This window comes from Massilia sp. 01N417, from assembly GCF_056399645.1.
This window is the reverse complement of record NZ_JBFTRS010000034.1, coordinates 1-46,460: the sequence shown is the minus strand read 5'-3', so window position 1 is coordinate 46,460 and position 46,460 is coordinate 1. Positions and strand designations below refer to the sequence as shown.

The window sequence follows — 46,460 nt, the reverse complement described above, 5'->3', positions numbered from 1 at the left end:
GCTCCACGATGGTCAGCGCTTTTGCTGCGTCGATGGCACGTGGGCTGCAAGCTGGACGGGACGACCGGTCGACCAGCGCAGTGCGTCCTTCGGCCAGAAAACGGCCAACCCACTTGCGAACTGTGGCGCTACTGACGCCATACAACTGGGCGGCTTGAGCGGCCACCAGCCCACCTTTGAGGACGTCTTCGACCATTTCGACTCGACGGATGAAGGTCAATCGGGCATTCTTATGGATGTTCATTCGGTTGGTCTTCTTGAGAACTGGGGGTTTGGCGATTTCCAGTTTCTCAAATCCAATCCGAATGAACCAGAACAACCTATTGAAACATCACAGCTAGCGAACATCCTGGTAGCTGCGCAAATAGGCCTGCAGCGCGAGGATCTGGTTGGCGTCGCTGATGCCCCAGAAGCGCATCTTCGTGCCGGGCACCACCTTGCCGGGGTCGCGCAGGAAGGCGGCCAGGGTCTGTTCGTTCCAGACGATGCCGGCGTTCTTCATCGCCTCGGAATAGGCGTAGTCGGCGGTGGAGCCGGCGCGGCGGCCGAACAGGCCGTTCAGCTGGGGGCCGAAGCCGCCGTGGGCGTTGGGGCCGACCTGGTGGCAGGAGGCGCATTGCTGGAAAATGCGCTGGCCGGTGGCGGCGTCGGTGCCGGAAGGGGCGCAGCCTTGCAGCAGCGATGCCGCGAGCAGGAGAGGGACGAAATGCTTCATGCCGCGATTATAGGCCGCCGGCCCGGACCGGACCGGCGGCCCGGCGGGGTCAGGCGCTGGCCTGGGCTTGCGCGTGGGCCTCGGCTTGCGCAACGGCACGTGCAGCCAGCCGGGCGGCGTTGCCGGCGGCGCTCTCGGCGGCGGCCGGGAAGTGTTCGCGCCAGTGGCGGTAGATGCGCAGGGCGACATGGGCATCGTCGGCCGCGTACTGGATCTGCTGTTCGGACAGGCGCGGCAGCGCCCAGTTGGTGGTGGTGATGCGGCGCGACTTCTGCAGCCGCTTGCCGAAGAAGCGCGCGACCGCGGTCTTCGCGCCCCAGGCGTTGCGATCGCGGGGCTGGACCGAACGCAGGGCGGTGGCGAGGTCGATCACGTTGCGGGTGTCGATGCCGAGCTTGGCGCGCAGGCGGCGCAGGTCGTCGCCGAGGCCGAAGCCGACCTTCAGGATCGCCGGCGATTCCAGCACGTCGCGCAGCACCTCGACCAGGTGCGGCGGGGTGGACGAACCGGTCTGGAACAGCCAGGCGTGGCGGTCGTCCGCGAGCTGCACCAGGTGCGGCCCGGTCGACACTTCGCCTTTCTGGAACGTCGGCTTCGACTCGGTGTCGAAGCCGATCGCATCCGCGGCCAGCAGGGCGGCAAGCGCAGCCTGGGCATCCTCGCTCGAACGCACCAGCTGCACGTCCGCCAGCGCGATGCCCAGGTAGGACGGCAGCTCGTCGCCGGCGGCCGGGATGGTTTCGCTCATATGATCAGTTTTACCTGCTCATTTGCGCGAGAACTTCGACGCCAGCTGTTGCAGCTTTTCCTGACGCTTGCGCTCCGCCTCTTGCTGGGCCGCCGCTTCGCGCTCGGCCTTCTTGCGGTCGGCTTCCTTCTTGAAGCGCTGCTGCAGCAGTTCCTTGGCGTGCTGGCGATGGGTGTCCGTCACCTCGGCGCCCGGCTTGCCGTCCAGGTCGTAGCGCACCGTGGCCTTTTCCATCGCGCGCAGGTAGCGCATCGAACCGGTATGGATGCCGAGCGCGGCGCGCATCAGCTTGCGGTTCAGGCTGGGCATGCGGGCCAGCAGCTGCTTGTCGATGCCGATCTCGAGCGGCAGGCAGTTGCGGAACGCTTCGAACTGCTGCTGCAGCTGCTTGAGCAGGGCGCGCGGAGAATCCGCGGCCGGCGTCCCGGCGGTCGGCGCTGCAGCGGCCGGCGCTGCAGTGGCCGGCGTGGTGTCGGCAGCGTTGTTTTCGTTGGCCTCGGGGGATTCGGCGACGTTACTAATCGTATTCATTGACTTCATGGTAAGAACAGGAAGCGGAAGGATAGCATGGCAAGGCGCCAGATGTACCGCTGAGCCGTGTAAGGGTTCGTCGACGCTGCCGGCAGACCGTGATTTYCTTCGCGTGCGGCGGGCGCGGCAGCAAGAAATCGTGTATGATCCGCCCCTTTGCTTGCGCACGGCTTGCGCCGACGCAGACCGGCCAGGGGTCGGAGAACGCAGCGCCAATATGCGGATTCGTTATATCCATTATCGGATATTTCAATTATCGCTGAATATTTCCTTGGTGCATAATATGCCTGTCTCCTCTATTTCTCCCTTGGGAAAATAGCTCAAGCCCGTTCCTTGACGGGCTTTTTTTCGTTCCGACATGCTAAACCGCGATTTCAACCATTTTCCGAGCTGCTCTTGCCCTCCGTCCGCGCGTTCCGATGCCGCCAGTTCAGGCCGCGTCCCGCGTCCGCCGGCAAGCGCAGTGTGAAGTGCTTGATATCCGGCCCGTCTGCCCTTAGTTAGGGCCATCCCGTTATTCCTCGCCCGAGGTCCGCAAGCGGACCAGGTGGCTTATTGACTTCGCAGGCGCGCATCCCGCCTCGACTGGAGAATGTTAATCATGAAAAACACCGCCAAGACATTGACACTGACAGCGAAAAAGGCGCCGGCGAAGAGCACGGCCCAGCTGTCCGTGCCGAAAACCGCGACCTCCTACTTCCTCGAAACGGAAGCGGCGGCCGGCGGTCCGGCGGCCAAGGTCACGGTGGTCAAGACGCGTTCCCGCCTGGCCTCGCTGAAAGCGGCCCAGGCCGAGCAATCGGCCGCCGCCAGCGCCCCCGCCGAAGTCGAGGCCGCGCAACTCCAGCCGGAGCAGTTCGAACGGTCCGCCGCCGCGGAAGCCGTCGCCGAAGGTGAGGCCGCCGCCGAGATCGTCGCCGAGACCGTGCACGACGCCGCACCGGAAGCAGCACCCATGGCCGCCCCGGTTGCCGCGGTCGCCGCCGACGAAGCCGATATGATCCCGATGCCGACCGCCCCGGCCGCGCCGCCGGTGATCGTGCGCAAGCGCACCTCGAAGCTGGCCGCCCTGAAAGCCGCCGAAACCGCCACCGAAGCTCCGGCCGCAGCACCGGCCGCCGCCGCACCGGTCGCTGCGCTTGCTGCCGAACCTGCGCCGGCCCCGCGCGTGGTCCGCACCCGCACCCGCCGCATCGACCCGTCGGCGTCGCCCGCCGCCGCGCCGACCGGAACCGTCAGCACCACCACCGACGCCGCCGCGCTGGCCGCGATCGATACCTCGGGCTATCTGCTGCCGCAGGTGAAGGTGCCGGGCCGCCGCGGCCGCAAGCCGAGCGAGTTCGTGCCGGAGAACGACGAGATCGCCGCGCTGAACGCGGTCGAGCGCGCCGAAATGAAGGCGGCGTCCAAGCTGCGCGAGCGCAAGGCCAAGGGCATCCCGGCCATGCTGGGCGCCGAGCAGGGCTTCTCGGGCGAGGAGCTGGAAAAGCGCCGCACCCAGCTGAAGAACCTGATCAACATGGGCAAGGAGCGCGGCTACCTGACCCATGCGGAGATCAACGACCACCTGCCGGAAAACATCATCGATCCGGAAGCGATCGAAGGCATCATCGCCACCTTCAACGATATGGGCATCGCCGTCTACGAGCGCGCCCCGGAAGCGGAGATGATGCTGCTGTCCGATGCCGTCGTGACCCCGACCAGCGAAGACGAAGTCGAGGCCGCCGCGGCGACCGCGCTGTCGACCGTCGACTCCGACTTCGGCCGCACCACCGACCCGGTCCGCATGTACATGCGCGAGATGGGCGCCGTCTCGCTGCTGACCCGCGAAGGCGAGATCGCGATCGCCAAGCGCATCGAGGAAGGCCTGAAGGACATGGTGCAGGCAATTTCCGCCTGCCCGGTGACGATCTCGGAAATCATCGCCCTGTCGCACAAGATCGCCAGCGACGAGCTGAAGATCGATGACGTCGTCGACGGCCTGATGGCGCCGGACGAAGGCGCCCCGGCCGCCGCGCCGGCCAGCGCATCGTCGGACGAGGACGACGAGGAAGAGCTGGAAGACGAGGAAGAGGAAGAAGGCGCTACCTCCGGCAGCGCCGCCGCCGGCTACTCGGCCGAGCAGCTGGCCGCGCTGAAGAAGACCGCGCTGGACAAGTTCTCCATCATCGAGAAGCAGTTCGACAAGATGGGCCACGCCTTCAAGACCCACGGCTACGGTTCGCTGCAGTACATCGCGGCCCAGGACGTGATCTCGACCGAACTGCTGGGCATCCGCTTCACCGCCAAGATCGTCGAAAAGCTGTGCGACACCCTGCGCGGCCAGATGGACGAAGTGCGTTCGATCGAGCGCGCCGTGCTGGACATCTGCGTGAACCGCTGCGGCATGCCGCGCGCCCACTTCATCAAGGTCTTCCCGGGCAACGAGACGGACCTCGAATGGGTGCAGCGCGAAGTCGATTGCGCCTATCCGTACAGCGCCGTGCTGTCGCGTAACGCGCCGGCCATCATGGAACTGCAGCGCCGCATGATCGACCTGCAGGCGCGCGTGGCGCTGCCGCTGGCCGACCTCCGCAAGATCAACAAGCAGATGGCGGCCGGCGAAAAGCGCGCTCGCACCGCGAAGCGCGAAATGACGGTGGCCAACCTGCGCCTGGTGATCTCGATCGCGAAGAAGTACATCAACCGCGGCCTGCAATTCCTCGACCTGATCCAGGAAGGCAATATCGGCCTGCTGAAGGCGGTCGACAAGTTCGAATACCGCCGCGGTTATAAATTCTCGACCTACGCGACCTGGTGGATCCGCCAGGCGATCACCCGTTCGATCGCCGACATGGCCCGCACCATCCGCGTGCCGGTGCACATGATCGAGACCATCAACAAGATGAACCGCATCTCGCGCCAGATCATGCAGGAAACCGGCAGCGAGCCGGACATGGCGACCCTGGCGGCCAAGATGGAGATGCCGGAATCGAAGGTGCGCGAGATCATGAAGATCGCGAAAGAGCCGATTTCGATGGAAACCCCGATGGGCGAGGACGGCGATTCCCAGTTGGGCGACTTCATCGAGGACAACGCGACCCTGGCCCCGCTGGAAGCGGCGATGCACGCCTCGATGCGCGGCGTGATCAAGGAAGTGCTGGACTCGCTGACCCCGCGCGAAGCCAAGGTGCTGCGCATGCGCTACGGCGTCGAGATGTCGAACGACCACACGCTGGAAGAAGTCGGCAAGCAGTTCGACGTGACCCGCGAGCGTATCCGCCAGATCGAAGCCAAGGCGATGAGCAAGCTGCGCCAGCCTTCGCGTTCGGACAAGCTGAAGACTTTCCTGCAGAATCAGTAAGCCTCGCGCTTCATCATGAAAAGCCCCGGTCCGCCGGGGCTTTTTTTTCACACGAACGGCGGCCGCGGCGCTGGCGCCGCAGGACCATCTGGCACGCTAGAATAGGGCGCATGACGAACCGACGACTACTTCCGCTGGCGGCCGCCATCCTCTGCGGCCTGGCCGCCGCTGGCGCGCGCGCCGATGATGGCGATGCGATCTCCACCGACCGGCCCGGGTTTGCAGAATCCAGCCAGATCGTCGGCAAGGGCCGCGTCCAGCTCGAGACCAGCCTGCAGTGGGACCGCCAGCGCGACGACGACCTCCATACCCGCACCTTGAGCACGCCGACCCTGCTGCGCATCGGCCTGGGCGAGAGCAGCGAGCTGCGCATCGAGACCGATGGCCGCACCGTGGTCCACGCCAGCGAGCCGTCCAGCGGCGTGCACACGACCGTGGCCGGCTATGCCGATACCGCGCTCGGCATCAAGTGGCACCTGGCCGATGCGCAAGGCGAAGGCCTGGCGAGCCGGCCTTCGCTGGGCCTGCTGCTGCATGCCGAGCTGCCGAGCGGCAGCCGCGAGCTGCGCGGCCATGGCCTGCGGCCCTCGCTGCGCCTGGCGGCCGACTGGGACCTGGCGCAGGGCACCACCTTCAGCCTGATGCCGGGCCTGGCCACCGACAGCGACGACCAGGGCCGGCGCTACGGCTACGGCCTGCTGGCCGCCAACCTGGGCCGGGAATTCAGCGAGCGCCTGCGCGGCTTCGTCGAAGCGGCGGCGACCCAGATCGCCAGCGCCAGGCATGGAGGCACCCAGGCCAGCGTCGACGCCGGCCTCGTCTACCTGGTGAACAAGGATTGCCAGCTCGACGTCTCGCTGGTCCATGGACTCGACCGCCGCAGTCCGGACCTGAGCCTGGCTTTCGGGCTGTCGCTGCGCAGGTAAGGCGGGGCCTTCCTAGTCCAGGGTGTAGGCCGCCGGCCCGAGCTTGCGCAGCAGCGCGATATTCGCCTGCTGCTCCTTCGTGAATTTCGCCATCGTGTCGGCCGCGCCCTTCTTGTCCAGCGCCGGCTCCATCGCCAGGTACATGGCGCCATGCACCAGGGCGTAATACGACAGGCCGAATTCCTTCGGCGCCAGCCCCTGTTTCGCCAGCTTGGCCTTCACGCCCGGCTTCGCCTCGATCGAACGGATGAAGTACTCGACCGGCAGCATGCCGTCCTGGCGGTGCCTGTCGTCATCCTTGTCTTCGGCCTCGGCCTGCCCGATCTTGCCGATATCGCGGCTGGCCGCCTTGACCTTCTGGACCAGGGCAGGGGTCAGCACGACGTGTTCGTCGGGCGTGCCGGCCCAGGCGGACACGGCCAGCGAAAAGGCGAGGATGGTGGCGGCAAGATGCATCGGAGTCGGTTGCATGGTCGGTCCTTCAGGCGTGTTCGCGGAGTGGGATGGACGCGATTCTAGGGCCGGGTGTCCGCTTGCGGACGCTGTCCGCCGGCTTTCCCCCACCTGTGGTGTGAGCAAATTGCCATCTTGCAATCTGGCATGCTAGGATATTTTTAACTTAACATTTGCACAGGCAAGCCATGGCAGAGCTGGAAGTCGCCAAGCACGGCAAGAACGTCATCCACCTGATGACGAAGAAGGAACACAAGGTCTCGCACCGGATCCGCGAAATCGCCGTCGAGATCGCGATCATCGTGTTTGCCGTCAGCATGAGTATCTGGCTGCATGGCCTGAGCGAGCACCATCACCAGCAGCAGGAGGTGAGAACCTTCCTGCTCGGCCTGAAGAGCGACCTGGCCGAGGATGCCGCCTCGCTCGCCAGCATCAAGGAAGGCTACCGCGGCTTCGATGCGAACTACGCCTACCTGGCCAGCCTCGATCCGGACAAGCAGCCGGACTGGGCGAAATTCCGGACCGCCTACGCCGGTTTCGACAGCAACTGGTTCTTCATCCCGACCAGGAGCCGCTACGACGGCTTCCTGATGAGCGGCAAGCTGACGAATATCGAGGACCAGAAGCTGCTGGCCGCCATCCTCAGCCTCTACCAGTCGCTGCTGCCACAGATCCAGACCTCGGAGGGCGGCTGGCTGACCCGCCAGCGCAAGCTGCGCGACTACCGCGACGACAAGCTGGAGGCCGACGACGACATGGCGCATTACCGCTTCCTGACCGCGCCGAAGGCCAAGCGCCTGGTGGGCCAGATGCAGTCCAGTCCCCAGCTCTACGAGCGCTACCAGGCGTATATCGACCAGAGCAGGCAGATCATCAAGACCATCGACGCGCTCTATCCGGATCAGGCCGGCCGCAAGGCAAACTGAGCGGGGCCACCCTCAGTGGACCAGGCTGAAACCGACGACCAGGACGGCTGCGGCCACCGCCCAGCACACGGCGTGCAGGGCAAGGCGGTAGCCTGCGCCCGGGCCGCTGAAGTTCTTGCTCACGACGAGTCCGTTGCGCCGGGCAAGCACCATGAGCGCACTGCTGAAGAGGGCGCGCAGCACGAAATCCAGCGTATCCCAGCCTTTGACGATTTGGTACAGCAGCGCGACGAAGACGGTCACGCAAAGTAGGGTGACGTAATAATTGCGGCTGTCGTTCATGGATGGCTCCAGAGGGCAGCGCCGCTTGTGGGCGCAGGGAGTCCATTTCCCCACGTTTGACGATTGGGCTTGTGATCTATGTCACGGAATCAAGCACATGGGTGCGTGAGCAGGTATTGGACGATGTCCCGTCGTCCCCGCGAAGGCGGGGACCCAAGTTGACTTTTGTGGCTACTCGACGAACTTGGATTCCCGCCTGCGCGGGAACGACGCTTTTTAAGCGAACGGGCTTAACCGGTGTTGCGCAAACCAGCCGCAACACCATTGATCGACAGGTGAATCCCCCGATGCACCCGCACATCGATCTGCTCCGGATCCTGCGATAGCGCCCGGTGGCGCTGGATCAGCTCGACCTGCAGGTGGTTCAGCGGATCCAGGTAGGCGAAGCGGTTCTGGATCGACCTTGCCAGCAGCGGGTTCGAGGCCAGGCGTTCCGCGTTGCCGGTCACCTGTTCCAGGCAGCGCAGGGTCTCGCCGTACTCCGCCGCGATGCGCTTGAAGATGCGTTCGCGCAGCTCGACGTCCGGCACCAGTTCGGCGTAGCGACCGGCGATCGGCAGGTCGGTCTTGGCCAGCACCATGTCCATGTTCGACAGCAGCGTCGCGAAGAAGGGCCATTGCCTGAACATCTCCTGCAGCAGCGCCAGGCGTTCTTCGCGCTTGGCGTCATCTTCGCCGAGCCAGCCGGAGATGGCGGCGCCGAAGCCGTACCAGCCCGGCAGCAGCAGGCGGCACTGGCCCCAGGAGAAGCCCCAGGGGATCGCGCGCAGGTCTTCGATGCGGCGGGTCGACTTGCGCGAGGCCGGACGCGATCCGAGGTTCAGTTCCGCGATCTCGGCGATCGGCGTGGCGGCGAAGAAGTAGTCCGTGAAGCCCGGGGTCTCGTACACCAGGTTGCGGTAGGCGCGATACGCCCGTTCCGACAGCTCGGCCATCACCTTTTCGTATTCGGCCAGGCGCGCCACCTGCAGCGGGTCGACGCCATGCGGCATCAGGCCGGCTTCCAGCGTGGCGGCCACCAGCAGCTCGAGGTTGCGGCGGCCGATCTCCGGGTTCGAGAATTTCGAGGAGATGATCTCGCCCTGTTCGGTCAGGCGGATCTGGCCGTTCACGGTGCCCGGCGGCTGGGCCAGGATGGCATCGTAGCTCGGACCGCCGCCGCGGCCGACGGTGCCGCCGCGGCCGTGGAACAGGCGCAGCTTGACGCCGGCCTGCTCGAACACCTTCACCAGCTTCAGCTCGGCCTGGTAGAGCTCCCAGTTCGAGGTCAGGAAGCCGCCGTCCTTGTTCGAGTCCGAATAGCCCAGCATGACTTCCTGCAGCCGGCCCTGCTGTTCGATCAGCTCCTTCACGATCGGCAGCGCCATCCACTCGGCCATGATTTCGCTGGCGCGCTGCAGGTCGGGGATGGTCTCGAACAGCGGGATCACCATCACGTCGCATTCCTTCTCGCCAGGGCGCAGCAGGCCGGTCTCCTTCTGCAGCAGCAGTACTTCGAGCAGGTCGGACACGGTTTCGGTGTGCGAGATGATGTAGTTGCGGATCGCGCGCGAGCCGTAGCGCTGGCGGATCTCGCGCGCCGCGCGCAGCACGCCCAGCTCGGACTGGGTCTCGTCCGAATACTCGGCGTAGGGCGTGGTGAGCAGGCGCGGGTGGGCGATCTCGGCCAGCAGCAGCTTCACCTTGGCGGCTTCGTCGAGGCCGGCGTAATTGGCTTCGACGCCGGCGCCCTTGAACAGCTCGGCCAGCACGCGCTCGTGGATGTCCGAACTCTGGCGCATGTCCAGCGAGGCCAGGTGGAAGCCGAAGATGGCGACCGCGCGCAGCAGGCCGGCCAGGCGCGGCTTGACCAGGATGGCGCCGTGGTTGTTGGCCAGCGAATCGGCCAGCACCTGCAGCTCGGCCTGCAGCTCGGCCGGGCCGCCGTAAGGGTCGGCATGGCCGACTTCCTTGCGCAGCGGATTGGTGGCGCCCAGCAGCCGGGCGGTGGAGGCCAGGCGCGCATAGATGCCGATCAGGGCGCGCCGGTAGGGTTCGTCGGCGCGGTGCGGCGAGGTGTCCGGCGAGGCTGCCGCCAGGGCTTCGAGGGCGGCGTCGGCCGGTACCAGCAGGGTCGAGGTCGACAGTTCGGCGCCCAGCGCATGCACTTCGTCGAGGTAGAAGTCGAAGATGGTGGTGGCGTGGCGCACCAGGGCGCGCTGCATGGTGCCGGCGTTGACGTTCGGGTTGCCGTCGCGGTCGCCGCCGATCCAGCTGCCCATCTGCAGGTAGGTGGCGTCGCCCAGCTCCGCCTGCAGCTCGTCCTCGATGTCGTCGTACATGGCCGGCAGCTCGCGCAGGAAAGTCGTACGGTAGTAGGACAGGGCGTTCTCGATCTCGTCGGCCACGGTCAGCTTTTCGTAGCGCAGCATGCGGGTCTGCCACAGCGTCGCCACGCGCGCCTGCAGCAGCATCAGGTTGTGGGCGCGCTCCTTCGGCGTCAGCGGCAGGTCGCGTTCGGCCAGCAGGCGGGCGATGTCGTGTTCGGCGTCGAGGATGGACTTGCGCTGCACCTCGGTCGGGTGGGCGGTCAGCACCGGCGAAATCAGGGCTTCGCGCAGGAATTCCTTCACCTGCTCGCGCCCGACGCCGGCATCCTGCAGGCGCGCCAGCGCATAGGCCACGCTGGCCGGCTGGGCCTTCGATCCGGCCAGCTGGTGGGCGCGGCGGCGGCGCACGTGGTGCTGGTCTTCGGCGATGTTGGCCAGGTGCGAGAAGTACGAGAACGCGCGCACCACCGAATTGGTCTCTTCGCGCGTGAGCTTCTTCAGCAGGGTAGTGAGTTCTTCGCCGGCCTGCGGATCGTCTTCGCGGCGGAAGCGCACGGCGGTCTGGCGAATGGTCTCGACGACGTCGAACACCGCTTCGCCCTCCTGGTTGCGCAGCACGTCGCCCAGCAGGCGGCCGAGCAGGCGGATGTCTTCTTTCAGCGGCGCGTCCTTGTCGCCGGCCTGGACAGGGGCGGCGGTTTGCGGATCGGCTTGGGGATCAAGGTTTGCAGCTTTGTTCATTATCGAGCACAGGTTGAATGATCGGGGTCCCATTGGGGCACGGATGTACAACGATGCCATGGCGGTTGCCACGGTTCTGCAAGGGGCCGCATGCTAGAATTTGTGGTTGCAGGCATGCCGCCAACCGGCGTCGGCCGATCCTGGCACAACGACAGTGAAAGAAATTGTTTTGAACGCTAATAACGACACGACGCAGCGCGTTCCAACCCGCCTCATTATCGCATCCCGCGAGAGCCGGCTGGCCATGTGGCAGGCCACGCACGTGCGCGACCGCCTCGCGGCATTATATCCGCATTGCCAAATCGACATTCTCGGCATGACCACCCGCGGCGACCAGATCCTCGACCGCACCCTGTCCAAGGTCGGCGGCAAGGGCTTGTTCGTGAAGGAACTCGAGGTGGCGATGATTGAAGGCCGGGCCGACCTGGCGGTGCACTCGCTGAAGGACGTACCGATGGAATTGCCGGAAGGCTTCGAGCTGGCCGCCGTGCTCGAACGCGAGGATCCGCGTGACGCCTTCGTCTCGAACGACTACGCCAGCCTGGACGGACTGCCGGCCGGCAGCGTGGTCGGCACCAGCAGCCTGCGCCGCCAGGCCCTGATCGCGGCGCGCTATCCGCAGCTGGTGATCAAGCCGCTGCGCGGCAACCTCGATACCCGCCTCGGCAAGCTCGACCGCGGCGACTACGCCGCCATCATCCTGGCCGCCGCCGGCCTCAAGCGCCTGGGCCTGGAAAGCCGCATCCGCGCCTGTCTGCCGCTGGACGAAAGCCTGCCGGCCGCCGGCCAGGGGGCGATGGCGATCGAGATCGCGTCCGCCGAACGCGGCGACGGCGTCGACCTGCGCGCACTGCTGGCGCCGCTGAACCACGACGCTACCGCGCGCGCCGTGGCCGCCGAACGCAAGGTCTCGCGCGTGTTCGGCGCCAGCTGCCAGATCCCGCTGGCGGCCCACGCCAGCGTCGACGGCGGCACCCTGCACCTGCGCGCCATGGTCGCGACCCCGGACGGCCGCCGCAGCGCCTTCGCCGAAAGCCACGGTCCGGCGGATGCCCCGGAACAGCTGGGCCAGCAGGTATCGGACCGCCTGCGCGAGCAGGACGCCGACGCCATCCTGGCCGAGTGCAGGGCCGAGTCGGCCGCACCCTGATGACCGGCGCGGTCGTCATCACCCGTCCCCGCCAGCAGGCCGAGCCGCTGGCGCGCGCCGTGGCCGCCCTCGGCCGCAGGCCGGTGCTGCTGCCGCTGCTGGAGATCTCGCCGCTCCCTGAAACGGAGCAGGGCGGGCTGCGCCGGGTGCTGGCCGGCCTGGACGCGTATGCGCTGGTGGTGTTCGTCTCGCCGAACGCGATCGACGCCGCCTTTACCCACATCGAACGCTGGCCCGAGGGCGTCGACATCGGCGTGGTCGGCGAAGGCAGCCGCGCGGCGCTGGCCAGGTACGGCGTGCCGGATGCCGGCGTGCGCGTGCATTGCCCGGCAGACCCGGCCCACAGCGATTCCGAACACCTGCTGCAGGCACTCGACCTGCAGGCGCTGGCCGGCCGCCGCGTGCTGGTGGTACGCGGCGACGGCGGGCGCGAGCTGATGCCGGCCGCGCTGCGCGACGCGGGCGCCACGGTCGAGACGGTGACGGCCTACCGTCGCACGGTGCCCGAGCTGGGCCCGGCGCTGGCCGAACAGCTGTCCGGCTTGCTGGCCGCGCCGAACGACTGGATAATCACGAGTTCGGAAGCCCTGCGCGGACTGGTATCCCTGGTCGAGCGCATGGGCGAATCCCCGCAGCGGCTGCGGCGCCAGCGCCTGATCGTGCCGCATGCGCGCATCCATGAGACGGCGCTCGCGCTCGGTTTCGAGCACCTGGTCCTGACCGGTTCCGGAGACGAACGCCTCCTTGCCGCGTTACAATCACAAGCATGAACGAATTGCCCAAACATCCCGAACAACCGAGCAAGGGCGGCCAGGTGGTCCCGGAGACCTATATCGCGCCTTCGCCCGCCGAACCGCGCGTGCCGGAAGGCCCCCGCGTGGGCGGGCTGCTGAACAAGCCGCAGAACGTCGCCATCATCGTGCTGGCCCTGCTGCTGGGAATGCAGACCTGGTCGACCCACAGCCGCTTCAACAAGCTGCGCGAAGACGTCGCCAAGACCCTGCAGAAGGATAACGCCGCCAACGCCGAGACGTCCCAGCTGGTCCGCGACACCCAGGAGACGGCCAAGGAGCTGCAGGTCAAGGTCGGCGTGCTGGAAAGCCGCCAGGCCGAGTCGGCCAGCCAGCAGGCCGCGCTCGAGCAGATGTACCAGGACATCTCGAAGAACCGCGACGAATGGGCGCTGTCCGAGATCGAGCAGGTGCTGTCGACCGCCAGCCAGCAGCTGCAACTGGCCGGCAACGTGCAGGGCGCCCTGATCGCGCTGCAGAATGCCGACCGCTCGCTGTCGCGCTCCGACAAGCCGCAGTTCATCACGATCCGCCGCGCGATCGCGCGCGACATCGACAAGCTGAAGGCGCTGCCCCAGGTCGACCAGGCCGGCATCGCCCTGCGCCTCGACAATGTGATCTCGCAGATCGACAACCTGCCGCTGCTGGCCGACGAGAAGCCGGCCGAGCCGATCGCGCAGACCCGCGTGAATCCGCCGGCGAAGGCGGCAAAGCCGGCGGCCGGCGCGGCGGCCGGTGCGAATGCGGTCCCGGCCGAAGAAATGTCGCTGGGCCGCCGCATGATCGGCACCTGGCGCAACTGGAGCCAGGAGATGTGGGACGACATGCGCCAGCTGATCCGCGTGCGCACCGTCGACCATCCGGAGGCGCTGATGCTGTCGCCGGGCGAGGCCTATTTCGTGCGCGAGAACCTCAAGCTGCGCCTGCTGAACGCGCGCCTGGCCCTGCTGTCGCGCAACGAAGGCACCTTCCGCGACGACATCGGCAGCGCCCAGGAAACCCTGGCGCGGTATTTCGACACCAAGGCGCGCTCGACCCAGTCGGTGCAGGGGCTGCTGCGCCAGGTCCAGGCCAACAACGTCACCATCGAGGTGCCGGACCTGTCGGAGAGCCTGAACGCGGTGCGCAACTACAAATCGAAACCATGAGGAGCTGACGATGCGCTTGCTCCTCTGGTTAGTCGCCCTGATGGCGGCGGCGATCGGCATCGCCGTGACCGCCCGCTTCAACCCCGGCAACGTGGTGTTCTTCTACCCGCCGCACCGGATCGACCTGTCGCTGAACCTGTTCGTGGTGCTGGCGGCGCTGCTGTTCCTGGTGCTCTACGTGCTGCTGCGCGCGGTGCGCGCCACCCTCGGCATGCCCGAGCGCGTGGCCGAGTACCGCCAGCGCAAGCGCGAGCGCGAAGCCAACCGCGGCCTGCGCGAAGCCCTGAAAGCCCTGTTCGAGGGCCGCTTCGGCCACGCCGAAAAGGCCGCCAAGCGCGCCGCCGAACTGCCCGAGAACGCCGGCCTGGCGGCCCTGATCGGCGCCCGCGCCGCCCACCGCATGCGCGAGCCGGCGCGTCGCGACGCCTGGCTGGCCGGCATCGTGCACGACCAGTCGCTCAAGACCGCGCGCCTGATGACGGTGACCGAACTGCTGGTCGACGAGCACAAGCCGGAAGGCGCGCTGGAAGCCGTGGCCGAGCTGAACGCCAGCGGCCAGCGCCACATCCACGCCCTGCAGTGGGCGATGAAGGCCAACCAGCAGGCGCGCAACTGGCCCGAGGTGCTGCGCCTGGTGCGTACCCTGGACAAGCGCAACGCCCTGCATCCGGCGCTGTCGAGCCGCCTGCGCGAGATGGCCTACGAGGCCCTGCTGTCGGAAGGCGGCCACGATGCCGAATCGCTGCGCCGCCTGTGGTCGACGGTGCCGGGCGCGGACCGCTGCAAGCCGTATATCGCGGCGCGCGCCGCTAGCGCCTTCAATGCGCGCGGCCTGCATGACGAAGCGCGCCTGATCGTCGAGAACGCCTTGACGGCCGAGTGGGACGAGCGCGTGGTGCGCGCCTACCGCGAAGCCGCCGGCCCGGAAGGCTCGGCCACGCTGCTGGCCCAGATCGAGAAGTGCGAGGGCTGGCTGCGCGAACACCCGGGCGACCCCGAACTGGCCCTGACCCTGGGCGCGCTGTGCCTGCGCCAGAAGCTGTGGGGCAAGGCCCAGCGCTACCTGGAGAATGCGCTGGTCGATGCGACCAATCCGGAACACGTGCGCGAAGCCCATCTGAAGCTTGCTCAACTGCACGAAGCCCTCGGCCAGCAGGAAGAGGCGAGCCGCCATTTCCGCCAGTGCGCGCTGGCGACCGTGCTGTAAGCCGCGTCCGCTCGGGCTTGTGCGGCGCACAAGCCCAGGCCGATTCGCTATAATGGCCTCCTTTATTATTCCTACAGCAACCAAGCAAGGACAAGCATGAGCCTGAACAACGTCAACGCCGGCCGCGACGTGCCGAACGATTTCAATGTCGTCATCGAAATCCCGATGAACGGCGACCCGGTCAAATACGAAGTGGACAAGGAATCCGGCGCGATCTTCGTCGACCGCTTCATGGGCACCGCGATGCACTATCCGTGCAACTACGGCTACGTTCCGAACACCATCGCCGACGACGGCGACCCGTGCGACGTGCTGGTGATCACCCCGTTCCCGCTGATTCCGGGCGTGGTGGTGCGTTGCCGCGCGCTGGGCGTGCTGAAGATGACCGACGAAGCCGGCGGTGACTCGAAGGTCCTGGCCGTGCCGGTCGAGAAGCTGGCGCCGCTGTACGCCAACATCAAGACCCACGAAGACGTGCCGGAACTGACCCTGCGCCAGATCCAGCACTTCTTCGAGCACTACAAGGACCTGGAAAAGGGCAAGTGGGTCAAGGTCGAAGGCTGGGAAGGCCCGGAAGGCGCCAAGGCCGAGATCCTCAACGGCGTGAAGACCTACGACGCACAGGCGAAGTAATCGAAGTGTTCGCTGAAAAAACAAAGCCGGGCTTGCCCGGCTTTTTTTATCCCCACTCCTTTAACGGCAGTCGCCCGGGTGCAGCGCGACCTGGGTGGTGCTGGTGTGGTCGTTGAGCGTCTTCGGCGGGATCTTGATCTCGAATTCGACCGAGACGCCGGCGTTCACGAAGGCCGTCATGTCCTTGCAATACTTCGTCTTGAGGCTTTGCTCGACCGACTGGGCTTCTTCCGGCGAGCGTTCGAACCAGGTGCTGGACCTGGCGTCGTAGTGCAGCGTCCTGTTTTCGTAGGAAACGTCGGTCAGCTCGATCTGCTCACTGATCTTCACCGGCAGCATGGCCTGCTGCTTGGCCACGAGCTGGGGTATTTCCACATCGGCCCGCTTGCCCTGCCTGTCGTGGATGAAGGTTTTCGCGACTGCGATCACGACGACAGCGACCAGGAAGATTTTCAGATACCGCCACATTGCCGCCCCCCAGGTTTGTATTTTTAGATAATGTTGATTCCGAGCAATTTTACAACAACTTATAAATAATTACCGGAATCACACATCAATACAACACCCGGGGTGGCGTGCTTTTCACCAGCCGCTCATCACCAGCCAATATCCTGCAGCAGCGGATAGGTCAAATCGCGCGGCGGCGTCACCTCATGCGTCAGGTCGTCGTTGATCGACGGTTCCATCAGCTGGTTCGGCTTGGCCTCGGTGGTGTAGTGCGACACCGTCGAGCCGGGCGAGTAGATGGTCGGCGTGTACATCAGGATCCGTCCCTGCGCATCGGTGCCGGCCAGCCGGTTCTGGTTGATGCCCAGGCTGGCGACCACGCCCGACTGGGTGCGCGAGCGGCGCTGCAGGCTGGCCTTGATCGACACCCCGTTGGCCTGGGTGATGCGCACCGAGGGGATGGCGATGGTCGGATCGTTGCCGCTCATGCCGGCGACGTCGCCCGGTTGGTTGTCCGCCACCACCATGCCGATCGCGCCGGCGTTCTGCACGTTCTTCGCCTTGGTGACGAAGTCGCAGCCGCCGCGGTCGACGAGGGCCATGTTGCCGCGTACCGCCAGCGCGTTCAGCGCGCTCAGCGGCGTGCAGGCCAGGCCGTTGCCGTCGCCCTGGTCGACCACCGGCATCAGTTGGCCGCTCACCGGCGGATTCGCCAGCGGCGGGCCGAAGGAGGCGTCGCCGACCTCGTAGTTGCCGGCGGCCTGGCCGGCGGCGTTACCGGACACCGCCAGGTTCGACATCGGCGCCAGCACCTGGGGCACGGCGGCGGTCACGCGCGGGCCGTTCCAGGACAGTCCGCGCCAGGTCACGGCCGACTGGGCGCGCTCGGCGGCGGTGCTCTCGACCCAGCTGCGGTTGGTCTGGTTGTTCAGCAGGTAGTAGTCCCAGACCGAGGGGATGTCCATGATCTCCTGGCCGGTCTCGTCGTCGGTGAAGGTCTGGAAGCCCAGGCCGTGGGCGAACTCGTGCAGCAGCACGGTGACGAGGTCGATCTGGTCGCCGAAGTTGCGGTCCAGGCCGAGGTAGAAGCCGGAGCCGGGCAGGCAATCCGAAAACAGGCCCAGGCGCGAATTGAAGCGCGCGATGATGTGCGGCTGGCCCGGTGTGGCGACGTCTTCGCCGGCCAGCTTGCTGGCCAGGGCGCTCGGATACCAGGTGTTGGCGCGCGGCGCGTTCGGGAAGTCGCTCCAGATCTCGTTGGCGCCGGCGGAGCCCAGCACGGCGCTGGTGGCGGTGCAGGACAGCGGCACGAAGGAAGCGCCGATGCGGATCGTGACGTTGCTGCTCAGGGTCGAGCCCCAGATGGCGGCGGCGTTCTGGAAGGCATACAGGCGCTGCTGGCCCAGGGTGGTGCCGGGATTGCCGCCGACCGGGGTGGCCGGGGTCGGGTCGTTGAAGCCGACGCCGGGATCGTTCAGGTTGACGATCACGATGTTGGCGGCCGCATGGGCGCTGGTGACGGCGCCGATGGCCAGCGCCAGGACCAGGGCGATGGTGGCGACGGCGGCGCCGGCGGCCTGCTGCAGGCGCGGGTTGCCGTTCGGCTTGTCAGCGGGCTTCATGGCTGTGCTCCTTGTGCTCGGCGTTGGCGGCATGGTGCAGGGCGTCTTCGGCGGCGGCATCGCCCTGCACGCACTGGCTGCTCAGCTTGCCGTCCAGGCCGCGCGTGACGACCTCGTAGACCAGGTTCTTCTCGCCCAGGCGCACCCCGCGCGCGCCGTCGCGCCGCGTCAGGGCCTGGTTCTGCTGCGGCGTGCCGCTCAGCGCGGCGGCCGAGGGCGGCGCCTTGGCGCGCAGGGCGCGCAGTTCTTCCGGCGTCGGCGCACGCATCTTGCCGGTCTGGGGATCGCGCACCACCACCATGCCTTCCTGGCGGTCGCGCTGGCCCTGCCGCTCCTGCTTCTGCTGCTGGCCGGCGGCCTTGGCGTGCATGGCGAGCGACGCCAGCACGCACAGCGCGGCCAGCATGCTCAGGGTCATCATCTTCTGTCTGGACATGGCATCCTCCGGTCAGGCTTGCGATTGTCGGCGGCGCAGGCCGAGCAGGCCGAGGCCGGCGCCCAGCATCGCCCAGGCGGACGGCTCGGGCACCGCGGTCACCACCCTGACCGAATCCAGGCCCACGTAGCTCAGGGTGTCGGCCGGTCCATGGTAGCGGAAGGCGAAGCGCCCGGTGCCGCTGGCGTCCAGCGTGGCGCTGAACTGCTGCCACTCGGCGGGGTAGTCGGCATGCCCGCCGACGGTGGCGAGGATGGTGGTGAAGCCGGCCGGATCCAGGCCCGGGCCGGACGAGAAGCGCACTTCGAGCAGGTCGTTGAAGCCGGGGTCGGCAGAGTAGCGGGTGCTGAAGTCCAGCACCGTGCTGCCCGACAGGTTCAGGGTCGGGGTGATCAGCCAGTTGTCGACCGTCCCCATGCCGTTGGCTGCGCCGAGGAAGTTGGCGGCGGCATAGGCGTCGGCGGCGCCGGCCTGGGCGGAGAAGATGGCGGTATTGCCCTGGAACCAGCCATCGCCCGCCGCCGGCAGGCTGTTGTTGAGCTGGACCCATCCGCTCAGGCCGGCGACATTGCCGAATCCTTCCGTGAGTACTTCGACCCCTTCCGCCTGCGCGGCCGGGGCGCCGATCGCGGCCAGCGAGAAGGCCGCTGCAGCAAAAACACTGTTGACGGGTTTCATTGAAAGCCCTTTCTTGTTAGCCAGTAGGATGGTGAACCGCTCGCGCTGGCTGATCGACGAGGCCATGCTGAACTCATCATATGATCGAGATGACAACAGGCTTTGATATCCAACCAAGGTGCGGACTGGACTTTGGAAGTACTGCCGTGCTGGCTGGAAGGGGGCGTGGAGTGGGACTGGATCCCCGCTTTCGCGGGGATGACGGGGAACGGCGTGGGGATGACGGGGAACGGCGCGGGGACGACGGGAACAGCGCGGGGACGACGTACTGGCTGCGGGGCGACCTGTTATTTGCGGCGGGACCGCAGCTTGCCGACAATGCCGATCGGGAAGAAGTAGATCGAGAGGATGAACAGCACGCCCAGCCACAGCATCCAGCGGTCGGGATGCAGGGCGGCGGCCAGCATCGGCAGGCCGGACAGTGCCTCCGAGGCCTGGCCCATCAGGGTCTTCAGGTAGTTCTGCGCGACGATGAAGAGGGCGGCGCCGACCACCGCGCCGTACATGGTGCCCATGCCGCCGATCACGACGATCAGCAGGATGTCGGTCATCACCTCGAAGCCGAGCGACGTCTTCGGTCCGACATAGCGCAGCCACAGCGCCATCAGGGCGCCGGCCAGCGCGGCCACGACGGCGGCCAGCACATTGGCCCAGATGCGATAGACCACGGTGCGGTAGCCCAGCGCCTCGGCGCGGAACTCGTTCTCGCGGATTGCCTGCAGCACGCGGCCGAAGGGCGAATTCACCAGGCGCAGCAGGAACAGGAAGAGGATCAGGCAGCCGAAGAACACGATGTAGTAGGTGATCAGCTTGCCGTCGATCGCGCGCCCGAAGACCTCGTTCTCGACCAGGGTGAAGCCGGGCGACAGCAGCTCGGGCACGCTGAAGGTGCGGCCGTCCTCGCCGCCCGTGAAGTCGGACAGCTGGGACGCCAGCACCGCGAACGAGGACGCTACCGCCAGCGTGATCATGGCATAGAAGATGGCGCGCACGCGCAGCGCGAACAGGCCGATCACGAAGGCCAGCACGACGGTCAGCAGCAGGGCCAGGGCGATGCCGGCGAAGACGATGCCCCAGCTGGGCTCCTCGACGCTGGCCAGGGCGATGCCGACGCCGTAGGCGCCGATGCCGTAGAACATGGTATGGGCGAAGGAGACGATCCCGGTATAGCCCAGCAGCAGGTCGTAGGAGGCCACCAGCACGATGTAGACGCAGATGGTCGCCGCGGTGTTCAGCGGCCGCGCGCCGCTGAACAGGAAGGGCGCCAGCAGCAGCCCCAGCAGGGTCAGGAGCAGGAGGGCGGTCAGGGCGCGGCTGCGCGGCAGGTCGCCGGAGAAGAATGAACCGAGGAGTTTGATCAGCATGCTCAGCCTCGCGATTTCGAATACAGGCCGGCCGGACGCCACAGCAGGATGGCGATCATCAGCACGATATTGGACACCAGCGCCACCTTGGGCGCCAGGAAGCCGGCATAGTTGGCCAGCAGGGCCATCAGCAGGGAGCCGATGAAGCAGCCGCCCACCGAGCCCAGGCCGCCGATGATGACGACGATGAAGACCATGATCATGACTTCGCTGCCCATGCTGGCCACCAGGGTTTCCTTGTACAGGCCCCACATCACGCCGCCCAGGCCGGCCAGCGCCGAACCGGCGGCGAACACGCCGACGAACAGGCGGCGGATGCGGTAGCCCATGGCTTCGACCATCTCGCCGTTCTCGACGCCGGCGCGGATCAGCAGGCCGATCTTGGTGCGGTTCAAGGTCAGGAACATCGCGGCAAAGACGACCAGGCCGACCACCACCGCCAGCAGGCGGTACTTCTCGATCGCGGCGTCGCCGATGAAGATGGCGCCGCGCAGGGTGGCGGGCAGGGGCAGCGGAATCTGCTCGGCGCCCCAGATCACGTTGATCAGCTGCTCGGACACGATCATGCCGCCCATGGTGATCAGGATCTGTTTCAAATGCTGGCCGTAGACCGGCATGATGACGATGCGTTCGAAGGCCCAGCCGATCAGGGCCGTCACCAGCATCGCGACCAGCACGGCCAGGCCCAGTACGCCGAGGTTGGCGAGCAGGGAATCGGCTTCGAGCCAGCCGCGCATCGGCAGCAGCACCATGGTGGCACTGAAGGCGCCGACCGAGACGAAGGCGCCGTGGCCGAAGTTCAGCACGCTCATCAGGCCGAACACGAGGGTCAGGCCGCTGGCCATGATGAAGATCATCATGCCCATGGCGAGGCCGGCCACGGTCAGGGTGAGCCAGGTCGGCAGGGAGACGAAGGGCAGCACGGCCAGGGCCAGCGCCGGGACCAGCAGCAGGGGCGCGAGGTCGCGCCTGGCCGCCGGCAGCGGGGCTTCCGCCTGGGTTTGGGGAATGGGGAGGGTTGCGCTCATTGATGGGAATCCAGTGAGAGGCCGAGCAGGCGCTGCTGCAGCGCCTCGTCGTCGACCAGGTCGTGCATCAGGCCGGCGTGGGCGACGCGGCCGTCGTCCATCACGCTGACGGTATCGCCGAGGCTGCGAACGAAATTGAAGTTCTGCTCGACCAGCAGGATGGTGGTGTTGGTGTCCTTCAGCTCGCGGAAAGCCATCATCAGGCTCTGCACGATGGCCGGGGCCAGGCCCTTGGTCGGTTCGTCCACCAGCAGCAGCTTCCTCGGCTCGACGATCGCGCGGGCGATCGCCACCATCTGCTTCTGGCCGCCGGACAGGTTGCCGGCCGGGTAGTTCCAGAATTTCTTCAGGGCCGGGAAGAAGCCGCAGATCCAGTCGACGCGCGCCTCATCCAGCGGGCCGTTGCGGGCCGCCAGGTAGAGGTTCTCGCGCACCGTCAGTTCGGAAAACACGGCCATGCTCTCGGGGACGTAGGCGATGCCGGCGCGCGCGATGTCCGGGGTCGGCATCTTCGTGATGTCGCGGCCGTCGAAGACGATGCTGCCGGCGCTGGCCTTCCACAGGCCCATGATGGTGCGCAGGGTAGTGGTCTTGCCGGCGCCATTGCGGCCCAGCAGGACCGCCAGGCCGCCGCGCGGCACCACCAGGTCGACGCCCTGCAGGATGTGGTACTGGCCGATGTGGGTGTGCACGCCGGACAGGGTCAGGATCGGCTCAGACATGTTCCGGAGTTCCAAGATAGGCTTCCTGTACGATTTTCGATTGCATGACTTCGCGCGGCTCGCCGTCCGCGACCAGGGTGCCGTTGTGCAGCACGATGATGCGGTCGGCCAGCGAACGCACCACGTTCATCTTGTGCTCGACCAGCAGCACGGTCCTGTTGCGCTCGGCCTTGACCTGGTGGATCAGGTCGAGCACCACCGGCACCTCGTCCACGCTCATGCCGGCGGTCGGCTCGTCGAACATCAGGATCTGCGGTTCCAGCGCCAGCAGGATCGCCACTTCGAGCTTGCGCTGGTCGCCGTGGGGCAGGGTGCCGACCGGCAGGTCGCGTTTGGCGATCATCGACACGCGCTCGAGGTAGTGCTCGGCGCGCGCGATGATCTCCTTGTGGCCGAACCAGACCGAGAACATGTTGAGGCCGATGCCGGCGCGGCTCTGTACCGCCAGGCGCACGTTCTCCAGCACCGTCAGGTGGGGAAACAGGTTCGTCAGCTGGAACGCGCGGCCGACGCCGAGGCGGGTGCGCTGCGCCGCCTTGTAGCGGGTCACGTCGCGGCCTGCCACGTGCACGCTGCCGGAGGTCGCCGCCAGCTGGCCGGAGATCAGGTTGAAGTAGGTGGTCTTGCCGGCGCCGTTGGGACCGACGATCACGGTCAGGGTGCCGGGATGGAACGCCGCCGTCACCCCGTTCACCGCGACGTGGCCGCCGAAGCGGATCGTCAGGTCGCGGGTCGCGAGGGAGGGCTGCGCCTGTCGTTCCTGGTCCGCCATGTCAGCGCTTGTTCCGCACCGGCAGCGGCAGTTCGCTGGCGGGGATCTCGCGCACCAGCTCCAGCAGGTCCCACTCGTTCTTCTGGTCCTTCTTGATGCGGAAGTGGTACATCGGCTGCAGGGCCTGGTGGTCTTCCTTGCGGAAGGTCATGCTGCCCTTCGGTGTCTCGAAGGACATGCCCTCCATCGCCGCCGCCAGCTGGTCGCCGTTCGCGTTCGGCACCTTCGACAGCGCCGCATAGACCGCGCCGGCCGCCGCCATGCCGCCCGCCGTGAACATGTCGGGCGGTGCCTTGAAGCGCTTGGTGTGCTCGGCCACCAGCCAGTCGTTCATCTTGTTCTTCGGGAAGCCGTAGTAGTAATAGATGGTGCCTTCGGTGCCGGCGTAGGCCTTCCAGGTCTTCATCACCGGCAGGATGTTGCCGCCCGGGGCCAGGTTGATGCCGTAGCGCTCCGGCTTCATGTCGGCGATCTTGTTCAGCGGGTTCGGGCCGGCCCAGACGATGGCCAGCACGCGCGGCTGCGGCTGGTCCTTGAGGGCGTCGAACAGGCGCTGGGTGGGCGCGGTGAAGTCGGTCGAGGCCGCCGGCGCGTATTCCTCGTGCACGACCTTGGCCTTGCTGCCGGTGGCGGCCAGGGCTTCCTTGCCGGCCTTGATGGCGTCGCGGCCGAAGGCATAGTCCTGGGCCAGGAAGGCCACGCTGCCGCTCTTCAGCGTCGAGGCGGCGGCCAGCGCGTCCTGCATCGAGTTGCGCGCGGTGCGGAAGATGTACTTGTTCCACTTGGCGCCGGTGATCTCGTCGGCCACCGCCGGCTCGACGATCAGCACCTTCTTGTATTCCTTGGCCACCGGCAGCATCGCCAGCGCCGAGCCGGACGAGGTGGTGCCGACCGCGATGTCGGCCTTGTCGTCGCCGTAGGCTTCGGCCAGCAGCGTGCGGCCGAGGTCCGGCTTGCCCTGGTCGTCCTTGACGATCACCTTGATCTTGCGGCCGTTGATTTCCATCTTCCCGCCGGTCAGGTACTCGAGGCCCATCATGAAGCCGGTCTCGGTCTCCTTGGCATAGGATTCCAGGGCGCCGGTCTTGCCGGCGATGAGGGCGACTTTCAGGTCGGGAGCGGCGAGGGCGCTGCCGCCGGCGGTGGCGATGAAGGCTGCCAGCAGGGCGGCAGAGAGGGGCTTGATGCGGGTCATATGGGTCTCCTCGTTTCTCTTACTGCGTTTTATTCAGGGCACGGTCGCCAGGAACCGGGCGATCGCCTCGAGTGCCGCCGGCTCGGTCAGCATCGGCGCATGGCCGACCTTGGGCACTTCGACGTACTGCATGCCGGGGGCGGCGCGCCGCATCCAGTCGGACTGGCGCTGCTCCAGCAGGTCGGACAGCTCGCCGCGCACCAGCAGGACCGGACGCTTGCGCGCCAGCCGCCGGAAGGCCATGCGGCCCGCCAGGGACGTCGGACGGAGTTTACCGGTTTGTAATGCAATGGCAATGTTTGGATCATAGCGCGGTGCCAGCCGGCCCTCGCCGTCCTGCTCGAAGGCGCGGCGCGCCCACTTGTCCCACTCCGCATCGGAGTTGTCGGGGAAGGCGCACAGGTTGATGTCCTTGACGTAGCAGGCGGCGTCGTCCCAGGACTCCAGCGAGGCGGCTTTGCCGGTATAGCCGGCGATGCGCGCCAGTCCTTTTTCGGACAGCACCGGGCCGATGTCGTTGATGATGGCCGCCGCGATCAGGTCGATATCCCGGGCCGCCAGCGCCATGGTGATCAGGCCGCCCATCGAAGTGCCGATGAAGACCGCGCGGGCGATGCCGAGGTCGGACATCAGCTTGACCACGTCGCCGGCATAGACGTTCGGGTGGTAGTTGTCGGGATCGGGATCGCGCTGCGAGCGTCCGCGTCCGCGCACGTCGAGCGCCAGCACGCGCCGCGACTGCGCCGCGATCACCGGGGCGAGCTCGTCGAAGTCGGCCGAGTTGCGGGTCAGGCCGTGGATGCAGATCACGGGCAGGCGCGCGGGTCCCGAAGCGGCGGCGTAATCGCGTGCGTACAGCTGCAGGCCGTCATCGCTCGTAAAGCTGATTTCAGTGTAGTTGGACATTGGACCCCGTTGTGATTTTAAAAAAGGGCGCCCCGCGGGACGCCCTGCAGCCATCGGGCGGGGCGATCAGAACTTCACGTTGAGGGTGGCGCGCACGGTGCGCGGGTCCCCGTAGAACGCGGTCACGGTGTTGAAGAAGCCGGAGAAGTTGTAGCCGGCGGTCTTGTAGCGCTTGTCGGCCAGGTTGCGGCCATGCAGTCCGACCTGGATCTTGCGGTCGGAACTGGTCCAGACCACGCCCGCATCCCACAGCGCATAGCCATCCTGGGCCAGCATCAGGTTGCCGGGGATGGTGGCGTCCAGGCTGGCCACGCCGGTGCTGCGCGCGATCTCGGTCTGGTACACCTTGCTCTTGTAGGAGACGCTGTTCATGAAGCTCATCGAACCCGAACGGCCCATGATGCTGACCGGCCAGTCGTAGTTGATGGCGATGTTGGCCGAGTTCTTCGGGGTGTTCTGGAACTCGGTGCTGCCGGCGATGTTCACCAGGTTGGCGCCGTTCGCCACCATCCACTCGTTGTACTTGGCGTCGATGTAGCTGTACATCGCGTTTACGCTGAGCTGGTTGGTCAGGTAGGCGACCGCTTCCAGTTCCAGGCCCTTGATCTTGGCCTTGCCGGCGTTGGTCAGGCTGCCGGCGAAGCCGTTCACGCTGCCGTCGGCGGCATAGGTCGGGATCGAACCCGGGATCTGCACGTTCTTGTAGTCGGTGTAGAAGACCGCGGCATTGGTCTGCAGGCGGCCGCCGTTCATCGACGACTTCACGCCCAGCTCGATGCTGCTGACTTCTTCAGGGTCGACGCCCTTGCGCTTGGCCAGCGACACGACGGAGTTCGGACCGCCGGTGGCGGCCAGGTCCATGCGCGGATCGAACATGCCGCCCTTGAAGCCCTTCGACCAGGTAGTGTACAGATTGTGTTCCGGGGTCAGCTTGTAGCCGAAGCCGAGTTTCGGCGTGAACTTCTTGTCGGTGCGGTGCAGGGCATCCTTGCCGAGGTTGGTGTTCGGCGCGCCGAAGATCACGGCGCCCGGGTTGCCCAGGCGCGGCGAATCGTTCAGGCCCAGGTAGGTGGCCTTGAAGATCTCGGCGCGGCGCTCGTCCTCGGTATAGCGGCCGCCCACCGTGACGCTGAAGGCATCGGTCACGTTGTAGCTGGCGTCGGCGTAGGCGGCCCAGGTCTTGGAGTCGATGTCGTCGTGGGTCAGCAGCGACAGGCCGCCGGCGGCGTTGTACAGCACGTCGAAGTCGTTGTAGGCATTGGTTTTCATGTAGAACAGGCCGGCCACGCCCTGCACCTTGTCGCCGGTGTAGGTCAGCTGGAATTCTTGGCTGGTCTGGTTGTCCTTGTAGAAGGACGGCGCTTCCCACAGCGGCAGTTCGAGCGAATCGAAGTCGATCGGCGCATAGGACTTCGACTTGCGGTAGGCGGTGATCGACTTCACCGACAGGGTCGGATCGATCGTGTATTCGGCCAGCAGCGACGTTCCTTCGACGGTGACCTGCTGCTCGTGGCCCAGCACCTTGTACAGGTTGGCGCGGGTGTCGTAGGTGCCGGAGGCCGGCTGGATATTGCCCGGGGCCGGGCCCAGGGTCAGGCGCCGGCCCTGGCGGGCCTCGGAATCGTCGACGGTCTTGTCGGTAGCCAGGCGGATGAACAGGTCCGGGGTCGGGGTCAGCTCGAGGCTGACGCGGCCGGCGACCACGTCCTTGTTGTAGTTCTGGCGGCCGTTCAGGATGTTGTGGCCGAAACCGTCGCGGTTGAAGGTGCCGACCGTGGCGCCGATGCGCAGGATGTCGGAGATCGGCATGCTGCCCTTGACCACCAGGTCCTTCTCGCCGTAGTTGCCGAAGGTGACCTTGGCGTCCAGGGTGGGCTTCGGCGCCAGCTTGCGGGTCACGTACTTGACGGCGCCGCCGATGGTGTTGCGGCCGTACAGGGTACCCTGCGGGCCGCGCAGCACTTCGATGCGCTCGAGGTCGTAGATGTCGGTGAGGGCGCCTTGCGGACGGGCCAGGTAGACGTCGTCGAGGTAGATGCCGACGCCCTGCTCGTAGCCGGCGACCGGGTCCTGCTGGCCGATGCCACGGATGAAGGCGGTCAGCGTGGTGTTGGTACCGCGCGAGGCCTTCAGGGTGGTGTTCGGGGTGCTGTCGGTCAGGGCGGTGATGTCGGGCACGGCCTGCTTTTCCAGCTCGGCGCCCGAGATCGCGGTGACGGCGCCCGGCACGTCCTGGATCAGTTCGGCGCGGCGGCGGGCGGTGACGACCACCTGGTTGATGTTGTCGCCGTTGGCATTGGCATTGGTGTTTGCGGTGGCGGCGGGCGCGGCGTTGGCGGCGTCCGCACCTTCCTGGGCATGGGCTACCCCGACCGCGGCGCCGTAGAGCGCCAGCAGGACGGCGGTGGAGATGGCGGAACGGTTCAGCAGCATCAGTCTGTTATCGGTACGACGCATTGTATGTCTCCTAATTTTATTGATAGCGCATGCGTTCAGGTTTTTTCGCACGGAAGGAAGTTTGCCGCGCACAAGACTGGTTGAATAGATAACAACGCGCTCAACAGGTGTGCAAAAATGCACAGGGATGTTTTGAGACGCACCCATGTGTGACGTAAAAACGCCGGCTCCCACTCTGGCAGCAGGCGGCCGAAGACCTAATTCAAGGAAAGTCTTGGCGCCAAAATGTGCACTGGTGCACAATAATTGTTGCTGATATCAGACAATCAACCTATGAATACCTTGCCTGAGTGGACTGACCTGCGTTTCTTCCTTGAACTGGCGCGTGCGGGGACCCTGTCGGGCGCCTCGCGCCGGCTGGACGTCGAGCACACCACCGTGGCGCGGCGCATCGATCGCCTCGAAAGCCAGCTCGGCACCACCCTGTTCGACCGCTCGCGCGAAGGCTACGAGCTGACCGAGAGGGGCCACGCCCTGCTGCCGCATGCGGAAGCGATGGAAGGGGCGTCGCTGGCCGCGCTCGAGCAGCTGGGCGGCACCGAGCTCGGCGCCCAGGGCGTGGTGCGGCTGGGCGTGCCGGACGTGTTCGGAGTGCGGGTGGTGGCGCCGCTGCTGGTCAAGCTGCTCGACACCCATCCCGACCTGTCGATCGAGATGCTGTCGCTGGCGCGCTTCGCCAACCTGGCCAACCGCGAGGCCGACCTCGGCGTGATGCTGGATCCGCCGGCCACCGGCCGCTACGTGGTCACGCGCCTGGCCAGCTTCCGCTTCTACCTGTACGGCTCGCCCGCCTACCTGGACCGCCATCCGCCGATCCGCACCCACGCCGACCTCGAAGGCCACGACTTCGTCGACTATGTGCAGGACCGCCTGGCCAGCCGCGAGCTGTCCTACCTGAACGAACTCCGATTCACGCCGCGGCGGCGCTTCTGCTCGCTCGGCATGGGCGCCCAGGTCGAGGCGGCGGCGCTGGGCATGGGCCTGATGATGGCGCCGCCCTATGCGATTCCGGACGACGGCCGCCTGGTGCCGGTGCTGCCCGGCTTCTACGCCGAGCGCTCCTTCTGGCTGGCCGCGCCCACCGACCTGTATCGCCTGCGCCGGGTGAAGGTGGTGTGGGACCTGCTGCGCGACCTGGCCGACAACAATCCCTCGCTGTGGTGGATCAAGGACGACATCGGGCGGGCGGCATGATCCGCGTTCGCCCGTACGCGGACGGCGACCGCGGGGCCGTCAACGCGGTGGCGCGGGCGGCCTTCATGCAGTATTCGCGGGATTACGCCGACTGGCCCGGCTTCATCGAAGGGATCGGCAAGATGGCCGACCTGGCGGCGCAGGCCGAGTTACTGGTGGCCGAGCAGGATGGCGTCGTTGCCGGCGCGGTCGCGCACGTGAGGCCGGGGCAGCCGCGCGCCGCCTTCTTCCCGACCGATTGGTCGGTGATCCGCATGCTGGTGGTGGATCCCCGGCGGCGCGGGCAGGGCGCCGGGCGCGAACTGGTGGCGGGCTGCCTGCGCCTGGCGCGCGACGCCGGGGCGCCCGCAGTCGGCCTGCATACGAGCCCGATCATGGCCTCGGCGTTGCGCATGTACGAGGCGCTCGGCTTCGTGCGCGATGCCGATCTGCCGCCGATCCGCGGCGTGCCCTACGGACGCTACGTGCTGACGCTCAGGCCATGAAGTCGAACAGCGACATCGGCTTGACCTGACCATTGCCGAACAGCGCGCTGCCGCCGATGCCCGATCCGGCCAGCGAATACTGCTGCGCCAGCATCGCCGCCTGGCGGTTGACGGTGTCGACGATCTTCGCTTTCTTGTCGCTCAGCTTGTCCGCATCCTGCCTGACCGCGATGGCCTGGTTCGCCACCGTGCCGCCGGTGGCGATCTGCTGGCCGGCGCGCCTGGCCAGCTGTTCGGCCAGGCCCTTGCCGCCATTCGCGAACAGCGCCGTCACCTTGTCCGGGTCGGCGGCGACGGCCGCCTTCAGCTTGGCCTCGTCGAGCACCAGGGCGCCGCTCTTGCGCGTGATGCCGACCCCGGCCAGCGCTTTCGGGTCGGCGGCGTCGAGCACCTGGTTGATCTGCACGGTCACCTGGTTCAGCGCCGAGTCGGAGCCCGGGTCGCCGCTGCGCAGCGCGGCCAGCTGGCTGCCCATGGTGTTGAAGGCGCCGACCAGGTTCTTCACGTTGGCGGCGATCGCGGACGGATCGCGGGCCACCTGCACCTCGCTCTTGCCGGCCGCGGCCAGGGTCAGCGAGATGCCGGCGATGGCGTTGTCGACCTTGTTCGTGCTTGCCGTGACGGTCTTGCCGTCGACCACCAGCTGGGCGTCCTGGGCGGCAGTCTTTTCCGTCATCGCGCTGTTGCCGCCGTTGCCGTAGGAAAGCAGTCCTTGCAGTGCGGGGTCGCCGCTGACGCTGATGCGCATGCCGTTCGCGGCGCCGCTGCTGCCGGTCAGCTTGAGGGCGAAGCCCTTGCCGTCCTGGACCACCTCGGCATTCAGGCCGGCATCGCGCATGGCCTTGGCGATGCCGTCCAGGGTGTTGTTGCTGCCGTCGATGCGCAGCGATTTGGACGCCGAACCGGTGTCGATCTTGATCACCGTGGCGGCGCCGCTGCCGATCGGGGCATCGCGGGCGGCCAGGGCCTTGCTGGCCAGCTGCTGGGCCTGGGCCAGCTGCTTGACCTCGACCGTATGCGAGCCGGCCGTCGCCGTGGTGCCGTTCAGGCTGGCCTCGACCGCCTTGGTGCTGCTGCTGGCCGACATGTCCATCCCGGCGGCGGACAGGCCGCCGGCGGCGTTCCGGAAAGCGTCCAGCGCGAGCGCCATCCTGCCCAGGCTGGACAGGCGCGCGTTGTCGCGCTGCAGCTGCGTATCGAGGAGCTTGACGGCCGGGTTCCTGGCCAGCAGCGACTGGGTGGCGCTGGTGTAGAGATCGGACAGGCTGCCGCTCGTGGCGCCGAGGCCCGGCGACGAGGTCGAGGTCGAGATAGTCATGCGCCCATTATGGGCCAGGCGGCTGCCTGTCAATGTATTCAATTGCAACGGGTTTACCCGTCAATTCAAGCGTGCGGACCGATTGCCGACACTCGCCTATACTAAATGAAGTATCAAAAAAACAACTGCATAGTCACCAATCCATTTCTTTTGCTAATAAGCATTCTCGATGGCGCCGCCGTTTTCCAAGCCTGCCGTGCTGGTCGTCAAACTGGCTTTGCTGCTCATCCTCGGCATCGCCGTGGCGGCGGTGGCGGTGGCGCGTTGGGAGATGACGCCGCGTAACGGCATCTACGAACCGGTCAACCAGCCGATCGCCTTCAGCCACAAGCACCACGCCGGCGACGACGGCATCGATTGCCGCTATTGTCACACCTCGGTCGAAAAATCCGGTTTCGCCGGCATGCCCTCGACCGGCATCTGCCTGAGCTGCCACTCGCAGCTCTTCCTCGATTCGCCCGCGCTGGCGCCGCTGCACGAGAGCGCGCGCAGCGGCCGGCCGATCCACTGGGTGAGGGTGCACGACCTGCCCGACTTCGTCTACTTCGAACACGATATCCATGTGAACAAGGGCGTGGCCTGCGTCGAATGCCATGGCCGCGTCGACCAGATGCCGCTGACCTGGCGCACCGCCACCCTCGAGATGCAGTGGTGCCTCGGCTGCCACCGCACTGCGCCGCAGCACGTCCGCCCGCTCGGCAAGGTGCTGTCGATGGCGCCCGAGCGGCCGCTGACGCCGGAGGAAGTGCGCCAGCTCGACCGCCTGTACCGCCTGCGCAGCACGAATGCGCTGACCAACTGCTCGACCTGCCACCGATGAACAGAACCGGCCATCCCGTCATCCCCATCCACGATCACGATCACGATCACGATCACGATCGCGATCGCGATCACGGCCGGGACGAGCCGTCGCGGCGCCGCTTCCTGAAGCTGATGGCGGCTTCCGCGGCGCTGGCCGGCGCCGGCTGCAGCGGGCCGCCGCCCGAGGCCATCGTGCCCTATGTGCGGATGCCGGAGCAGGACGTGCCGGGGCTGCCGCTGTTCTACGCCACCGCCTTCGTGCGGCGCGGCTTCGCCCACGGCGTGCTGGTCGAGACCAATATGGGGCGGCCGACCAAGGTCGAGGGCAATCCCGAGCATCCCGTCAGCGGCGGCGCCACCGACGTCTTCGCCCAGGCCTCGATCCTGCAGATGTGGGACCCGGACCGCTCGCAGACGGTGCAGCAGGGGACGGAGCTGTCGAGCTGGTCGGCCTTCGAGGCGACCCTGGAAGCGCGCCGCCCGCGGTTCGCGCGCGACGGCGGCGCCGGCCTGCGCGTCCTGACCGGCCCGGCCACCTCGCCGACCCTGGCGGCCCAGCTGGCGGCGCTGCAGAAGAAGTACCCGGCGATGCGCTGGCACGCCTGGGATCCGCTGCACGACGACGGCGCCGCGGCCGCCGCCAGCCTGGCCTTCGGGCGTCCGCTCGACACCCTGTACCGGCTCGACAAGGTGGCCGTGCTGCTGACCCTGGACGCCGACCTGTTCGGTGCCGAGGGCGGGCGGGGCGCCGGCGTGGCCCATGCGCGCGCCTTCACCGCGCCGCGCCGGCTGGGCGCCAACGTCGCCGCCAACCGCCTGTATGCGATGGAGTCCACGCCGACCCTCACCGGCGCCTACGCCGACGAGCGCCTGGCGCGGGCGCCGCACGAGATCGAAGCCTCGCTGTGGCGCATCGCCGGCCTGCTGGAAGCGGCGCCCGGCGGCGGCACCGCGCCGGATCCCGCCGTCGCGCGCTGGGAGACGGCGGTGGCGATGGCGCTGCGCGGGTCGCGCGGCCATGCGCTGGTGGTGGCCGGACCGGGTTTGAGCCCGGCCAGCCGCGCCCTGGCCCACCTGCTCAACCAGCGCCTGGGCGGGCAGCAGGGCCCCGTCGCCCCCGTCGCCCATATCGAGCGGGTCGCGCTCGGCGCGCCCGATCATGGCGCCACGCTCGCCGGACTGGCGGCCGACATGCAGGCCGGCCGGGTCGACACCCTGCTGATGCTGGACACGAACCCGGTCTACACCGCACCGCCCGCACTCGGCTTCGCCCAGGCCCTGCGTCGCGTGCCGCTGAGCGCCCACCTCGGCCTCTACCGCGACGAGACCGCGCGCGAGGCCGGCTGGCACCTGCCGCTGGCGCACGGTTACGAAGCCTGGAGCGATGCCCGCGCCCATGACGGAACGGCCAGCATCGTGCAGCCGCTGATCGCGCCCCTGTATGGCGGACGCTCCGCGCACACGGTGCTGGCGACCCTGCTGGGCGAGGGCAGCCGCGACGGCCTGGTGCTGGCGCGCGCCGCCTGGCAGGCCGCGCGTCCGGAACTGGCCGGCCCGGCCTTCGACGCCTTCTGGCGCGAAGCCCTGCGCCGCGGCCTGGTCGAGGGCAGCGCCGCGCCGGAGGTGACGGTGCGCGAGGTGCCGCCGGTGGACATGCCGAAGCTGGAAACGCCGCCGCTGGTGGCGCGCTTCGTGCCGGATCCGGCCGTCGATGGCGGCGAGTTCTGCAACAACGCCTGGCTGCAGGAGCTGCCGCGGCCCCTGACCTCGCTCACCTGGGACAACGCGGCCCTGATCGGCCCCGCCACCGCCAGGCGCGCCGGCCTGCTCGATGGCGGCGTGGCCCGCCTGACGGTGGACGGCCGCAGCATCGAGGCGCCGGTAATGGTGCTGGCGGAGCAGGCCGAGGGCGTGGTCACGCTGCCGCTCGGCTACGGGCGCAGCGGCGCCGGCTCGGTCGGCAATGCGGTCGGCTTCGACGCCTACCGCCTGCGTCCCCAGGCCGCGCTGGGCGGGCCGGTGCCGCTGCGGCTCGACGCCACCATGGGCGGCCATGTGTTCGCGCTGCGCCAGCGCGAGGTCGACATGCACGGGCGCGATCCGGTGAAGGTGGCGCGGGCCGGGGCCAAGGCGGCGCCGAAGAAGCGCGAAGAGGAAGAGGGCGGCAAGACCTCGCTGTATCCGGAATACCGCTACGACGAGTACAAATGGGGCATGGCGATCGACCTCAACGCCTGCATCGGCTGCGCCGCCTGCACCGTCGCCTGCCAGGCCGAGAACAATATCCCGGTGGTCGGCAAGGAAGAGGTGATGCGCGGCCGCAGCATGCACTGGATCCGGGTCGACCGCTACCGCCTGGGTGCGCGCACGCTGTTCCAGCCGGTGCCCTGCATGCATTGCGAGCATGCGCCCTGCGAAGAGGTGTGCCCGGTCGGCGCCACCGTGCACGACGACGAAGGCCTGAACGTCCAGGTCTACAACCGCTGCATCGGCACGCGCTTCTGTTCGAACAACTGCCCCTACAAGGTCCGCCGCTTCAACTTCCTGCAGTATTCGAACCAGAAGCTGGAAAGCCTGAAGGCGCTGCAGAACCCCGAGGTGACGGTGCGCCGGCGCGGCGTGATGGAAAAATGCAGCTACTGCCTGCAGCGCATCACGCGCGCCCGCATCGACGCCGAGAAGCAGGGCCGCCGCATCCTTGATGGCGAAGTCGTCACCGCCTGCCAGGCGGCCTGCCCGACGGCGGCGATCCACTTCGGCGACCTGAACGATCCGCGCAGCGACGTCCTGGCGGCCAAGTCCTCGCCCTTCGACTACGCCCTGCTGCAGGAATTGAACACCCGGCCGCGCACCAGCTACACCGCGCGCCTGGTCAACCCGGACCCGGAGCTGGAATGAGCGCGCCGCAGCCCAGGTCCCGCGACACCCCGGAGCTGCGCGCCGGCTGGGGCTATGCCGACGTCAGCGACAAGATCGCCGGCATCGTCCTGAACGGGAAGTTCGGCTGGAAGTGGTGGAGCGCCTTCCTCGCCGCCTCGGCCGGCGTGATGGCGCTGCTGGTCGCGGTCAGCTGGCTGCTGGCGAAGGGCATCGGCATCTGGGGCGTCGACATCCCGGTGGCCTGGGGCTTCGCGATCGGGAACTTCGTCTGGTGGATCGGGATCGGCCACGCCGGCACCTTCATCTCGGCCGTCCTGCTCCTGCTGCGCCAGCGCTGGCGCACCTCGATCAACCGCTTCGCCGAGGCCATGACCCTGTTCGCGGCCAGCATCGCCGGCCTGTTTCCGATCCTGCACCTGGGCCGGCCCTGGTTCTTCTACTGGATCGTGCCCTATCCGAACGTGATGAACGTGTGGCCGCAATGGCGCAGCCCGCTGGTGTGGGATTTCTTTGCGATCGCCACCTACCTGCTGGTCTCCCTGATGTTCTGGTACCTGGGCCTGATTCCCGACCTGGCCACCCTGCGCGACCGCGCCGGCCTGCGCGGCCAGCGCGGCGCCCAGGTGGCCTACGGCCTGCTGGCTTTGGGGTGGCGCTTTGATGCGCGGCACTGGGCCCGTTTCGAGAAAGCCTATCTGCTGCTGGCGGGGCTGGCGACGCCGCTGGTGGTGTCGGTGCACACCATCGTGTCGCTCGACTTCGCGGTCGGCAACACGCCCGGCTACCACTCGACCGTGTTCCCGCCGTACTTCGTGGCCGGCGCGCTGTTCTCGGGCTTCGCGATGGTGCTGACCCTGGCGATCCCGCTGCGCGCCGTCTTCGGGCTGCAGGACTTCATCACCGGGCGCCACCTGGCAAATGCGGCCAAGGTGCTGCTGGCGACCAGCTGGATGGTGGGCTACGGCTACCTGTCCGAGATCTTCACCGCCTTCTACAGCGGCGACAAGTACGAGACCTACATGACGATCAACCGCTGGGTGGGCCCGTATGCGCCGGTCTACTGGAGCATGCTGACCTGTAATATCGTGCTGCCGCAGATCCTGTGGTGGCGGCGCATGCGCCACAGCGTGCCGATCCTGTTCCTGCTCAGCCTCGCGATCAACTGCGGCATGTGGATGGAGCGCTTCCTGATCGTGGTGTCCTCGCTGCATCGCGATTTCCTGCCATCAAGCTGGGGCATGTTCTACCCGACCCGCTGGGACTGGATCACGCTGTTCGGTTCGATCGCCTTCTTCGTCTGGCTGTTCCTGCTGTTCGTGCGCTTCCTGCCGCTGATCTCGATGGCCGAGATGCGCGAGCTGGTGCGCGACACCGCGGAGGGCAAGAAATGAGGCAAAAACCGAGCCGGGCCGTGTACGGCCTGCTGGCCGAATTCCCCGACGCGGACAGCCTGTGCGCGGCGGCCAGGGAGGCGAGGGCGCACGGCTACACCCATGCCGAAGCCTACAGTCCCTTCCCGGTCGAGGGCCTCGAACAGGTGCTCGGCACCCGGCGCAGCTGGGTCGCGCCGGCGGCCCTCATCGGCGGCGTGCTGGGCGGCGCCGGCACCTATTTCCTGCAGTGGTATGCGGCCGTGGTCGACTACCCGATCAATGTCGGCGGCCGGCCGCTGCACTCCTGGCCGTCCTTCATTCCGCCGACCTTCGAGCTGACCATCCTGGGCGCGGCGGTGGCGGCGGTGCTGGCCATGCTGGTCCAGAACGGCCTGCCGAAGCTCTACCACCCGCTGTTCGAGGTCGAGGAGTTCGAGCTGGCCAGCCGCAACCGCTTCTTCCTCTGCCTGCCGGCCCACGATCCGGTGTTCGCGCCGGGCCCGGCGCGCGACCTGCTGGAAGGCCTGCATCCGATGCTGGTGCGCGAGGTGCCGGCATGAGATGCATCCCGGGCATGTTCATGGCGCTGCTCCTGCTGGCCGGCTGCGAACGGGCAAAGCAGGACATGTACGACCAGCCGCGCTACAAGACCTTCGCCGCCAGCACCCTGTTCCCGGACGGCGCCTCGGCGCGCACGCCGCCGGCCGGCACCCAGCCGCGCGCCCGCGGCGCCTTTTCCGACAGCACCGGCGGGCGCAAAGGCGGCGCCGCCGTGCAGGAAGACATCGCCGCCGAGACCGCGCAGGCGAATCCCTATCCGGTCGACCTGCGCCTGCTGGAGCGCGGCCGCGAGCGCTACATGATCTACTGCCTGCCCTGCCACAGCCCGGTGGGCGACGGCGACGGCCTGGTGGTGCGGCGCGGCTTTCCGGCACCGCCCACCTATCACCAGCCGCGCCTGCGCGAGGCCCCGGACCGCCACATCTACGACGTGATCACGAACGGCTACGGCGTGATGGTGCCTTATGCCGACCGCATCGAACCGGCCGAGCGCTGGGCCATCGTGGCCTTCATCCGCGCCCTGCAGTTGAGCCAGAACGCGCCGGCGGACGGCCTGCCGCCGGATATCCGGGCGAAGCTGGACGCCCAGCCGGCGGTCGCAGCCCCGGCCGCAGCTGCGGCCGCCGGAGGCAGGCCATGAACCGCGCCGTGCTCGCGATCGCCGCCGTGGCGACGGCCGCCGTGCTGGCCCTGGTCGGCTGGCGCATCGACCTGCGCGCACTGCTGGCGGGCTACCTGGTGCTGTGGTGGTTCGTCACCGGCGCGCTGCTGGGCGGCCTGGCGAATGTCTGGCTGCACCAGCTCACCGGCGGCGACTGGGGAGAAATCATCCGCACCCCGCTGCTGCGCGCGGCGCGCTGGCTGCCGCTGGCCTGCCTGCTGTTCCTGCCGGTGCTGGCCGGCATGCATCTGCTGTACCCCTGGGCCGGCGCCGGGCCGGTGGAGCCGGACACCGCCTTCCGCAAGCTGTGGCTGAGCCCCGGCTTCTTCGTGGCGCGCAGCCTGGCCTACCTGCTGCTGTGGAGCGCGCTGGCCTGGATCGAGTTGCGCGCCCGCCACCGCTCGGGTGGCCGCGCCGCCGCCTGCCTGCTGGCCTTCGTCTTTTCGAGCGGGCTGGCGTCGATCGACTGGCTGATGTCGCTGCGGCCGGAATGGTATTCGAGCGTGTTCGGCTGGCTGACCGGCACCGGCCAGATGCTGAGCGGGCTGGCGCTGGCGGTGCTGCTGATCGACCGCGAGGCCGCGCGCGCGCGCCTGCCGGACTTCGGCAACCTCTTGATGATGTATGTGCTGACCTGGGCCTACCTGGCCTATGTGCAGTTCCTGATCATCTGGTCGGCCGACCTGCCGCGCGAGATCTCCTGGTACCTGCTGCGCGCCACGCCGGGCTGGAAAGCGGTGGCCTGGACCCTGGCCGTCGTGCATTTCGCGGGACCGCTGCTGATCCTGCTGTCGCGCCATGCCAAGCAGGCGCCGAAGATGATGGGCGGACTGGCGGCGCTGCTGCTGGCGGTCCACCTGCTCGATTGCTGGTGGCTGGTACTGCCGTCGGTGACGGGCCTGACGGCCCACTGGACGTGGCTGGCGCCGCTGCCGGTGCTGGCCGGCGTCCTGCTGGCCTGGCTGGCCTGGCGCGGCGCGGAGATGAAGAGGAGGGCGGCGCATGCCTGAGAGCGAAGACGGCGGCATCCACGTCCGCGCGATCCGGCGCGGGGCGCTGGCGATCGCGGGCGGCATCGTGTTCGCGGTGGCCGGCTCCTGGTGGCTGCTGCACAGGCTGGGACCGGTGGCGAACACCGCGCAGCCGCCGGCGGCGATCCCGGCGCCGCGCCTGCAGCCGGCCCCGCAGATTGATCGCGCCGCCTATTTCGCGGAAAAAGAGAAACGCCTCGCCAGCTACGGCTGGGTCGACCGCCAGGCCGGCATCGCCCACATTCCGCTGGACGAGGCGATGCGGCTGCTGGCCGCGCGCCGCCAGCAGGAGAACAAGCCATGAGCCGGCTATTGCAGCTATTCGGGGCCGCCTGCTTCATGCTGGCGCTGTGCTGTGGGACGGCCGGCGCCCAGGCGCTGCGCCTGCCGGCCCAGCCGGCGGCGGATTTTTCGCCGGCGATCGGCGCCCGCCTGCCGCTCGACGCCATGCTGCGCGACGAGGCGGGCCGGCCGCTGCGCCTGGGCGAGCTGTTCGGCACCGCGCCGGTGGTGCTGGTGCCGGGCTACTACAGCTGTCCGAACCTGTGCAGCACCCTGTTCGAGGGCGTGCTGCAGGCCCTCGCGCTGGGCGGGATGGCGGCCGGCAGCTACCGCCTGGTCGGCTTCTCGATCGACCCGCGCGACGGCGCCCAGGCAGCGGCATCCAAGCGCCGGGCCTATGCTTCCCTGCTGCCCGGCGGCGCTGCCGACCTGCGCATGCTGACCGCCGATGCGCCCGCGCTGGCGCGCATCGAGGCGGCGCTGGGCTACCGTGCCCTGCGTGACCAGGAGACCGGCGAGTTTGCCCATGCCGCCGGCTTCGTCGTGCTCGATGCCGGCGGGCGCGTCACGCGGTATTTCCCCGGCGTGCGCTTCGATCCGGCGGCGCTGCGCACGGCGCTGCAGGCGGCGCGCGACGGCAGCGGCAGCAGCGCGCCCTCCCTCGGCGAGCGCCTGCTGATGCTGTGCACCCACTACGACCCGGCGCTCGGCAGGAACAGCGGCGCGGCGATGGCGGCGGTGCGCAGCGGCGTGCTGCTGGCCCTGCTGGGCATGGGCGGATGGCTGTGGCGCCGGCGCAGCGTCCATGCCGCGAAGGAGGGCAGGCCATGACGGCGCCTTTCCACCTGTTGCCGGCGGACGGCGCATCGTCCGCCACCCGTCTCGACAGCCTGGCGCTGTGCCTGCTGCTGCTGACCGGCGCGGTGGCGCTGGGCGTGCTGGTCATGATGATCGTGTTCTGCGTGCGCTACCGCGCCCGTTCCAAAGCCGACCGCAGCCACGTGCCGTCCAAGGACCTGCCCGTGGAAATCGCCTGGACAGCGATCCCGATGCTGCTCTTCCTCGGCCTCTACGCCTGGGGCGCGATCGACTATGCCGCCCTGTACCGCCCCGATCCTGCCGCCACGCCCGTCTTCGTGGTGGCCAAGCAGTGGATGTGGAAGGCCGAGCACCGCAACGGCCGGCGCGAGGTCGGCCAGCTGCACCTGCCGCTGGGGCGCCCGGTGCGCCTGGTGCTGACCTCGCAGGACGTGATCCACAGCTTCTTCGTGCCGGCCTTCCGCATCAAGCAGGACGCGGTGCCGGGGCGTTACACCTCGATCGGCTTCACGCCCAGCAAGGCCGGCGAATACGAGCTGTTCTGCGCCGAGTACTGCGGCACCGAGCACGCCATGATGACGGGGAAGATCGTGGTGCTGCCGCCCGCGGAGTACGGACGCTGGCTGGCCGAGGGCCCGCGCCAGCCCGGCATGGCCGCGCGCGGCTTCGCGCTGTTCCGCCAGTACGGCTGCAGCGGCTGCCACGCCGCCGGCTCCAGCGTGCACGCGCCCGACCTCGCCAATCTGCTGGGGCGCCGCGTGCACCTGCAGGACGGCCGCGAGATCACGGCCGACGAAGCCTACGTGCGCGATTCCATCTACCTGCCGCGCAAGGACATCGTGGCCGGCTACGACCCCATCATGCCCTCATTCGCCGGCCAGATCGGCGAGGAGGACCTGCTGGCGATCATCGAATACCTCAGGGAGAGCGGACATGACCCGTCCACAGAGCGACCTTAGCCTGATCGAGGAGGAGGGCGAGGGGCCAACCTCGCGGCCCGCACGCAGCTACCTGTCCGAGGGCTGGACCCTGGGCTCCTGGCTGGGCACGCGCGACCACAAGCGCATCGCGCTGCTGTATGCGGCGTCGATCACGCTGTTCTTCTTCCTCGGCGGGATCGCAGCGGCCCTGATCCGCCTGGAGCTGGCCACGCCGCAGGGCGACCTGGTCAGCGCCGACACCTACAACAAGCTGTTCACCGCCCACGGCGTGATCATGGTGTGGCTGTTCCTGATTCCGTCCATACCCTCGGTGCTCGGCAACTTCCTGATGCCGATGATGATCGGCGCGCGCGACCTGGCGTTCCCGCGCCTGAACCTGGCCAGCTGGTACCTCTACATGGTTGGTGGCGCGATCGTCCTGTGGGCGCTGCTGGCCGGCGGCGTCGACACCGGCTGGACCTTCTATACCCCGTTCTCCACCATGTTCTCGAACTCGCACGTGGTGCTGGCCCTGACCGGGGTGCTGGTGGTGGGCTTTTCCTCGATCCTGACGGGACTGAACTTCATCGTCACCGTGCACACCATGCGGGCGCCCGGCATGGGCTGGTTCCGTCTGCCGCTGTTCGTGTGGGCCAACTACGCCACCTCGCTGATCCTGGTGCTGGCCACACCGGTGCTGGCCATGACCCTGGTGCTGGTGGCCGTCGAGCGCCTGTTCCAGGTCGGGATCTTCGACCCCGCGCTGGGCGGCGACCCGCTGCTGTTCCAGCACCTGTTCTGGTTCTACTCGCACCCGGCGGTCTACATCATGGTGCTGCCGGCGATGGGGGTGGCCAGCGAGATCATTCCCTGCTTCGCGCGCCGCCCCGTGTTCGGCTACCGTTTCATGGCTTATGCGATCCTGGCCATCGGCGTGATCGGCTTCCTGGTGTGGGGCCACCACATGTTCGTCAGCGGCCAGTCGGTGTATGCGGGCATGGTGTTCTCGCTGCTGTCCTTCATGGTGGCGGTGCCGTCCGCGATCAAGGTGTTCAACTGGACCGCCACCCTGTACAAGGGCAGGATCACGTTTTCCGCGCCGATGCTGTACGCGCTCGGCTTCGTCGGCCTGTTCACGATCGGCGGCCTGACCGGGCTGTTCCTGGCCGCGCTGGCCCTCGACGTCCACCTGTCCGATACCTATTTCGTGGTCGCCCACTTCCACTACATCATGGTCGGCGGCTCGGTGATGGCCTACCTGGGCGGCATCCACTTCTGGTGGCCGAAGATCACCGGCCGCATGTACTCGGAAGCCTGGGGCAGGCTGGCCGCGGTGGTGATCTTCGCCGGCTTCAACCTGACCTTCTTCCCGCAATACCTGCTCGGCTATGCCGGCATGCCGCGCCGCTACCACAGCTATCCGGAAGAGTTCCAGCTGCTGCACGTGCTGTCCTCGGCCGGCGCGGTCACGCTGGCGATCGGCTACCTGCTGCCGCTGGGCTACCTGGCCTGGTCGCTGCGCTACGGCCGCCCGGCGCCGCCGAATCCCTGGCAGGCCACCGGGCTCGAATGGCAGGCGGCGTCGCCGCCTCCCATCCACAACTTCGCCCAGCCGCCGGTGGTGGCGCGCGGCCCCTACGCCTACCATACCGATTGAGCCCATGAGTACCGTCGAGCAGCCCCACGCCGAGCAGTTCACCAGCCGCGAGCAGCAATCCTTCGCCGGCACCTTCGGCATGTGGGTGTTCATCGCCAGCGAACTGCTGTTCTTCGGCCCGCTGCTGTTCGGCTACCTCTACCTGCGGGTCCACTATCCCGAGGCCAGCGCCGCCGCCAGCCGCCATACCGACTACCTGCTCGGCACCGCCAACACCGCGGTGCTGCTGACCAGCAGCTTCCTGATGGCGCTGGCGGGCAATGCCGCCGAAAGCGGCCGGCGGCCGCGCGCCATGCGGCTGTTGTGGGCGGTGGCGGCGCTGGGCTTCGTCTTCCTGGTGCTGAAGGGCTGGGAGTACCACAACGATTTCCAGGAAAACCTCTTTCCCGGTTCCCGCTTCCGGCCGGAGCAGGGCGGTCACTTGCAGCAGTTGCCCGGCATGCAACTGTTCTTCATCCTGTATTTCGTCCTTACGGGGCTGCATGCGGTCCACCTGACGATCGGCATCCTGGTGTGCCTGGCGATGGCGGTCAAGCTGCGCCATCCGCCGCCGGTGGGCGTGTCCGCCGACGCCATCGAATACGCGGGCCTGTACTGGCACTTCGTCGACGTGGTCTGGATCTTCCTGTATCCGCTGCTCTACCTGGTCGGCAGGGCGGGAGGCTAGCATGGAACGCCATTCCCGCATCCGTCCCCTGGTCCTGACCTGGCTGGCCTTGCTGGCCCTGCTGGCGATCAGCGCCGGCACCGCCTGGCTGCAGCTGGGCTGGATCAATACCGCGATCGGCATGGCCGTCGCCACGCTCAAGGTGGTGCTGGTGGGCCTGGTCTTCATGCGCCTGCGCGTGACCCATCCGCTGCTGCGCCTGACGGCGCTGGCGGGCCTGGCCACGCTTGCGCTGCTGTTCATTCTGTCCGGCGCCGACTATGCCACCCGCAGCGCGGTGCAGGCGCCCTGGCAGCATCCATCCACGGTGGCGCCGCGCCTGGGACGCTGAGCTTGCCCCGGGGCCCGCCTCAAGCGCCGAGGCGGACGCGCCAGTCGGCGATCAGCTTGCGGTAGGCTTCGCCGACCGGCCGGACCTTGCGGTCCAGGTCGAACAGCCCGCGCGGGGGCAGGCCATAGCGCAGGGTGCGGATGCCGAGACCGGCCGCCAGCGCGAAGTCGGTGCGCCAATGGGTGTGGTGGGTGCATTCTTCCATCTGGCCGGGTTGCCGTTCTCGATCCCGCTGGCGAACATGAAGGAGTAGGGGGCCGCCCTCATCGGCGTCCTCCGAGCGGCGGCTGCGGGGTGACGACGCCGGGCGGGACCTCGGACACGCTGGACAGCCCGGACAGCATCATGCAGTCCTGCAGCTCCTGTTCGAACAGCTGCAGCGCGCAATAGACGCCGTCGCGGCCCTTGGCGCACAGGCCGTACAGGCAGGCGCGCCCGCTCAGGCAGGCATGCGCGCCGAGGCCGAGGGCCTTGACGATGTCGCCGCCGGTGCGGATGCCGCCGTCGAACAGCACTTCGATGCGGCCGCCGACCGCTTCCGCGATCTGCGGCAGCACCGAGATCGAGGACGGCGCGCTGTCCAGCTGGCGCCCGCCGTGGTTGGAGACGATGATGCCGTCGGCGCCGATGTCGAGGGCGCTGCGCGCATCGTCCGGATGCATCACGCCTTTCAGGATCAGCTTGCGCGGCCATTCCTTGCGCACCCAGCGCACGGTGTCGAGGTCGAAGGTCGGGTCGAACTGCGCTTCGATCCACTTCGACAGCGAACCCACCGAGCCGCCTGCCTCGATCTCGTGCTCGAGGTTGCCGAAGGTGTGGCGCCTGCTTCCCGCCATGCCGGCCAGCCAGCGCGGATGGGTCAGCATCTCCATCACGTTCCTGGGCGTCAGCCGCGGCGGCACGCCCAGGCCTTCCTTCTCGTCGGCCCAGCGCTTGCCCTGGGTGTGCAGGTCGATGGTCAGCACCAGCGCCGAGCAGTTGGCGGCGAGGGCGCGGTGGATCAGGCTTTCATTGACGCGCCGGGCCTTCATCAGGTAGAGCTGGAACCAGAAGGGCTTGCCGGTCGCTTCCGCCACGTCCTCGATCGAATTGATCGAGCAGGTCGACAGGCAGTAGGGCACACCGTAGTCGGCCGCCGCGCGCGCCGCCTCGCACTCGCCGTTCGGCCACATCAATCCCGCCAGCCCGGTCGGCCCCACCGCCAGCGGGATGCGCGCCGGATCGCCGGCCATGGTGGTCGCGGTGTCGCGCCGGGCCACGTTGCGCAGGCTGTGCTGGCGCAGCGCCAGGGCGCGCATGTCGTCCAGGTTGCGCTGCAGGGTCAGCTGCTGCTCGCTGCCGCCGTGGATGTAGTCGAACAGCACGCCCGGCAGGCGTTCCCTGGCCAGGGTTTCGAGGTCGAAGATGCTGGCGATCTTGCTCATGGCTTCCTCATGTCAGAGTTCTCCACGTGCGGCCAGGCTGCGGATGCGGTCGCCGATGCGGCAGGCCAGGGCCTGGATCGTGAGCGAGGGGTTGACCCCGCCGCTGGTCGGGAACAGCGAGCCGTCGCAGATCCACAGGTTGCGCACGTCCCAGCTGCGTCCGATCGAGTCGACCACGCTGCTGTCGGGATCGTTGCCCATGCGGCAGGTGCCGAGGATGTGGCTGGTGTCCTCGCTGGTCCACAGGTCCCGGCCGCCGGCCGCTTCCAGCATCCGGCCCATATAGCGCCGCGCATGTTCCTGCATGCGGCGGTCGTTGTCCGAGTAGGAGAATTCGACGTGGGCGATCGGCAGTCCATGCCGGTCGCGCTCGTCGGCCAGGATGACGCGGTTGCCGGGGCGCGGCTCGGTCTCGGCGACGGCCACCAGGCCGCTCATGTAGTTGTAGTCGAGCATGGCCTCGCGCAGCCGCTCGCCCCACAGCCGGCGCGAGGTGGCGACCAGCTGGGCCCAGGCGCGCGGCAGCGGGCCCTGGCTCATGAAGGCATAGCCGCCGGCGAAGTCCTTGCCGTCGTCGGCGTAGTTCCAGTGCTCGCAGACGGCCATGTTGGGCGGCCCCTTGTTCCAGCGGATCTCTTCGTCGAAGCGTGCCCACACGCCCGGTCCCGCATGGGTGGTCAGGTGGGTGCCGACCAGGCCGGAACGGTTGGCCAGGCCTTGGGGGAAGGACGGACAGGCCGAGTTCAACAGCAGGCGCGGGGTCTCGATCGCATAGCCGGCCACCACCACGTTGCGTGCGCGCTGGAAGCGCCATTGCCCGCCGCGGCGGTAATGCACGCCGCTGGCCAGGCCCTTCGCATCCAGTTCGATGCGCCCGGCCATGGCGAGGTCGCGCACCTCGGCGCCGGCGCGCAGCGCGCGCGGGATCCAGACCACCAGCGCGCTCTGCTTGGCGTTGGTCGAGCAGCCGAAATTGCAGAAGCCGCGGTAGACGCAGGGCGGCGATTTGCCGCGCGGCGCGGACACCGTCGCCAGCGGCACCGCCGACCAGGCCACCCCCATGCGTTCGGCGCCGCGCGCCAGCACCAGGCCGGCGGCGTTCATCTCGTGCTCGCGGTAGGGATAGCGGCGATGCGGCGGGCCCCAGGGATAACGCAGCGGGCCGGAAATCGCCAGCGCGCGCTCGGCTTCCTCGTAATACGGCGCCATCTCGTCGTAGGTGAGCGGCCAGTCGAGGCCATAGCCGAGCAGGCTGCGCGAACGGAACCACTCGGGCCGGAAGCGCAAGGAGATCATGCTGAAATGGACCGTCGAGCCACCCACGCCCCAACCGGAATTGTTGCCGCCGAGGGCGATCGGATCGGCGCCGGAGCTCAGGCGTTCGTCCAGCCAGTACAACTGCTGCTGGGCTTCCTCGTCGGAGGCGAAATCCTCGAGCGGGCGCCAGAACGGACCGGCCTCCAGCACGACCACCGAAAAGCCGGCCTCGGCCAGCTTGCAGGCGAGGGTGGCGCCGCCGGCGCCGGCGCCGACGATGGCGAAGTCCACCGCCTCATCGTCGCGGTATTCGCGCATCGGCATCCAGCCGCCGCGTTCGAAGACGTCGGGCGCGCGTCCCTGTCCGGTGCGCGGCAGGTAGTCCATCAGTCCGGGTCCTTCGCCTTGACCGCGCGCGCCTCCCATGGGTCGCGGCTGTCGAAGCCGAGGCGCACGTAGCCGCGCGGGCTGGCCGGGCCGCCGAAGCCGATCTCGCTCCAGGCCCAGGGGTGGGCGTAATAGATGCCGGCCGCGGTCTTGAGCAGCCACTGCGTGAAGAAGCGCTCCGAATGCAGCGCCTGCCATTGCGGCGAGCGCAGGTCCTGGTCCGCCAGCGCCTGCAGCAGGGCATCCTGTTCGGCCGCATCGAGCGCCGTGAAGTCGCGGCCGTGGCGGCAGCGGGCCTCGTCGGCGAGGGCGGCGAGGCCCAGGCGCCAGCATTCGCGCAGCGGCGGCATGTCCGGATGGCGGAAGCCCTCGCCGAGATTATCGTGCAGCATGGCGTCGATCCAGGGCGTGATCGGGATCGGTTCGGGACGCTCCGGCTGGGGCAGCAGGCGCCGGTTGACGGCTTCCAGCAAGTCCCATTCGGCTTCGCTGAGGAAGCGGCGCGGCGGGACTTCGTCCAGGCGCCGGCCCAGCACGCGCCGGGTGCTGTCGTCGAAGGAAGGGCTGTCCCATTTGGCCAGCACGTCGTAGCCGGGGTAGCGGGCGCTCGCGCTCATGCCGCCTCCCGCCATGCCGGCTCGCGGGCGCGCAGCGCCAGGGCGGCGCGTCCGGCCAGCGCCAGTGCGGAAAAGCTGGGCGGCGCCGGCAGCGGCGGTCCGCTCAGCAGGTTCTGGCTCCAGTTGCGCCAGCCGCCCATCTGGCGCGCGATCCCGAAGGCGTGGAAGGCGACGCCGCCCGCGCCCAGCCAGGCGGTGGCGGCCAGCCAGCCGCGCGCCAGGCGCGCGCGACGGCGCGATGGGGCTGCCGGGATGGGGCTGCCGG

45 protein-coding genes and 1 pseudogene are annotated in these 46,460 nt (G+C 68.0%); 22 read left to right on the top strand and 24 right to left on the bottom strand.

The genetic code is table 11. From position 1 onward, the window contains the following. The 4 genes from AC1DOQ_RS25785 to AC1DOQ_RS25770 form a co-directional block, all read right to left on the bottom strand. Positions 1-244: leucine zipper domain-containing protein (locus AC1DOQ_RS25785; protein WP_477370875.1), on the bottom strand; the 244-nt coding region annotated here is incomplete at its 3' end. A gap of 93 nt (positions 245-337) precedes the next feature. Beyond that, a complete protein-coding gene (locus AC1DOQ_RS25780) occupies positions 338-715 on the bottom strand; it encodes a c-type cytochrome (RefSeq protein WP_477370872.1) in 378 nt (125 codons plus the stop codon). 49 nt (positions 716-764) lie between these two features. Then, positions 765-1,463: a 3'-5' exonuclease gene (locus AC1DOQ_RS25775; protein WP_477370869.1), complete on the bottom strand. Its 699-nt coding sequence runs from the start codon at positions 1,461-1,463 to the stop codon at positions 765-767. An 18-nt stretch (positions 1,464-1,481) separates the two neighbouring features. Further along, a complete protein-coding gene (locus tag AC1DOQ_RS25770; RefSeq protein ID WP_477370866.1) occupies positions 1,482-2,003 on the bottom strand; it encodes a ProQ/FINO family protein in 522 nt (173 codons plus the stop codon). 592 nt (positions 2,004-2,595) lie between these two features. On the opposite strand from AC1DOQ_RS25770, the gene rpoD reads away from it, so the two are divergent. Together rpoD and AC1DOQ_RS25760 are read left to right on the top strand one after the other, a co-directional pair. Next, entirely contained in the window at positions 2,596-5,337 is a 2,742-nt protein-coding gene (gene rpoD, locus AC1DOQ_RS25765; RefSeq protein WP_477370863.1) for an RNA polymerase sigma factor RpoD, read from the top strand. A 110-nt stretch (positions 5,338-5,447) separates the two neighbouring features. Beyond that, positions 5,448-6,263: a transporter gene (locus AC1DOQ_RS25760; RefSeq protein ID WP_477370860.1), complete on the top strand. Its 816-nt coding sequence runs from the start codon at positions 5,448-5,450 to the stop codon at positions 6,261-6,263. A gap of 12 nt (positions 6,264-6,275) precedes the next feature. Here the strand turns inward: AC1DOQ_RS25760 and AC1DOQ_RS25755 are convergent, their stop codons facing one another. Beyond that, the gene (locus AC1DOQ_RS25755; protein ID WP_477370857.1) at positions 6,276-6,734 is read right to left on the bottom strand and encodes a hypothetical protein; all 459 of its coding nucleotides are present in this window, start codon (positions 6,732-6,734) and stop codon (positions 6,276-6,278) included. 170 nt (positions 6,735-6,904) lie between these two features. On the opposite strand from AC1DOQ_RS25755, the gene AC1DOQ_RS25750 reads away from it, so the two are divergent. Continuing rightward, a complete protein-coding gene (locus AC1DOQ_RS25750; RefSeq protein ID WP_477370854.1) occupies positions 6,905-7,642 on the top strand; it encodes a hypothetical protein in 738 nt (245 codons plus the stop codon). 12 nt (positions 7,643-7,654) lie between these two features. On the opposite strand, the gene AC1DOQ_RS25745 is transcribed toward AC1DOQ_RS25750, so the two are convergent. Together AC1DOQ_RS25745 and ppc are read right to left on the bottom strand one after the other, a co-directional pair. Beyond that, complete coding sequence (locus AC1DOQ_RS25745) at positions 7,655-7,924, bottom strand: hypothetical protein (protein WP_477370851.1); 270 nt, start codon at positions 7,922-7,924, stop codon at positions 7,655-7,657. A gap of 230 nt (positions 7,925-8,154) precedes the next feature. Next, positions 8,155-10,974, bottom strand: coding sequence for a phosphoenolpyruvate carboxylase (ppc, locus tag AC1DOQ_RS25740; RefSeq protein WP_477370848.1), 2,820 nt, complete (start codon positions 10,972-10,974; stop codon positions 8,155-8,157). A 169-nt stretch (positions 10,975-11,143) separates the two neighbouring features. Here ppc and hemC point away from each other — a divergent pair, with 169 nt between their 5' ends. The 5 genes from hemC to ppa all read left to right on the top strand — a co-directional run bounded on the left by hemC (position 11,144) and on the right by ppa (position 15,903). Continuing rightward, positions 11,144-12,124, top strand: a complete 981-nt coding sequence (gene hemC, locus AC1DOQ_RS25735; protein ID WP_477370845.1) for a hydroxymethylbilane synthase — start codon at positions 11,144-11,146, stop codon at positions 12,122-12,124. After that, positions 12,124-12,894, top strand: coding sequence for a uroporphyrinogen-III synthase (locus AC1DOQ_RS25730; RefSeq protein ID WP_477370880.1), 771 nt, complete (start codon positions 12,124-12,126; stop codon positions 12,892-12,894). The genes hemC and AC1DOQ_RS25730 overlap by 1 nt, the downstream gene beginning before the upstream one ends. Further along, positions 12,891-14,063 (top strand): uroporphyrinogen-III C-methyltransferase, encoded by a 1,173-nt coding sequence (locus tag AC1DOQ_RS25725; RefSeq protein ID WP_477370842.1) that lies wholly within the window; start codon positions 12,891-12,893, stop codon positions 14,061-14,063. The genes AC1DOQ_RS25730 and AC1DOQ_RS25725 overlap by 4 nt, the downstream gene beginning before the upstream one ends. Positions 14,064-14,073: 10 nt before the next feature. Further along, entirely contained in the window at positions 14,074-15,270 is a 1,197-nt protein-coding gene (locus AC1DOQ_RS25720; protein WP_477370839.1) for a heme biosynthesis HemY N-terminal domain-containing protein, read from the top strand. A 96-nt stretch (positions 15,271-15,366) separates the two neighbouring features. Continuing rightward, positions 15,367-15,903: an inorganic diphosphatase gene (gene ppa, locus AC1DOQ_RS25715; RefSeq protein ID WP_442123090.1), complete on the top strand. Its 537-nt coding sequence runs from the start codon at positions 15,367-15,369 to the stop codon at positions 15,901-15,903. A 60-nt stretch (positions 15,904-15,963) separates the two neighbouring features. Here the strand turns inward: ppa and AC1DOQ_RS25710 are convergent, their stop codons facing one another. The 11 genes from AC1DOQ_RS25710 to AC1DOQ_RS25660 all read right to left on the bottom strand — a co-directional run bounded on the left by AC1DOQ_RS25710 (position 15,964) and on the right by AC1DOQ_RS25660 (position 27,530). Then, a complete protein-coding gene (locus AC1DOQ_RS25710) occupies positions 15,964-16,371 on the bottom strand; it encodes a hypothetical protein (RefSeq protein ID WP_477370836.1) in 408 nt (135 codons plus the stop codon). A gap of 128 nt (positions 16,372-16,499) precedes the next feature. Next, positions 16,500-17,972: a PA domain-containing protein gene (locus AC1DOQ_RS25705; protein ID WP_477370833.1), complete on the bottom strand. Its 1,473-nt coding sequence runs from the start codon at positions 17,970-17,972 to the stop codon at positions 16,500-16,502. After that, a complete protein-coding gene (locus tag AC1DOQ_RS25700; protein WP_477370830.1) occupies positions 17,959-18,408 on the bottom strand; it encodes a post-PEP-CTERM-1 domain-containing protein in 450 nt (149 codons plus the stop codon). Before AC1DOQ_RS25700 ends, AC1DOQ_RS25705 begins: the two co-directional genes overlap by 14 nt. Before the next feature lie 12 nt (positions 18,409-18,420). Beyond that, positions 18,421-19,086 carry a choice-of-anchor J domain-containing protein gene (locus AC1DOQ_RS25695; protein ID WP_477370827.1) on the bottom strand — a complete coding sequence of 222 codons (666 nt, stop codon included), beginning with the start codon at positions 19,084-19,086 and terminating at the stop codon, positions 18,421-18,423. A gap of 287 nt (positions 19,087-19,373) precedes the next feature. Then, on the bottom strand, positions 19,374-20,447 hold the full coding sequence (locus tag AC1DOQ_RS25690) for a branched-chain amino acid ABC transporter permease (protein ID WP_477370878.1): 1,074 nt from the start codon (positions 20,445-20,447) through the stop codon (positions 19,374-19,376). 5 nt (positions 20,448-20,452) lie between these two features. Then, on the bottom strand, positions 20,453-21,478 hold the full coding sequence (locus AC1DOQ_RS25685; protein ID WP_477370824.1) for a branched-chain amino acid ABC transporter permease: 1,026 nt from the start codon (positions 21,476-21,478) through the stop codon (positions 20,453-20,455). Then, positions 21,475-22,200, bottom strand: a complete 726-nt coding sequence (locus tag AC1DOQ_RS25680) for an ABC transporter ATP-binding protein (protein WP_477370822.1) — start codon at positions 22,198-22,200, stop codon at positions 21,475-21,477. Before AC1DOQ_RS25680 ends, AC1DOQ_RS25685 begins: the two co-directional genes overlap by 4 nt. Further along, a complete protein-coding gene (locus AC1DOQ_RS25675; RefSeq protein ID WP_477370819.1) occupies positions 22,193-22,972 on the bottom strand; it encodes an ABC transporter ATP-binding protein in 780 nt (259 codons plus the stop codon). The genes AC1DOQ_RS25680 and AC1DOQ_RS25675 overlap by 8 nt, the downstream gene beginning before the upstream one ends. A 1-nt stretch (position 22,973) precedes the next feature. Then, positions 22,974-24,167 carry a substrate-binding domain-containing protein gene (locus AC1DOQ_RS25670; protein ID WP_477370816.1) on the bottom strand — a complete coding sequence of 398 codons (1,194 nt, stop codon included), beginning with the start codon at positions 24,165-24,167 and terminating at the stop codon, positions 22,974-22,976. Positions 24,168-24,200: 33 nt separating this feature from the next. Then, positions 24,201-25,073, bottom strand: coding sequence for an alpha/beta fold hydrolase (locus tag AC1DOQ_RS25665; protein WP_477370813.1), 873 nt, complete (start codon positions 25,071-25,073; stop codon positions 24,201-24,203). Between the two features lie 66 nt (positions 25,074-25,139). Next, a complete protein-coding gene (locus tag AC1DOQ_RS25660) occupies positions 25,140-27,530 on the bottom strand; it encodes a TonB-dependent receptor (RefSeq protein WP_477370810.1) in 2,391 nt (796 codons plus the stop codon). A 273-nt stretch (positions 27,531-27,803) separates the two neighbouring features. Between AC1DOQ_RS25660 and AC1DOQ_RS25655 the strand changes: the two genes are divergently transcribed. Then, positions 27,804-28,724 carry a LysR family transcriptional regulator gene (locus AC1DOQ_RS25655; RefSeq protein ID WP_477370807.1) on the top strand — a complete coding sequence of 307 codons (921 nt, stop codon included), beginning with the start codon at positions 27,804-27,806 and terminating at the stop codon, positions 28,722-28,724. Then, positions 28,721-29,209 carry a GNAT family N-acetyltransferase gene (locus AC1DOQ_RS25650; RefSeq protein ID WP_477370804.1) on the top strand — a complete coding sequence of 163 codons (489 nt, stop codon included), beginning with the start codon at positions 28,721-28,723 and terminating at the stop codon, positions 29,207-29,209. Before AC1DOQ_RS25655 ends, AC1DOQ_RS25650 begins: the two co-directional genes overlap by 4 nt. Here AC1DOQ_RS25650 and fliD read toward each other — a convergent pair. Then, complete coding sequence (gene fliD / locus AC1DOQ_RS25645) at positions 29,199-30,527, bottom strand: flagellar filament capping protein FliD (protein ID WP_477370801.1); 1,329 nt, start codon at positions 30,525-30,527, stop codon at positions 29,199-29,201. The two genes, AC1DOQ_RS25650 and fliD, sit on opposite strands and share 11 nt — an antisense overlap. A 169-nt stretch (positions 30,528-30,696) precedes the next feature. On the opposite strand from fliD, the gene AC1DOQ_RS25640 reads away from it, so the two are divergent. The 12 genes from AC1DOQ_RS25640 to AC1DOQ_RS25585 are packed head-to-tail and all read left to right on the top strand — an operon-like array spanning position 30,697 to position 42,510. Next, positions 30,697-31,347, top strand: a complete 651-nt coding sequence (locus tag AC1DOQ_RS25640) for a cytochrome c3 family protein (protein WP_477370798.1) — start codon at positions 30,697-30,699, stop codon at positions 31,345-31,347. After that, entirely contained in the window at positions 31,344-34,226 is a 2,883-nt protein-coding gene (locus AC1DOQ_RS25635) for a 4Fe-4S dicluster domain-containing protein (RefSeq protein WP_477370795.1), read from the top strand. The genes AC1DOQ_RS25640 and AC1DOQ_RS25635 overlap by 4 nt, the downstream gene beginning before the upstream one ends. Beyond that, entirely contained in the window at positions 34,223-35,599 is a 1,377-nt protein-coding gene (gene nrfD / locus AC1DOQ_RS25630) for an NrfD/PsrC family molybdoenzyme membrane anchor subunit (protein WP_477370792.1), read from the top strand. The genes AC1DOQ_RS25635 and nrfD overlap by 4 nt, the downstream gene beginning before the upstream one ends. Beyond that, positions 35,596-36,141 (top strand): DUF3341 domain-containing protein, encoded by a 546-nt coding sequence (locus AC1DOQ_RS25625; RefSeq protein WP_477370789.1) that lies wholly within the window; start codon positions 35,596-35,598, stop codon positions 36,139-36,141. The genes nrfD and AC1DOQ_RS25625 overlap by 4 nt, the downstream gene beginning before the upstream one ends. After that, positions 36,138-36,782 carry a c-type cytochrome gene (locus tag AC1DOQ_RS25620; RefSeq protein WP_477370786.1) on the top strand — a complete coding sequence of 215 codons (645 nt, stop codon included), beginning with the start codon at positions 36,138-36,140 and terminating at the stop codon, positions 36,780-36,782. The genes AC1DOQ_RS25625 and AC1DOQ_RS25620 overlap by 4 nt, the downstream gene beginning before the upstream one ends. Continuing rightward, on the top strand, positions 36,779-37,813 hold the full coding sequence (locus AC1DOQ_RS25615) for a hypothetical protein (protein ID WP_477370783.1): 1,035 nt from the start codon (positions 36,779-36,781) through the stop codon (positions 37,811-37,813). The genes AC1DOQ_RS25620 and AC1DOQ_RS25615 overlap by 4 nt, the downstream gene beginning before the upstream one ends. Further along, on the top strand, positions 37,806-38,138 hold the full coding sequence (locus AC1DOQ_RS25610; RefSeq protein WP_477370780.1) for a hypothetical protein: 333 nt from the start codon (positions 37,806-37,808) through the stop codon (positions 38,136-38,138). Before AC1DOQ_RS25615 ends, AC1DOQ_RS25610 begins: the two co-directional genes overlap by 8 nt. After that, complete coding sequence (locus AC1DOQ_RS25605) at positions 38,135-38,947, top strand: SCO family protein (RefSeq protein WP_477370777.1); 813 nt, start codon at positions 38,135-38,137, stop codon at positions 38,945-38,947. The genes AC1DOQ_RS25610 and AC1DOQ_RS25605 overlap by 4 nt, the downstream gene beginning before the upstream one ends. After that, complete coding sequence (gene coxB, locus AC1DOQ_RS25600; protein ID WP_477370774.1) at positions 38,944-39,894, top strand: cytochrome c oxidase subunit II; 951 nt, start codon at positions 38,944-38,946, stop codon at positions 39,892-39,894. Before AC1DOQ_RS25605 ends, coxB begins: the two co-directional genes overlap by 4 nt. Then, a complete protein-coding gene (ctaD, locus tag AC1DOQ_RS25595) occupies positions 39,869-41,512 on the top strand; it encodes a cytochrome c oxidase subunit I (RefSeq protein ID WP_477370771.1) in 1,644 nt (547 codons plus the stop codon). Before coxB ends, ctaD begins: the two co-directional genes overlap by 26 nt. 4 nt (positions 41,513-41,516) lie before the next feature. Continuing rightward, positions 41,517-42,179, top strand: a complete 663-nt coding sequence (locus AC1DOQ_RS25590) for a cytochrome c oxidase subunit 3 family protein (RefSeq protein WP_477370768.1) — start codon at positions 41,517-41,519, stop codon at positions 42,177-42,179. A 1-nt stretch (position 42,180) separates the two neighbouring features. Continuing rightward, positions 42,181-42,510 (top strand): cytochrome C oxidase subunit IV family protein, encoded by a 330-nt coding sequence (locus tag AC1DOQ_RS25585; RefSeq protein WP_477370765.1) that lies wholly within the window; start codon positions 42,181-42,183, stop codon positions 42,508-42,510. A 19-nt stretch (positions 42,511-42,529) separates the two neighbouring features. Here AC1DOQ_RS25585 and AC1DOQ_RS25580 read toward each other — a convergent pair whose 3' ends face one another. The 5 genes and pseudogenes from AC1DOQ_RS25580 to AC1DOQ_RS25560 form a co-directional block, all read right to left on the bottom strand. Continuing rightward, on the bottom strand, positions 42,530-42,715 hold the full coding sequence (locus AC1DOQ_RS25580) for a hypothetical protein (protein ID WP_477370762.1): 186 nt from the start codon (positions 42,713-42,715) through the stop codon (positions 42,530-42,532). Positions 42,716-42,773: 58 nt separating this feature from the next. Further along, positions 42,774-43,934, bottom strand: coding sequence for an alpha-hydroxy acid oxidase (locus AC1DOQ_RS25575; protein WP_477370760.1), 1,161 nt, complete (start codon positions 43,932-43,934; stop codon positions 42,774-42,776). Positions 43,935-43,946: 12 nt separating this feature from the next. After that, a complete protein-coding gene (locus AC1DOQ_RS25570) occupies positions 43,947-45,578 on the bottom strand; it encodes a GMC family oxidoreductase (protein WP_477370757.1) in 1,632 nt (543 codons plus the stop codon). Next, positions 45,578-46,195 (bottom strand): gluconate 2-dehydrogenase subunit 3 family protein, encoded by a 618-nt coding sequence (locus tag AC1DOQ_RS25565; RefSeq protein ID WP_477370754.1) that lies wholly within the window; start codon positions 46,193-46,195, stop codon positions 45,578-45,580. The genes AC1DOQ_RS25570 and AC1DOQ_RS25565 overlap by 1 nt, the downstream gene beginning before the upstream one ends. Continuing rightward, positions 46,192-46,460 (bottom strand): annotated as a pseudogene (locus AC1DOQ_RS25560) (hypothetical protein); the annotation flags it as partial. The pseudogene AC1DOQ_RS25560 and the gene AC1DOQ_RS25565, both read right to left, overlap by 4 nt.

Excerpts from the sequence above, each read along its gene's own strand:
- AC1DOQ_RS25750 (WP_477370854.1), top strand. The coding sequence starts at position 6,905 with ATGGCAGAGCTGGAAGTCGCCAAGCACGGCAAGAACGTCATCCACCTG.
- ppa (WP_442123090.1), top strand. The coding sequence starts at position 15,367 with ATGAGCCTGAACAACGTCAACGCCGGCCGCGACGTGCCGAACGATTTC.
- AC1DOQ_RS25605 (WP_477370777.1), top strand. The coding sequence starts at position 38,135 with ATGAGCCGGCTATTGCAGCTATTCGGGGCCGCCTGCTTCATGCTGGCG.
- AC1DOQ_RS25640 (WP_477370798.1), top strand. The coding sequence starts at position 30,697 with ATGGCGCCGCCGTTTTCCAAGCCTGCCGTGCTGGTCGTCAAACTGGCT.
- AC1DOQ_RS25580 (WP_477370762.1), bottom strand. The coding sequence starts at position 42,715 with ATGGAAGAATGCACCCACCACACCCATTGGCGCACCGACTTCGCGCTG.
- AC1DOQ_RS25770 (WP_477370866.1), bottom strand. The coding sequence starts at position 2,003 with ATGAAGTCAATGAATACGATTAGTAACGTCGCCGAATCCCCCGAGGCC.
- AC1DOQ_RS25705 (WP_477370833.1), bottom strand. The coding sequence starts at position 17,972 with ATGAAGCCCGCTGACAAGCCGAACGGCAACCCGCGCCTGCAGCAGGCC.
- AC1DOQ_RS25610 (WP_477370780.1), top strand. The coding sequence starts at position 37,806 with ATGCCTGAGAGCGAAGACGGCGGCATCCACGTCCGCGCGATCCGGCGC.
- coxB (WP_477370774.1), top strand. The coding sequence starts at position 38,944 with ATGACGGCGCCTTTCCACCTGTTGCCGGCGGACGGCGCATCGTCCGCC.
- AC1DOQ_RS25635 (WP_477370795.1), top strand. The coding sequence starts at position 31,344 with ATGAACAGAACCGGCCATCCCGTCATCCCCATCCACGATCACGATCAC.
- AC1DOQ_RS25725 (WP_477370842.1), top strand. The coding sequence starts at position 12,891 with ATGAACGAATTGCCCAAACATCCCGAACAACCGAGCAAGGGCGGCCAG.
- AC1DOQ_RS25590 (WP_477370768.1), top strand. The coding sequence starts at position 41,517 with ATGAGTACCGTCGAGCAGCCCCACGCCGAGCAGTTCACCAGCCGCGAG.
- AC1DOQ_RS25675 (WP_477370819.1), bottom strand. The coding sequence starts at position 22,972 with ATGGCGGACCAGGAACGACAGGCGCAGCCCTCCCTCGCGACCCGCGAC.
- AC1DOQ_RS25615 (WP_477370783.1), top strand. The coding sequence starts at position 36,779 with ATGAACCGCGCCGTGCTCGCGATCGCCGCCGTGGCGACGGCCGCCGTG.
- AC1DOQ_RS25625 (WP_477370789.1), top strand. The coding sequence starts at position 35,596 with ATGAGGCAAAAACCGAGCCGGGCCGTGTACGGCCTGCTGGCCGAATTC.
- AC1DOQ_RS25700 (WP_477370830.1), bottom strand. The coding sequence starts at position 18,408 with ATGTCCAGACAGAAGATGATGACCCTGAGCATGCTGGCCGCGCTGTGC.
- ppc (WP_477370848.1), bottom strand. The coding sequence starts at position 10,974 with ATGAACAAAGCTGCAAACCTTGATCCCCAAGCCGATCCGCAAACCGCC.
- AC1DOQ_RS25565 (WP_477370754.1), bottom strand. The coding sequence starts at position 46,195 with ATGAGCGCGAGCGCCCGCTACCCCGGCTACGACGTGCTGGCCAAATGG.
- AC1DOQ_RS25720 (WP_477370839.1), top strand. The coding sequence starts at position 14,074 with ATGCGCTTGCTCCTCTGGTTAGTCGCCCTGATGGCGGCGGCGATCGGC.
- AC1DOQ_RS25575 (WP_477370760.1), bottom strand. The coding sequence starts at position 43,934 with ATGAGCAAGATCGCCAGCATCTTCGACCTCGAAACCCTGGCCAGGGAA.
- fliD (WP_477370801.1), bottom strand. The coding sequence starts at position 30,527 with ATGACTATCTCGACCTCGACCTCGTCGCCGGGCCTCGGCGCCACGAGC.
- AC1DOQ_RS25755 (WP_477370857.1), bottom strand. The coding sequence starts at position 6,734 with ATGCAACCGACTCCGATGCATCTTGCCGCCACCATCCTCGCCTTTTCG.
- AC1DOQ_RS25695 (WP_477370827.1), bottom strand. The coding sequence starts at position 19,086 with ATGAAACCCGTCAACAGTGTTTTTGCTGCAGCGGCCTTCTCGCTGGCC.
- AC1DOQ_RS25710 (WP_477370836.1), bottom strand. The coding sequence starts at position 16,371 with ATGTGGCGGTATCTGAAAATCTTCCTGGTCGCTGTCGTCGTGATCGCA.
- AC1DOQ_RS25685 (WP_477370824.1), bottom strand. The coding sequence starts at position 21,478 with ATGAGCGCAACCCTCCCCATTCCCCAAACCCAGGCGGAAGCCCCGCTG.
- nrfD (WP_477370792.1), top strand. The coding sequence starts at position 34,223 with ATGAGCGCGCCGCAGCCCAGGTCCCGCGACACCCCGGAGCTGCGCGCC.
- ctaD (WP_477370771.1), top strand. The coding sequence starts at position 39,869 with ATGACCCGTCCACAGAGCGACCTTAGCCTGATCGAGGAGGAGGGCGAG.
- AC1DOQ_RS25665 (WP_477370813.1), bottom strand. The coding sequence starts at position 25,073 with ATGTCCAACTACACTGAAATCAGCTTTACGAGCGATGACGGCCTGCAG.
- AC1DOQ_RS25670 (WP_477370816.1), bottom strand. The coding sequence starts at position 24,167 with ATGACCCGCATCAAGCCCCTCTCTGCCGCCCTGCTGGCAGCCTTCATC.
- AC1DOQ_RS25650 (WP_477370804.1), top strand. The coding sequence starts at position 28,721 with ATGATCCGCGTTCGCCCGTACGCGGACGGCGACCGCGGGGCCGTCAAC.
- AC1DOQ_RS25570 (WP_477370757.1), bottom strand. The coding sequence starts at position 45,578 with ATGGACTACCTGCCGCGCACCGGACAGGGACGCGCGCCCGACGTCTTC.
- AC1DOQ_RS25680 (WP_477370822.1), bottom strand. The coding sequence starts at position 22,200 with ATGTCTGAGCCGATCCTGACCCTGTCCGGCGTGCACACCCACATCGGC.
- AC1DOQ_RS25585 (WP_477370765.1), top strand. The coding sequence starts at position 42,181 with ATGGAACGCCATTCCCGCATCCGTCCCCTGGTCCTGACCTGGCTGGCC.
- rpoD (WP_477370863.1), top strand. The coding sequence starts at position 2,596 with ATGAAAAACACCGCCAAGACATTGACACTGACAGCGAAAAAGGCGCCG.
- AC1DOQ_RS25655 (WP_477370807.1), top strand. The coding sequence starts at position 27,804 with ATGAATACCTTGCCTGAGTGGACTGACCTGCGTTTCTTCCTTGAACTG.
- AC1DOQ_RS25620 (WP_477370786.1), top strand. The coding sequence starts at position 36,138 with ATGAGATGCATCCCGGGCATGTTCATGGCGCTGCTCCTGCTGGCCGGC.
- AC1DOQ_RS25745 (WP_477370851.1), bottom strand. The coding sequence starts at position 7,924 with ATGAACGACAGCCGCAATTATTACGTCACCCTACTTTGCGTGACCGTC.
- AC1DOQ_RS25730 (WP_477370880.1), top strand. The coding sequence starts at position 12,124 with ATGACCGGCGCGGTCGTCATCACCCGTCCCCGCCAGCAGGCCGAGCCG.
- AC1DOQ_RS25760 (WP_477370860.1), top strand. The coding sequence starts at position 5,448 with ATGACGAACCGACGACTACTTCCGCTGGCGGCCGCCATCCTCTGCGGC.
- AC1DOQ_RS25780 (WP_477370872.1), bottom strand. The coding sequence starts at position 715 with ATGAAGCATTTCGTCCCTCTCCTGCTCGCGGCATCGCTGCTGCAAGGC.
- AC1DOQ_RS25775 (WP_477370869.1), bottom strand. The coding sequence starts at position 1,463 with ATGAGCGAAACCATCCCGGCCGCCGGCGACGAGCTGCCGTCCTACCTG.
- AC1DOQ_RS25660 (WP_477370810.1), bottom strand. The coding sequence starts at position 27,530 with ATGCGTCGTACCGATAACAGACTGATGCTGCTGAACCGTTCCGCCATC.